This window comes from Variovorax sp. VaC1 (assembly GCF_043658315.1).
Taxonomy (GTDB): Bacteria; Pseudomonadota; Gammaproteobacteria; order Burkholderiales; family Burkholderiaceae_C; genus Variovorax.
Genome location: NZ_JBIGLT010000001.1, coordinates 1,167,832 through 1,224,559, shown reverse-complemented (window position 1 = coordinate 1,224,559; position 56,728 = coordinate 1,167,832). Strand labels below are relative to the sequence as shown.

At 66.5% G+C, this 56,728-nt stretch carries 49 protein-coding genes and 1 tRNA gene (2 of these 50 running past the window's edge); 28 read left to right on the top strand and 22 right to left on the bottom strand.

Annotated elements, in window-relative coordinates:
- Positions 1–3,428, bottom strand: the 5' portion of a protein-coding gene (gene hrpA / locus ACGLHS_RS05785; protein ID WP_394477672.1) for an ATP-dependent RNA helicase HrpA. Its footprint begins 475 nt before the window's first position; the window shows 3,428 of its 3,903 coding nt (coding positions 1–3,428); its start codon is at positions 3,426–3,428; its stop codon lies beyond the left edge, outside the window.
- A gap of 360 nt (positions 3,429–3,788) precedes the next feature.
- On the opposite strand from hrpA, the gene ACGLHS_RS05780 reads away from it, so the two are divergent.
- The 10 genes from ACGLHS_RS05780 to ACGLHS_RS05735 all read left to right on the top strand — a co-directional run bounded on the left by ACGLHS_RS05780 (position 3,789) and on the right by ACGLHS_RS05735 (position 16,028).
- Positions 3,789–5,762 (top strand): AAA family ATPase, encoded by a 1,974-nt coding sequence (locus ACGLHS_RS05780; protein ID WP_394477670.1) that lies wholly within the window; start codon positions 3,789–3,791, stop codon positions 5,760–5,762.
- Between the two features lie 40 nt (positions 5,763–5,802).
- Entirely contained in the window at positions 5,803–7,149 is a 1,347-nt protein-coding gene (gene argA, locus ACGLHS_RS05775) for an amino-acid N-acetyltransferase (RefSeq protein WP_394477667.1), read from the top strand.
- A 38-nt stretch (positions 7,150–7,187) separates the two neighbouring features.
- Complete coding sequence (locus ACGLHS_RS05770) at positions 7,188–7,826, top strand: LysE family translocator (protein WP_093239517.1); 639 nt, start codon at positions 7,188–7,190, stop codon at positions 7,824–7,826.
- A 110-nt stretch (positions 7,827–7,936) separates the two neighbouring features.
- Positions 7,937–9,157 (top strand): succinyldiaminopimelate transaminase, encoded by a 1,221-nt coding sequence (gene dapC, locus ACGLHS_RS05765; RefSeq protein ID WP_394477664.1) that lies wholly within the window; start codon positions 7,937–7,939, stop codon positions 9,155–9,157.
- Between the two features lie 47 nt (positions 9,158–9,204).
- On the top strand, positions 9,205–10,038 hold the full coding sequence (gene dapD, locus ACGLHS_RS05760) for a 2,3,4,5-tetrahydropyridine-2,6-dicarboxylate N-succinyltransferase (RefSeq protein WP_093239514.1): 834 nt from the start codon (positions 9,205–9,207) through the stop codon (positions 10,036–10,038).
- 67 nt (positions 10,039–10,105) lie between these two features.
- Positions 10,106–11,254: a PilT/PilU family type 4a pilus ATPase gene (locus tag ACGLHS_RS05755; protein ID WP_394477661.1), complete on the top strand. Its 1,149-nt coding sequence runs from the start codon at positions 10,106–10,108 to the stop codon at positions 11,252–11,254.
- Positions 11,255–11,279: 25 nt separating this feature from the next.
- Complete coding sequence (dapE, locus tag ACGLHS_RS05750; RefSeq protein ID WP_394477659.1) at positions 11,280–12,458, top strand: succinyl-diaminopimelate desuccinylase; 1,179 nt, start codon at positions 11,280–11,282, stop codon at positions 12,456–12,458.
- Positions 12,455–13,333 (top strand): 50S ribosomal protein L3 N(5)-glutamine methyltransferase, encoded by an 879-nt coding sequence (gene prmB / locus ACGLHS_RS05745; RefSeq protein WP_394477657.1) that lies wholly within the window; start codon positions 12,455–12,457, stop codon positions 13,331–13,333. The genes dapE and prmB overlap by 4 nt, the downstream gene beginning before the upstream one ends.
- 180 nt (positions 13,334–13,513) lie before the next feature.
- Positions 13,514–15,502, top strand: coding sequence for an ABC-F family ATP-binding cassette domain-containing protein (locus tag ACGLHS_RS05740; protein ID WP_394477655.1), 1,989 nt, complete (start codon positions 13,514–13,516; stop codon positions 15,500–15,502).
- Between the two features lie 22 nt (positions 15,503–15,524).
- A complete protein-coding gene (locus ACGLHS_RS05735; RefSeq protein ID WP_093239507.1) occupies positions 15,525–16,028 on the top strand; it encodes a hypothetical protein in 504 nt (167 codons plus the stop codon).
- Here ACGLHS_RS05735 and ACGLHS_RS05730 read toward each other — a convergent pair.
- Together ACGLHS_RS05730 and ACGLHS_RS05725 are read right to left on the bottom strand one after the other, a co-directional pair.
- Positions 15,979–16,212, bottom strand: a complete 234-nt coding sequence (locus tag ACGLHS_RS05730; protein WP_394477652.1) for a hypothetical protein — start codon at positions 16,210–16,212, stop codon at positions 15,979–15,981. The genes ACGLHS_RS05735 and ACGLHS_RS05730 overlap by 50 nt on opposite strands.
- A gap of 3 nt (positions 16,213–16,215) precedes the next feature.
- Entirely contained in the window at positions 16,216–16,443 is a 228-nt protein-coding gene (locus tag ACGLHS_RS05725; protein ID WP_093239504.1) for a helix-turn-helix domain-containing protein, read from the bottom strand.
- A 69-nt stretch (positions 16,444–16,512) separates the two neighbouring features.
- Between ACGLHS_RS05725 and ACGLHS_RS05720 the strand changes: the two genes are divergently transcribed.
- Positions 16,513–17,220: an XRE family transcriptional regulator gene (locus ACGLHS_RS05720; protein WP_093239503.1), complete on the top strand. Its 708-nt coding sequence runs from the start codon at positions 16,513–16,515 to the stop codon at positions 17,218–17,220.
- Between the two features lie 297 nt (positions 17,221–17,517).
- Here the strand turns inward: ACGLHS_RS05720 and ACGLHS_RS05715 are convergent, their stop codons facing one another.
- Positions 17,518–18,078: a fasciclin domain-containing protein gene (locus ACGLHS_RS05715; protein WP_394477648.1), complete on the bottom strand. Its 561-nt coding sequence runs from the start codon at positions 18,076–18,078 to the stop codon at positions 17,518–17,520.
- Between the two features lie 254 nt (positions 18,079–18,332).
- Here ACGLHS_RS05715 and ACGLHS_RS05710 point away from each other — a divergent pair, with 254 nt between their 5' ends.
- From ACGLHS_RS05710 to ACGLHS_RS05700, 3 genes are all read left to right on the top strand, one after another.
- The gene (locus tag ACGLHS_RS05710; RefSeq protein WP_394477645.1) at positions 18,333–19,931 is read left to right on the top strand and encodes an efflux transporter outer membrane subunit; all 1,599 of its coding nucleotides are present in this window, start codon (positions 18,333–18,335) and stop codon (positions 19,929–19,931) included.
- A 74-nt stretch (positions 19,932–20,005) separates the two neighbouring features.
- The gene (locus tag ACGLHS_RS05705) at positions 20,006–21,205 is read left to right on the top strand and encodes an efflux RND transporter periplasmic adaptor subunit (RefSeq protein ID WP_394477643.1); all 1,200 of its coding nucleotides are present in this window, start codon (positions 20,006–20,008) and stop codon (positions 21,203–21,205) included.
- Between the two features lie 10 nt (positions 21,206–21,215).
- Positions 21,216–24,305, top strand: a complete 3,090-nt coding sequence (locus ACGLHS_RS05700) for an efflux RND transporter permease subunit (RefSeq protein ID WP_093239499.1) — start codon at positions 21,216–21,218, stop codon at positions 24,303–24,305.
- 79 nt (positions 24,306–24,384) lie between these two features.
- On the opposite strand, the gene ACGLHS_RS05695 is transcribed toward ACGLHS_RS05700, so the two are convergent.
- The 3 genes from ACGLHS_RS05695 to ACGLHS_RS05685 all read right to left on the bottom strand — a co-directional run bounded on the left by ACGLHS_RS05695 (position 24,385) and on the right by ACGLHS_RS05685 (position 30,211).
- Positions 24,385–24,624 carry a hypothetical protein gene (locus ACGLHS_RS05695; protein ID WP_093239497.1) on the bottom strand — a complete coding sequence of 80 codons (240 nt, stop codon included), beginning with the start codon at positions 24,622–24,624 and terminating at the stop codon, positions 24,385–24,387.
- Positions 24,625–24,718: 94 nt separating this feature from the next.
- Positions 24,719–27,748 (bottom strand): GH92 family glycosyl hydrolase, encoded by a 3,030-nt coding sequence (locus ACGLHS_RS05690; RefSeq protein ID WP_394477638.1) that lies wholly within the window; start codon positions 27,746–27,748, stop codon positions 24,719–24,721.
- Positions 27,749–27,880: 132 nt separating this feature from the next.
- Positions 27,881–30,211, bottom strand: coding sequence for a GH92 family glycosyl hydrolase (locus ACGLHS_RS05685; RefSeq protein ID WP_394478179.1), 2,331 nt, complete (start codon positions 30,209–30,211; stop codon positions 27,881–27,883).
- A 62-nt stretch (positions 30,212–30,273) separates the two neighbouring features.
- On the opposite strand from ACGLHS_RS05685, the gene ACGLHS_RS05680 reads away from it, so the two are divergent.
- From ACGLHS_RS05680 to ACGLHS_RS05640, 9 genes are all read left to right on the top strand, one after another.
- Positions 30,274–30,504: a hypothetical protein gene (locus ACGLHS_RS05680; protein WP_394478189.1), complete on the top strand. Its 231-nt coding sequence runs from the start codon at positions 30,274–30,276 to the stop codon at positions 30,502–30,504.
- 337 nt (positions 30,505–30,841) lie between these two features.
- The gene (locus ACGLHS_RS05675) at positions 30,842–31,819 is read left to right on the top strand and encodes a LacI family DNA-binding transcriptional regulator (protein ID WP_093239494.1); all 978 of its coding nucleotides are present in this window, start codon (positions 30,842–30,844) and stop codon (positions 31,817–31,819) included.
- Positions 31,820–32,294: 475 nt separating this feature from the next.
- Positions 32,295–33,668, top strand: coding sequence for a carbohydrate porin (locus ACGLHS_RS05670; RefSeq protein ID WP_394477635.1), 1,374 nt, complete (start codon positions 32,295–32,297; stop codon positions 33,666–33,668).
- Between the two features lie 146 nt (positions 33,669–33,814).
- Complete coding sequence (locus ACGLHS_RS05665; protein ID WP_394477633.1) at positions 33,815–35,065, top strand: ABC transporter substrate-binding protein; 1,251 nt, start codon at positions 33,815–33,817, stop codon at positions 35,063–35,065.
- A 30-nt stretch (positions 35,066–35,095) separates the two neighbouring features.
- Positions 35,096–35,962 carry a carbohydrate ABC transporter permease gene (locus tag ACGLHS_RS05660; protein ID WP_093237622.1) on the top strand — a complete coding sequence of 289 codons (867 nt, stop codon included), beginning with the start codon at positions 35,096–35,098 and terminating at the stop codon, positions 35,960–35,962.
- Complete coding sequence (locus ACGLHS_RS05655) at positions 35,955–36,806, top strand: carbohydrate ABC transporter permease (RefSeq protein WP_394477630.1); 852 nt, start codon at positions 35,955–35,957, stop codon at positions 36,804–36,806. Before ACGLHS_RS05660 ends, ACGLHS_RS05655 begins: the two co-directional genes overlap by 8 nt.
- 4 nt (positions 36,807–36,810) lie before the next feature.
- Positions 36,811–37,935, top strand: a complete 1,125-nt coding sequence (locus tag ACGLHS_RS05650; RefSeq protein ID WP_394477627.1) for an ABC transporter ATP-binding protein — start codon at positions 36,811–36,813, stop codon at positions 37,933–37,935.
- A gap of 266 nt (positions 37,936–38,201) precedes the next feature.
- Positions 38,202–38,660 carry a hypothetical protein gene (locus tag ACGLHS_RS05645; RefSeq protein WP_394477625.1) on the top strand — a complete coding sequence of 153 codons (459 nt, stop codon included), beginning with the start codon at positions 38,202–38,204 and terminating at the stop codon, positions 38,658–38,660.
- 2 nt (positions 38,661–38,662) lie between these two features.
- Positions 38,663–38,992: a hypothetical protein gene (locus ACGLHS_RS05640; RefSeq protein WP_394477623.1), complete on the top strand. Its 330-nt coding sequence runs from the start codon at positions 38,663–38,665 to the stop codon at positions 38,990–38,992.
- A gap of 326 nt (positions 38,993–39,318) precedes the next feature.
- Here ACGLHS_RS05640 and ACGLHS_RS05635 read toward each other — a convergent pair.
- The 5 genes from ACGLHS_RS05635 to tolB form a co-directional block, all read right to left on the bottom strand.
- Positions 39,319–39,394 (bottom strand) — tRNA-Lys (locus tag ACGLHS_RS05635).
- 49 nt (positions 39,395–39,443) lie between these two features.
- Positions 39,444–40,286 (bottom strand): ThiF family adenylyltransferase, encoded by an 843-nt coding sequence (locus ACGLHS_RS05630; RefSeq protein ID WP_394477621.1) that lies wholly within the window; start codon positions 40,284–40,286, stop codon positions 39,444–39,446.
- A gap of 22 nt (positions 40,287–40,308) precedes the next feature.
- Positions 40,309–41,058 (bottom strand): tol-pal system protein YbgF, encoded by a 750-nt coding sequence (gene ybgF, locus ACGLHS_RS05625; RefSeq protein ID WP_394477619.1) that lies wholly within the window; start codon positions 41,056–41,058, stop codon positions 40,309–40,311.
- Positions 41,058–41,573: a peptidoglycan-associated lipoprotein Pal gene (gene pal, locus ACGLHS_RS05620; RefSeq protein WP_394477617.1), complete on the bottom strand. Its 516-nt coding sequence runs from the start codon at positions 41,571–41,573 to the stop codon at positions 41,058–41,060. Before pal ends, ybgF begins: the two co-directional genes overlap by 1 nt.
- A 25-nt stretch (positions 41,574–41,598) precedes the next feature.
- On the bottom strand, positions 41,599–42,825 hold the full coding sequence (gene tolB, locus ACGLHS_RS05615) for a Tol-Pal system beta propeller repeat protein TolB (RefSeq protein ID WP_218121900.1): 1,227 nt from the start codon (positions 42,823–42,825) through the stop codon (positions 41,599–41,601).
- A gap of 253 nt (positions 42,826–43,078) precedes the next feature.
- On the opposite strand from tolB, the gene msbA reads away from it, so the two are divergent.
- Positions 43,079–44,863: a lipid A export permease/ATP-binding protein MsbA gene (msbA, locus tag ACGLHS_RS05610; RefSeq protein ID WP_394477614.1), complete on the top strand. Its 1,785-nt coding sequence runs from the start codon at positions 43,079–43,081 to the stop codon at positions 44,861–44,863.
- Here msbA and rng read toward each other — a convergent pair.
- Genes rng through ACGLHS_RS05565 form a run of 9 tightly spaced genes read right to left on the bottom strand, consistent with a single transcriptional unit; the run spans position 44,860 to position 52,483 of the window.
- Positions 44,860–46,386, bottom strand: a complete 1,527-nt coding sequence (gene rng / locus ACGLHS_RS05605) for a ribonuclease G (RefSeq protein WP_093237593.1) — start codon at positions 46,384–46,386, stop codon at positions 44,860–44,862. The two genes, msbA and rng, sit on opposite strands and share 4 nt — an antisense overlap.
- Before the next feature lie 6 nt (positions 46,387–46,392).
- On the bottom strand, positions 46,393–46,995 hold the full coding sequence (locus ACGLHS_RS05600; protein ID WP_394477610.1) for a Maf family protein: 603 nt from the start codon (positions 46,993–46,995) through the stop codon (positions 46,393–46,395).
- A gap of 2 nt (positions 46,996–46,997) precedes the next feature.
- Positions 46,998–47,711, bottom strand: a complete 714-nt coding sequence (locus ACGLHS_RS05595) for a phytanoyl-CoA dioxygenase family protein (protein ID WP_394477607.1) — start codon at positions 47,709–47,711, stop codon at positions 46,998–47,000.
- The gene (rlmH, locus tag ACGLHS_RS05590) at positions 47,708–48,175 is read right to left on the bottom strand and encodes a 23S rRNA (pseudouridine(1915)-N(3))-methyltransferase RlmH (protein ID WP_394477605.1); all 468 of its coding nucleotides are present in this window, start codon (positions 48,173–48,175) and stop codon (positions 47,708–47,710) included. The genes ACGLHS_RS05595 and rlmH overlap by 4 nt, the downstream gene beginning before the upstream one ends.
- Positions 48,172–48,864: a ribosome silencing factor gene (gene rsfS, locus ACGLHS_RS05585; protein WP_394477603.1), complete on the bottom strand. Its 693-nt coding sequence runs from the start codon at positions 48,862–48,864 to the stop codon at positions 48,172–48,174. The genes rlmH and rsfS overlap by 4 nt, the downstream gene beginning before the upstream one ends.
- Positions 48,864–49,493: a nicotinate (nicotinamide) nucleotide adenylyltransferase gene (gene nadD / locus ACGLHS_RS05580; RefSeq protein ID WP_394477601.1), complete on the bottom strand. Its 630-nt coding sequence runs from the start codon at positions 49,491–49,493 to the stop codon at positions 48,864–48,866. The genes rsfS and nadD overlap by 1 nt, the downstream gene beginning before the upstream one ends.
- On the bottom strand, positions 49,490–50,416 hold the full coding sequence (gene hemF, locus ACGLHS_RS05575) for an oxygen-dependent coproporphyrinogen oxidase (protein WP_394477599.1): 927 nt from the start codon (positions 50,414–50,416) through the stop codon (positions 49,490–49,492). Before hemF ends, nadD begins: the two co-directional genes overlap by 4 nt.
- On the bottom strand, positions 50,416–51,714 hold the full coding sequence (gene purD / locus ACGLHS_RS05570; RefSeq protein ID WP_093237586.1) for a phosphoribosylamine--glycine ligase: 1,299 nt from the start codon (positions 51,712–51,714) through the stop codon (positions 50,416–50,418). Before purD ends, hemF begins: the two co-directional genes overlap by 1 nt.
- A gap of 43 nt (positions 51,715–51,757) precedes the next feature.
- A complete protein-coding gene (locus ACGLHS_RS05565; RefSeq protein ID WP_093237585.1) occupies positions 51,758–52,483 on the bottom strand; it encodes a YebC/PmpR family DNA-binding transcriptional regulator in 726 nt (241 codons plus the stop codon).
- Positions 52,484–52,600: 117 nt separating this feature from the next.
- On the opposite strand from ACGLHS_RS05565, the gene ACGLHS_RS05560 reads away from it, so the two are divergent.
- The 4 genes from ACGLHS_RS05560 to ACGLHS_RS05545 are packed head-to-tail and all read left to right on the top strand — an operon-like array spanning position 52,601 to position 55,999.
- Positions 52,601–53,389 (top strand): class I SAM-dependent methyltransferase, encoded by a 789-nt coding sequence (locus ACGLHS_RS05560; protein ID WP_093237584.1) that lies wholly within the window; start codon positions 52,601–52,603, stop codon positions 53,387–53,389.
- Positions 53,390–53,392: 3 nt separating this feature from the next.
- Positions 53,393–54,424 (top strand): Rid family hydrolase, encoded by a 1,032-nt coding sequence (locus ACGLHS_RS05555; RefSeq protein ID WP_394477595.1) that lies wholly within the window; start codon positions 53,393–53,395, stop codon positions 54,422–54,424.
- Between the two features lie 34 nt (positions 54,425–54,458).
- The gene (locus tag ACGLHS_RS05550; RefSeq protein ID WP_093237582.1) at positions 54,459–55,256 is read left to right on the top strand and encodes a 1-acyl-sn-glycerol-3-phosphate acyltransferase; all 798 of its coding nucleotides are present in this window, start codon (positions 54,459–54,461) and stop codon (positions 55,254–55,256) included.
- The gene (locus ACGLHS_RS05545; RefSeq protein ID WP_394477592.1) at positions 55,223–55,999 is read left to right on the top strand and encodes a glycosyltransferase family 2 protein; all 777 of its coding nucleotides are present in this window, start codon (positions 55,223–55,225) and stop codon (positions 55,997–55,999) included. The genes ACGLHS_RS05550 and ACGLHS_RS05545 overlap by 34 nt, the downstream gene beginning before the upstream one ends.
- A gap of 54 nt (positions 56,000–56,053) precedes the next feature.
- Here the strand turns inward: ACGLHS_RS05545 and fabG are convergent, their stop codons facing one another.
- On the bottom strand, positions 56,054–56,728 hold the 3' portion of the coding sequence (gene fabG, locus ACGLHS_RS05540) for a 3-oxoacyl-ACP reductase FabG (RefSeq protein WP_394477589.1). The gene runs 57 nt beyond the window's last position; the window shows 675 of its 732 coding nt (coding positions 58–732); the start codon falls outside the window, past its right edge; its stop codon occupies positions 56,054–56,056.

The window sequence follows — 56,728 nt, the reverse complement described above, 5'->3', positions numbered from 1 at the left end:
TCGAGCCGCTTCTTGAAGGCGAACTCGTCGGTGGGCAGCGGCTCCTGCAGGAACGCACGGTCGATCGCTACGTCAATGATCTGGGTGCGCAATTCTTCGGACGTACCGAGCGGCATGTAGGCCACCGACATCTTCTGCAAGTCGGGAATGTTCTTCTCGAGGTACTTGAGCGCGTCTTTCAGCTGCAGCGCGAACAGACGGCGCAGACCGGCGCGGTGCTTGGCGGCGGCCACAGCCGGCTCATCGAACACCTCGATGGTCACGGCGTCGCCTTCATCGCGCAACGCAGGGAAGCCGATCAACGACTGCGAGCCACGGCGCACTTCCATCAGCTCGGGCAGCTCGCCGAAAGTCCAGGTCGTGTAGCGCTGGCCTGCGGGCAAGGCCGCGACGGCTGGCTCGGCCGCGGCATTCTTCTTCGCGCTTGCCTGCGGCTGCCCATCTGCCGAAGCCGCCGTCTTCTTCTCGGGCGACGCCTTGACGTTGAGCCCCGCCAGCGCCTGGAACGCACCGCGTGCCTGCGCACCCAGCTCCGCCTTCAGCGCACCAAGATTGCGCCCCATGCCGAGCTGCCGCCCATGCTCGTCGATCACGCGCAGGTTCATGAACAGGTGCGGCGGCAGCATGTCGAGCTTGAAGTCGGCGCGCTTCACGTCGATGCTCGTCATGTCGCGCACGCGCTTGAGCAGCACGTCGGTCAGTGAGCCTGTACCGAACAGTTCGGGCACAGACAGCGCCTCGGCCAGCTTCGACGCCGACTCGGGCAGCGGCACCAGCCGCGAACGCGGGCGCTGCGGCAGGCTCTTGAGCAGCGCCTGGATCTTGTCCTTGAGCATGCCGGTCACGAGCCACTCGCAGCGCTCTTCGCTCACCTGATTGAGCACGAACAGCGGCACGCTGACCGTCAGGCCGTCTTTCGCGTCGCCGGGCTCGTGCAGGTAGCTGGCGGCGCAGTCAACGCCGCCGAGCCTCAAGGTCGGCGGGAACGACTGCGTCGTGATGCCCGCCGCCTGATGGCGCATCAGCTCGTCGCGCGTCAGGTACAGCAGGCGCGGCTGTTCTCTCGAGGTATGGCGATACCAGTTCTCGAAGGTGATGCCGCTGGCCACGTCGGCCGGCAGTTGCGCGTCGTAGAAGGCAAAGATCAGTTCGTCGTCGACCAGCACGTCTTGCCGGCGCGACTTGTGCTCCAGCCCCTCGACCTCGCGCACCAGCTTGCGGTTGGCTGTGAGAAACGGGAACTTGCTTTCCCACTGGCCGCCGACCAGCGCTTCACGGATGAAGATCTCGCGCGCCGCGACCGGATCGACTTTGGTGAAGTCAACGCGGCGCCCGCTGTAGACCACCAGCCCGTAGAGCGTGGCCCGTTCCAGCGCGGAAACCTGCGCGCCCTTCTTCTCCCAATGCGGATCGAGCAGCTGCTTCTTCAGCAGATGGCCTGCCACCTGCTCCAGCCACTGCGGCTCGATGTTGGCGATGCCACGCCCGAACAGACGCGTGGTCTCGACCAGTTCGGCCGCAACGATCCAGCGGCCGGGCTTCTTCTTCAGGTGCGCGCCGGGGTGCTTGTAGAACTTGATGCCGCGCGCACCGAGGTAGGCCTCGTCGTCTTCCAGCTTCCAGCCGATGTTGCCCAGCAGGCCCGCGAGCATCGACAGGTGCAGCGGCTCGTAGCCCGCAGGCTCGGCATTGATGCGCCACTTGTGCTCGGTCACCACCGTGAGCAGCTGCGAATGGATGTCGCGCCATTCGCGCACGCGGCGGATGTTGATGAAGTTCTGCCGCAGCAACTGCTCGTACTGGCGGTTGCTGAGCTTGTGCGTGTCGCCGTGGCCGCCGCGCGCGTCGGCGATCCATTTCCACAACCGCAGGTAGCCGCTGAATTCGCTCTTCTCGTCGTCGAACTTCGAATGCGCCTGGTCGGCCTGCTGCTGGGCTTCCATGGGCCGGTCGCGCACGTCCTGCACGCTGAGGGCGGAGGCGATGACCAGCACTTCTTCGAGCGCACCGCGCGTGCGGGCCTCCAAGATCATGCGGCCCACGCGTGGATCGAGTGGCAGCTTGGCCAGCTCGGCACCGGTGGCCGTGAGTTCGTTGGCGTCGTCGACTGCGCCCAGTTCATTAAGCAACTGGTAGCCATCGGCAATGGCGCGCGGCGATGGCGCTTCGAGAAACGGAAAGCGCGCCACGTCGCCCAGCCGCAGCGACTTCATGCGCAGGATCACGCCTGCGAGTGAGGAGCGCAGGATTTCCGGATCGGTGAAGCGCGGGCGGCCTTCGAAATCTTTCTCGTCGTAGAGCCGGATACAGATGCCGTTGGCCACGCGGCCGCAACGGCCCGCACGCTGGTTGGCCGCGGCCTGGCTGATCGGCTCGACCAGCAGCTGCTCGACCTTGCTGCGGAAGCTGTATCGCTTGACGCGCGCCGTGCCGGTATCGATCACGTAGCGGGTGCCCGGCACAGTGAGCGAGGTCTCGGCCACGTTGGTGGCGAGCACGATGCGGCGGCCCGTATGGCTGTCGAAGATGCGGTCTTGCTCAGGGCCTGAGAGACGCGCGAACAGCGGCAGCACCTCGGCATTGCGCAGCAATGGCTGGTGGCTCAGGTGGCGGCGCAGATGGTCGGCAGCCTCGCGGATTTCGCGCTCGCCGGGGAGGAAGACGAGGATGTCGCCCGCGTTGTGCGGGTCGCGCCAGAGTTCGTCGACGGCATCGGCAATTGCGTCGTTCAGGTCATGCTCGCGCGATTCCTCGAACGGGCGATAGCGCTGCTCCACCGGGAAGGTGCGGCCCGACACGTAGATGATCGGTGCCGGCCCCTTGGCCGAGGCAAAGTGCTGCGCGAAGCGGTCGGCATCGATGGTCGCCGAGGTCACGATCACCTTCAGGTCGGGACGGCGCGGAAGAATCTCGCGCAAGTAGCCGAGCAGAAAGTCGATGTTCAGCGAGCGCTCGTGGGCCTCGTCGATGATGAGCGTGTCGTAGGCCTTGAGCAGCGGATCGGTCTGCGTCTCCGCGAGCAGGATGCCGTCGGTCATGAGCTTGACCGAGGCGTCGCGGCTCAAACGGTCCTGGAAGCGCACCTTGAAGCCGACCACGTCGCCCAGCGGCGTCTTGAGCTCTTCGGCGATGCGCTTGGCCACTGAGCTCGCGGCAATGCGGCGCGGCTGCGTGTGGCCGATCAGCCGGCCCTTGCCCGGTTCCGCATTGAGCTTGCCGCGGCCAAGAGCCAGCGCAATCTTCGGCAGCTGAGTGGTCTTGCCCGAGCCTGTTTCACCGCAAACGATCACGACCTGGTTCGCCAGGATGGCGGCCATGATTTCGTCGCGCCTGCCCGAGACAGGGAGCGATTCGGGGAATTCGATGCGAAGGGGTGTCGTGGTCGTCAAGGGAAGGCAGTCGTCGTCGGTCGCGTGCGCCGCCAGCATGAGGGCAGGCAGGCAAACCGTCGATTATCGGCGGCCACCGCGGTTGTTGCACGACATCCACAGCGCGCGGCTTCGTTGCAACACGCGGCGTAAATAGTCTTTACTCCACCGCAAACCGCCACTACGATCGCACCCCATGTCCTATCGCCTTGCCCCCACCACCTTGCGCCGTCGCTGCGCAAGCCATGCGCCCGCCGCGCATGGAAGGGTCAAGTTGCCTCGCCCGGCCTGAAGCCCGCGCCCTTGTGCGCGCTTCGAGCACAGAAGCGCCGCAACTGAATCCCACAGCGTCTGCCCGCCGTGTCCTTCGCCTCGAAGGAGCGGCCGCTTTTTCGTACCTGTTCGTTTCATAAAAAAATCATGTCCAAAGACATTCATTCCGACCTGCATGCCCAGCTGGCAGAGCGCACGCGGCACCTGCAGACCGTCGCCGAGGCGCTGAAGACCGAGCTCTTCGGCATCGACGACATCATCGATCGCGTGATCGATTCGCTGCGCGCCTGGTATGTGCTGCCCCAGCTCATCAGCCGCCCCGTCATCGTCTGCCTCTGGGGCCTGACCGGCACCGGCAAGACGCAGCTGGTGCGCAAGCTCGCGCAGCACCTGGGCTTCTACGACCGCTTCATCGAAGTGCAGATGGACGGCTTCAGCCACGGCTCGGGCTACCACAGCCGCGGCTCGATCTCGGCCATGCTGGCCGAGTCGGGCATTGCCGAGGGCACGCCGGGCATCCTGGTGCTCGACGAGTTCCAGCGCTTTCGCACCGTCGACAACGGCGGCCACGACGCCAAAGTCGAGCGCTACCAGGACGTGTGGGCGCTGCTGTCCGATGGCCGCCTGCCGCCCGCGCTGTCGATGCTGGGCGAGATCGAATCGTCGCTCGCCCAGGCCGAGTTCGTGCAGGACCGCGACGGCGCCGCCGACAAGAAGAAGGACGGCAAGAAGCGCAAGCTGCACCTGTCGCCCTGGGAGGCACGCGAAGTGAAGCGCTGCCTGAAGCTGTCCGAAACCCTGCTGCAGATCATGGCGTGGAAGCCCGCCGAGGTGCACGCGCGCCTGCGCGCCTTCCGCGACACGCAGCAGAGCTGGGAGACCGATTACAGCAAGCTGCTGGTGTTCGTCTCGGGCAACCTCGACGAGATGTACGCCGAGACGGCCCAGCGCGTCGAAGACTGCGACACCGACGCCGACATCTTCCATGCGCTGACCAAGAAGCTCTCGGTCATCGACGTCAAGAAAGCGCTGGCCGAGCGCTTTCGCCCCGAGCAGATCGCGCGCCTTGGCAACAACCACGTGATCTACCCCTCGTTCAACCGCGCGACCTACGTGCGCCTGATCCTGTCGATCTGCGACCGCTACGTGGCCGAGATCCAGGAGAGCTCGGGCGTGCGCTTCGTGCTCGACGCCAGCGTGTACGAGCAGATCTACGCCAACGCCGTGTTCCCGGCGCAGGGCACGCGCCCGCTGTTCTCGTCGATCCACGCGATCCTGAGCGCGACGCTGGTCAACGCCGCACTGTGGGCGCTGGAGCACGGCGCCAACGGCAGCGAGCCGGTGTGGCTGACGCTGGACCCCGGCGTCCCGTGCATCGCGGCCAAGTACCGCAAGGCGCGACGACAGTTCCCGATCGCGCTGGAACTCAACCGCCTCAAGCAGCGTTCGAGCGAAGACTTTCGCGCCCTGCTCGCCGTGCACGAGGCAGGCCACGGCGTGATCTACGGCGTGCTGTTCGGCCGCGCGCCGCAAGAGATCAAGATCAACGTGGCCTCGTTCGAAGGCGGCTACAACAGCTACGAGCAGCGCAAGACCTGGTCGAAGGAGAACCTGCGCGACCGCATCTGCGTGAGCCTGGCGGGCCGTGCGGCCGAGCAACTGGTGTTCGGCGAGCAGGCCTGCACCTCGGGTGCGTCGCAGGACTTCATGCAGGCCACGTCGAACGCCGCGCAGTACGTGCGCCACTTCGCCTTCGGCACGCGCCTGAGCCGCACCGACGTCGCCAACGACCCGAACGACAACCTGAACACCGATCTGGAGGCCACCAACCCCGAGATCGAGGCCCTGCTGGCGCAGGAGCATGCGCGCGCGCTGGCGCTGCTCAAGACGCACACGCCGGCGCTGATGGCGGTGGTCGACGCGCTGATGCGCGAGGGCTCGATCGCGCCCGCCGAACTGGCGGCCATGCTCGGCCTGCCGGCATCCGCGCCCGGCGAGTCGACCGACGCCTACGCTGCGCTGCTGGCGGACTTCCGTTCGCAGGTGGCCGCCCTTCCGGCACCGGCCCGCGCCAGGGGTCCGAAGGCCAGTGCGGCCCGGGTGCTCAAGGCGCTGGCCTGAGTCAGGCAAATCTCATTGCATGAATGCACAATCACGCCCCATGTCCACCGTCTTCAATTTCACCTTCGTGCCCTGGTTCCGCTCGGTCGCGCCCTACATTCACACGCATCGCGGTAAGACTTTCGTGGTCGGGCTGGCGGGCGAGGCCATTGCGGCGGGCAAGCTGCAGAACATCGCGCAAGACCTGGCGCTGATCCAGAGCATGGGCGTCAAGATCGTGCTGGTGCACGGCTTCCGCCCGCAGGTCAACGAGCAGTTGGCCGCCAAGGGTCACCAGGCGCAGTACTCGCATGGCATCCGCATCACCGACGCGGTGGCGCTCGACTCCGCGCAAGAGGCCGCCGGCCAGTTGCGCTACGAGATCGAAGCCGCCTTCAGCCAGGGCCTGCCGAACACACCGATGGCCGGCTCGACGGTGCGAGTGATCTCGGGCAACTTCATCACCGCGCGCCCCGTGGGCGTGGTCGATGGCGTCGACTTCAAGCATTCGGGTCTGGTGCGCAAGGTCGATGCGGCCGGCATCCGCCGCACGCTCGACTTCGGCGCGATGGTGCTGATGTCGCCCTTCGGCTTCTCGCCCACCGGCGAGGCCTTCAACCTGACGATGGAAGAGGTCGCCACCAGCGTCGCCATTTCGATCCAGGCCGACAAGCTGATCTTTTTGACCGAGATCCCGGGTATCCGCATGGACAGCGAGCTGCCCGAGAGCGAAGACAACCCGATCGACACCGAGCTGCCGCTGGATGCCGCCGAAAAGCTGCTCGCCTCGCTGCCGCCACCCCAGCGCCCGACCGACACCGCCTTCTATCTGCAGCACTGCGTCAAGGCCTGCAAGGCCGGCGTGGAGCGCAACCACATCCTGCCCTTCGCGCTCGACGGTTCGCTGCTGCTCGAGATCTATGTGCACGACGGCGTCGGCACCATGGTGATCGACGAAAAGCTCGAAAGCCTGCGCGAAGCCTCGGTCGACGACATCGGCGGCATCCTGCAGCTGATCGAGCCCTTCGAGCGCGACGGCACGCTGGTCAAGCGCGACCGCACCGAGATCGAACGCGACGTCGGCCACTACACGGTGATCGAGCACGACGGCGTGATCTTCGGCTGCGCGGCCCTCTACCCGTACCCCGAGGCGAAGACGGCCGAGATGGCGGCGCTGACCGTGTCGCCGCAATCGCAGTCGCAGGGCGACGGCGAACGCATCCTCAAGCGCATCGAGCACCGCGCCAAGGCCATGGGCCTGGAAAGCATCTTCGTGCTCACCACGCGCACCATGCACTGGTTCCTCAAGCGCGGCTTCCAGCAGGTCAACCCCGACTGGCTGCCCGAGGCGCGCAAGCGCAAGTACAACTGGGACCGCAAGAGCCAGGTGCTGGTCAAGAAGATCTGACGAACCGCTGAACCCCACCCACGAAGGAGATTGCCCCGATGACGCTCGCCACCGCCCTGCTCTTCGCCATCGTGGCCTTCGCCGCCATCGCCACGCCCGGCCCCACCGTGCTGCTGGCGCTCAGCAACGGCTCGCGGCACGGCGTGCGGCGGGCCCTGCCGGGCATGCTCGGCGCGGTGCTGTCGGACTTCGTGCTGGTCGGCGCCGTGGCACTCGGCCTCGGCGCGCTGCTGGCGGCGTCGGAGTTCTGGTTCTCGATGCTGAAGTGGGTTGGCGCGGTGTACCTGGCGTGGCTCGGGCTGCGCATGCTGCGCTCCAAGGGCGGCTTCCAGTTGCCGACCGCCGATGCCGCCGCGTCGGTGACGGCGGGCGAAAGCCGCCGGATCTTCTTCAAGTCCTTCCTGGTGGCGGTGACCAACCCCAAGGGCTACATCTTCTGTTCGGCGCTGCTGCCGCAGTTCATCGACCCTTCGGCTGCGCAAGCGCCGCAGTACCTGATCATTGCCGTGATCTTCGCGGGCCTGGACATGACGGTGATGCTGGCCTACGCCTTCGTCGGAGCCCGCGCGATCCGTCTGCTGACGGTGTCGGCCACGCGCTGGATCGACCGTGCGTGCGGCGGCATGCTGCTGGCGCTGGCCGGCTCGCTGGCCTTCTACCGGCGCAGCGCGACCTGATACCGATCAGTCGGCCCATGTGGTCGGCTGGTGGTCGGGGCCACGGCGCTGACATTTGTCAGTAGCCGCTTCGCCGGGAGCGGTAACAGGTGTCACCGATAATCCCGGGCATGAATCCCTTGCTTTCCAGGTTGCAGCCCTATCCCTTCGAGCGGCTGAAGCAACTGTTCGCGGGCGTCACGCCCAACCCCGAGTTCCCGGCCATCAGCCTGGGCATCGGCGAGCCCAAGCACGCGACGCCGCCCTTCATCAAGGAAGCATTGAGCGCCAGCCTCGGCTCGCTGGCCGCCTACCCCGCCACCGCAGGCGATCTGAAGCTGCGCACCGCCTTCACCGATTGGCTGAAGACCCGCTACAGCCTCGCGCTCGATCCGGCCACGCAGGTGCTGCCCGTGAACGGCTCGCGCGAGGCGCTGTTCTCGCTCGCCCAGACGGTGGTGGACGCCACCGTTTCGCCACAGCCGGTGGTGATGTCGCCCAACCCGTTCTATCAAATCTACGAGGGTGCCGCGCTGCTCTCGGGCGCCGAGCCGTACTACGTGCCCAGCGTGCCGTCGCGCAACTTCGCGGTCGACTGGGACAGCGTGCCCGAGGCCATCTGGGCCCGCACGCAACTGGTGTTCGTCTGCTCGCCGGGCAACCCCACGGGTGCCGTGATGGCCTTGGACGAGTGGAAGAAGCTCTTCGACCTGTCCGACCGCCACGGCTTCGTGATCGCAGCCGACGAGTGCTACAGCGAGATCTACTTCCGCGACGAGCCCCCGCTCAGCGGCCTCGAAGCTTCGGTGAAGCTCGGCCGGCCGGATTTCAAGAACCTGATCGCCCTCACCTCGCTGTCCAAGCGCAGCAACGTGCCCGGCCTGCGCAGCGGCTTCGTGGCCGGCGACGCGGCCATCATCAAGAAGTTTCTGCTTTACCGCACCTACCACGGCAGCGCCATGAGCGGCACCGTGGCGGCCGCCAGCATCGCGGCCTGGGGCGACGAAGCGCACGTGATCGAGAACCGCGCCAAGTACCGCGCCAAGTTCGCGGCCGTCACGCCCTTGCTCGAACCGGTGCTCGACGTGCGCCTGCCCGACGCCAGTTTCTACCTCTGGGCCGGCGTGCCCGAAGTGTGGGCTGGCGACGACGAAGCCTTCGCCCGCGCGCTCTACGCTCAATACAATGTGACGGTTTTGCCGGGGAGCTATCTGGCCCGCGATACGGCGCACGGCGCCAATCCCGCGAACCCTGGTAGAGGCCGCATCCGCATGGCGCTGGTGGCCGAAACGGCCGAATGCGTCGAAGCCGCCGAACGGATCGTCCGCTTCGTCAAAGACGGCCGCCGCTGACCCTTCGCCCCGCTTCCCTGCCCCATTTTTCACCCGAGACTTTCTCCATGACACAGCAACTGCAACAGATCATCGACGCCGCGTGGGAAGACCGCGCCAACATCTCGCCCGCCGCCGCCCCCGCCGAAGTGCGCGATGCCGTCGAGCACGTGATCACCGAGCTCAACAACGGCAAGCTGCGCGTGGCCACCCGCGAAAGCGTCGGCAAGTGGACCGTGCACCAGTGGATCAAGAAGGCCGTGCTGCTGTCGTTCCGCCTGAAGGACAACGAACAGATGCAAGCCGGCTCGCTCGGCTTCTACGACAAGGTCGCGACCAAGTTCTCGCACCTGTCGGCCGGCGAGCTGAAGGAATCGGGCGTGCGCATCGTGCCGCCGGCCGTGGCCCGCCGCGGCAGCTTCATCGCCAAGGGCGCGATCCTGATGCCCTCGTACGTGAACATCGGCGCCTACGTGGGCGAAGGCACCATGGTCGACACCTGGGCCACCGTGGGTTCGTGCGCACAGATCGGCGCCAACGTGCACCTGTCGGGCGGCGTCGGCATCGGCGGCGTGCTCGAGCCGCTGCAGGCCGGCCCCACCATCATCGAAGACAACTGCTTCATCGGCGCACGCTCCGAAGTGGTCGAAGGCGTCGTGGTCGAAGAAAACTCGGTGCTCGGCATGGGCGTGTACCTCGGCCAGAGCACGCCGATCTTCAACCGCGAAACCGGCGAAACCACCTACGGCCGCGTGCCGTCGGGCAGCGTCGTCATCAGCGGCAACCTGCCCAAGAAGACCAAGTCGGGCCAGGACTACAGCACCTACGCCGCGATCATCGTCAAGACGGTCGATGCACAGACGCGCTCCAAGACCAGCCTGAACGACCTGCTGCGCGACTGATCGCAGCCGGCCTTGCGCCACGACTGATCCTTCCCCTTAGAAAAACAGCACCCGAGGAGAGAGACCGATGAACATGATGGAGCGAATTCTTCGTTTGATGGCCGAGCGCAAGGCCTCCGACATCTACCTCTCGGCCCACTCTCCGGTGCAGATCCGGATCAACGGCAACTGCGTGCCCATCAACGCGCAGGTGCTGCCGCCCGCGGCGCCGCTCGCGCTGCTGGCCGAGGTGGTGCCCGCCGCGCGCATCCAGGAGCTGGAAAGCACGGGCGAGCTGAACGTGGCCATCGCCCTCGAAGGCGCGGGAAACTACCGCATCAGCGCCATGCGCCAGCGCGGCAGCTACGCGGTGGTGGTGCGGCACATCGCCTCGAAGATTCCGAGCTTTGCCGACCTGAACCTGCCCGACATCCTCAAGACGCTCATCATGGAAAAGCGCGGGCTGATCCTGATGGTGGGCGCCACTGGCGCGGGCAAGACGACCACGCTGGCCTCGATGCTCGACTACCGCAACGAAAACGCCAGCGGCCACATCCTCACGGTCGAAGAGCCGATCGAGTTCACCTACACCAACAAGAAGTCGCTGGTGAACCAGCGCGACGTGGGCAGCGACACCGCCTCGCTGCAGGTTGCGCTCAAGAACGCGTTGCGCCAGGCGCCCGACGTGATCCAGATCGGCGAAATCCGCGACCGCGAAACCATGAGCGCCGCGATTGCCTATGCGCAGTCGGGCCACCTCTGCGTGAGCACGCTGCACGCCAACAACAGCTACCACGCGCTGAACCGCATTTTGAGTTTCTACCCCGTCGAAGTGCGTCCCACGATGCTGGGCGACCTCGGCTCGGCGCTGCGTGCCGTGGTGTCGCAGCGGCTGCTGCGCACGCCGGCCGGCGCCCGCGTGCCGGCGCTCGAAGTCATGCTCAACACCGCGCTGGTGGCCGAGCTGATCGAAAGGGGCGACTTTTCCGCCGTCAAAGAGGCCATGGTGCAATCGATGGCCGAAGGCTCGCAGACCTTCGAGGAAGACATCGCGCGCCTCATCATCGAAGAGCGCGTGACGCGCGAAGAAGGCCTGGCCCAGTCCGACTCGCCCACCAATCTGCTGTGGCGCCTGCAGAACCGCGCCGCCCCCAAGACGCAAGCCGACGACCGCAACCTCACGGACCAGGTCGACGAGCCCACCTTTACCGACATCACGCTCGACGTGAAGTTCTGAACCCAGCCTTTCCGGCTTTTCTCCGATGTCCCGCACGCTCCAGCTCGCCGAACAACTCATCTCGCGCCCCTCGGTCACCCCTGACGACGCGGGCTGCCAACAGATCCTCGGCGAGCGGCTGGCGCAACTGGGTTTCACGCTGGAAACCATCGAAAGCGGCCCGGCCGACTTTCGCGTGACCAACCTGTGGGCGGTGCGCCGCCCGGCCGGAACTGCCGCGACGAAGACGCTGGTGTTCGCCGGCCACACCGACGTGGTGCCCACCGGCCCGGTCGAGCAATGGACCAGCCACCCGTTCACGCCCACGCACCGCGACGGCAAGCTCTACGGCCGCGGCGCCTGCGACATGAAGACCTCGGTGGCCGCCTTCGTGACCTCCATCGAAGAATTCCTGCAGGCCACGCCCGAGCCCAGGCTCACGCTGGCCCTGCTGCTCACCAGCGATGAAGAAGGCCCCGGCGTCGACGGCACCGTCATCGTCTGCAATGCGCTGGCCGCGCGCGGCGAGGTCATCGACTACTGCATCGTCGGCGAGCCCACGGCCGTCGAGCGTTGCGGCGACATGATCAAGAACGGCCGCCGCGGCACCATGAGCGGCAAGCTCACGGTCAAGGGCGTGCAGGGCCACATCGCCTACCCGCACCTGGCGAAGAACCCGGTGCATGCAGTGGCGCCCGCGCTGGCCGAACTGGTGGCCATCAACGCCGCCGGCGGCTGGGATGCCGCGAGCAACCCCTACTTCCAGCCGACCAGCTGGCAGATCAGCAATTTCCATTCGGGCACCGGCGCCAGCAACGTGATTCCGGGCAGCGCGGTGATCGACTTCAACTTCCGTTTCTCGACCGAGTCCACGCCCGAGTCGCTGCAGCAGCGCGTGCATTCGGTGCTCGACGCGCATGGCCTCGACTACACGCTGGCCTGGACCGTCGGTGGCCTGCCCTTTTTGACCACGCCCGGCGAACTGGTGGTGGCGGTGCAAGGCGCCATCCGCGAAGAAACCGGCATCGAGACCGAGCTGTCGACCAGCGGCGGCACCAGCGACGCGCGCTTCATCGCCAAGATCTGCAAGCAGGTGGTCGAACTGGGCCCGGTGAACGCCAGCATCCACAAGATCGACGAGCACATCGACGTGGCCGAGATCGAGACGCTCAAGAACATCTACGTGCGCACGCTCAAGCAGCTCGACGCCGCGCTCGCCCGATGAGCACCGTCATCGAGCTGATCGAAGCCGGCGCCCAGCACCTGACCGACGCCGGCGTGGCTTTCGGCCACGGCACGGCCAATGCCTTCGACGAGGCCGCCTGGCTGGTGCTGTGGCGCCTGAAGCTGCCGCTGGACGACATCGACGCGGTGGCCGACAGGCCCGTGTCGCCGGCCGACGCCGGCAAGGTCGTCGCGCTGATCGACGAGCGCATCGCCACGCGCAAGCCCGCCGCCTATCTCACGAAAGAGGCCTGGCTGCAGGGCGTGTCTTTCTACGTGGACGAGCGCGCCATCGTGCCGCGCAGCTTCATTGCCGAACTGATCGCCGATGGCAGCATCGACTACTGGCTCGGCCCGCACACGCAGCGCGTGCTCGACCTGTGCACCGGCAACGGCAGCCTGGCCGTCATCGCAGCCCTGACCTATCCGGACGTCACCGTGGACGCGGCCGACCTCTCGGTCGAGGCGCTCGAAGTGGCAGCCATCAACGTCACCCGGCACGAGCTCGATGCGCGCGTGAAGCTGGTCGAATCCGATGGCCTGGCCAAGCTGGCCGGCCCCTACGACCTGGTGCTGTGCAACCCGCCCTACGTGAACAGCGCGAGCATGGCCGCCCTGCCCGCCGAATACCGCGCCGAGCCCGAGCTCGCGCTGGCCGGTGGCGTCGATGGCATGGATTTCGTGCGCCGGCTGTTCGCCGACGCTCCCTCGCGCATGAGCGAGCAGGCGGTGCTGGTGCTGGAGATCGGCAACGAACGCGATTACTTCGAGGCTGCGTTTCCGCAGCTCGAAGTGGTGTGGCTCGAAACCTCGGCAGGCGAAGACCAGGTCCTGCTCGTGACCCGGGCGGCACTCGCGTCGCTCACGCGGCCATGACGGTGGCCGGTGCCGGCGTGCGTTAGCTGCGCCCGCCCAAGCCTCTTTTTTCAGCCGGCCATCGGGCCGGATTTCGCAGCCACTGCTGCGCTCCCCTTCATCGGGTGATGTCCCCATTTGCCCCTTCGCGCCAGGCCGCCAAGGGCCGGACGGGATAATCGCCCCTACGGTTCCTATTTCATGATTACTCTCAAAAACGTCATTCTTCGCCGCAGCGCCAAGGTTCTGCTCGACGGCGCCACCGTCACCCTCAACCCCGGCGAGAAGGTCGGGCTGGTGGGCCGCAACGGCGCCGGCAAGTCGACCCTGTTCGCCCTGCTCAACGGCACGCTGCACGAAGACGGCGGCGATTTCTCGGTGCCCAAGCAGTGGCGCATGGCCCAGGTGGCGCAGAACATGCCCGAAACCGAGGAGTCGGCCACCGACTTCGTGGTGGGCGGCGACACCCGCCTGACCGAGCTGCGCGAGTCGCTGGCCGCCATCGAGGCCGCCTACGCCGAGAACCCCGACGATGCCGACATCGGCATGGAGCTGGCCCACGCCTACACCGACCTGGCCGATGCCGGCGAGCACGACGCCGTGCCGCGCGCACAGGCGCTGATCCTGGGGCTGGGCTTCAAGTCGCACGAGCTCGACCAGCCCGTCAACAGCTTCTCGGGCGGCTGGCGCATGCGCCTGCAGTTGGCCCGCGCGCTGATGTGCCCGAGCGACCTGCTGCTGCTCGACGAACCCACCAACCACCTGGACCTGGACGCGCTCGTCTGGCTCGAAGCCTGGCTGCAGAAGTACCCAGGAACCATGATCGTCATCAGCCACGACCGCGAGTTCCTCGATGCCGTGACCGACGTCACCCTGCACATCGCCAATGCCCAGCTCACGCGCTACGGCGGCAACTACAGCAAGTTCGAGGACATGCGCGCGCTGCAGATGGAGCAGCAGCAGCAGGCCTTCGCCAAGCAGCAGGACAAGATCGCCCACCTGCAGAAGTTCATCGACCGCTTCAAGGCCAAGGCCAGCAAGGCCAAGCAGGCGCAAAGCCGGGTCAAGGCGCTGGAGCGCATGGAACGGGTGGCGCCGCTGCTGGCCGAAGCCGACTTCAGCTTCGAGTTCAAGGAGCCGGGCAACATTCCGAATCCGATGCTGTCGATCAGCAACGCGAGCTTCGGCTACGTTGTCGAGAACGAAGAGCCCAAGACCATCCTGCGCGGCGTCAACCGCTCGGTGCTGGCGGGCCAGCGCATCGGCATCCTGGGGGCCAATGGCCAGGGCAAGTCGACGCTGGTGAAGACCATCGCGCGCGAAATGGGCGCGCTGGCGGGCCAGGTCACCGAGGGCAAGGGCCTGAACATCGGCTACTTCGCGCAGCAGGAGCTCGACGTGCTGCACCCCGGCAGCAACCCGCTCGAACACATGGTGCGCCTGGCGCGCGAGATGGGCGGCAACGCCAAGGAGCCCTCCGGCGAACAGGCGCTGCGCGGCTACCTGGGCAGCTTCAACTTCAGCGGCGACATGGTCAAGCAGCCTGTAGGCACCATGAGCGGCGGCGAAAAGGCCCGCCTCGTGCTCGCGATGATGGTGTGGCAGCGCCCCAACCTGCTGCTGCTGGACGAGCCCACCAACCACCTGGACCTGGCCACCCGCGAGGCCCTGGCCGTGGCGCTCAACGAGTTCGAGGGCACGCTGATGCTGGTGAGCCACGACCGTGCCCTGCTGCGCTCGGTGTGCGACGAGTTCTGGCTGGTGGGCCGAGGCGTGGTCGGCGACTTCGATGGCGACCTCGACGACTACCAGCGCTACCTGCTCGACGAGGCCAAGCGCCTGCGCGAAGAGGCGAAGGTCGCGGTGCGCGAGGCCGAGACCGCCGCGGCCGCTGCTGCCGCCGCGCCGGTTGCGGCAGCAGCACCGCAGCAGCGCAAGCAGGACGCCCAGGAGCGCCAGCAGCGCAACGACCAGGCCAAGCCGATCAAGCGCGAGATCGCCCAGATCGACGAACGCCTGGCCGCGGCCGGCACCGAGCGCACCGCGCTCGAGGAACGGCTGGCACAGCCGCTGCCACCGGCCGAGATCGCCGAAGCGGGCAAGCGCCTGAAGGCGATCAACGACGAAATCGGCCGCCTCGAAGAACGCTGGCTGGCCCTTTCGGATCAACTGGAAGCATTGGCCGCCTGACGCGGCAGAAAAAGGACCCCGCATGCCGTCTGCCATCGAACTCGCCCAAGGCGACGAAAAGCTGATTGCGGCGGTCCACCGCAGCCGCCGCCTGATCGGCCGCAAGGCCCTGATGGCGGCCGCCGCCAGCGCGGTACCGCTGCCCGGCATCGACTGGGCGGCCGACGCGGCCCTGCTCTCGCGGCTGGTGCCGCAGATCAGTGCCGAGTTCGGGCTCTCGGTCACCCAGGTCGAAAGGCTCGCGCCGCACCAGCGCGAGCGCATCCAGAAGGCGGCCACCACGGTGGGCGCACTGCTGGTCGGGCGGCTGGTCACGCGCGACCTGCTGATCCGGCTGGCCAAGCACGCGGGCGTGCGCCTCACGGCCAAGCAGGCGACCAAGTACGTGCCGATTGCCGGGCAGATCGTGTCTGCCGCACTCGGCTATGCGGCGCTGCGCGCCCTGGGCGAACAGCACATCAAGGACTGCGTGCGCGTCAGCGCCACTCTCGCTCTCGCGCCGCCCGAAGCGCACGCGAGCGCCTGAGCGCCTCGCTGTCGAACAGCACCATCGCCGCGCCCAGCGCGCCGATCAGCCCGAAGGCGCCACCGCCGGCAACGCCGTGGCGCGCCGCCAGAAGCCCGTAGATCAGCGTCGCGAGGGACAGCAACGCCAGCAGCGCGCACAGTGCGCGGTCGAGCCAAAGGCCCGGCAGCGAGGGCCTGCGCACCGTTCATTCATGAAGGCGTGGCCAGGCAAAGGGCGCCGGCCGGATGGTCGCCTCTTTCACCGCCTGCTCGTGGGCGTGCAACAGCGCCAGATAGTGGCGCGACATCACGTCGTTGACCCGCCCCAGCCCGATCTTGCTGACCGTGGGCTGCGGGATTCCGGTTCGTTCCTGTATCTGCTTTTGCGTGAGCCCCATGGCCCTCAGCGCCAACACCAATTCACGTGGCTTCATGACAAACACTCCCTTTTTTATATTTCTCAGTTTAAAGGTAATATTCACATAGGCTTAAATCTTCAGTCCATGGAGACTATTGCCACACGCGCCAAGGCCGCCCGCAAGTACGCGAAGATGACTCAGCGCCAAGCTGAGGCCGCCTCCGGCGTCAAGCAGGCGAGCATCTCGAAGATCGAACGTGGCGACACCACGCGCACCATCGGCCTGCTGGCGCTGGCGCGCGTCTACCGCGCCGACCCCAACTGGCTCGATACGGGCGATGGCCCGGCGCCCTGGGACCCAGTGCAGATCCGCAAGTCGCAGAACAGCGTCAACGAGCCCGCGGCCCTTTACCGCGTCGTGCGCGTGCCGCCGGAAGTGCCGTGCTTTGCGCCCGGTACACCGGACACCGTGCCGCTCATTTCATGGTCGCAGGTCGCCAAGTGGGAAAAGACCAGCGCGCTGACCACCGACCGCTGGATTCCCTGCGTCGCCCATCACAGCCCCGATACCTATGCGCTGCGGGTGCAAGGCGACAGCATGACCGCGCAGAGCGGCGAGTTGAAGAGTTACCCCGAAGGCTCGATCATCTTCGTCGACACCAACCTCAAGACTCCGGACGATGGCGAGCGCGTCATCGCCCGGCTCGAAGAGGGCAACCTGATCACCTTCAAGGAATTCAAGCAGCAGGACGATCGCACTTGGCTGCTGCCGCTGAACCCGAAGCACGAGCCGATCCGCACCAAGTTCACCGTGCTCGGCACCGTCATCGGAAAGTGGGAAGACGAAGACTGAGGCCCTCGCGCATCTTCACATTTCTTCACCTTCGCACGGGGGCAAAAGGTCAGGTTGCGGGCAGGTTCAAAAGAGATAGTCATGGCTCTCCCTGTGGCCTGCACTCTCTGATCCTCCCTCCTCCAGCAGGTCACCTTCCAGCCCGCCTTGTGCGGGCTGTTTTTTTAGGGCTTGTTGCTCGCCCCCAGGCTGCGCGCACTTCATGTCGCTGCGCCAACCCTCTATCGGGGGGCGACACCTGAAGCCCGGCGAAGCCGGTTCCTCGGTGTTTCTGGAAGAAGACGAGGACTGCTGAAATTACTTCGGCAGCAGGACCTTGTTGACCACGTGGATCACACCGTTCGACTGGTAGACATTGGGAATGGTCACCGTGGCCGTACCGCCCTTCTCGTCAGTGATCGTGATCTTGCCGCCCTTCTCCTTGGCAAGCAGCAGGCCGCCCGCCACGGTCTTGAGTTCAGCCGAGCCCTTGCCTGCCTTGATCTCTTTCTTCAGCTCGGCTGCATCGAGCTTGCCGGCCACGACGTGATACGTCAGCACGCCGGTCAACGCGTCCTTGCTCTCGGGCTTGAGCAGCGTGTCGACAGTGCCGGCGGGCAGCGCGGCGAAGGCTTCGTTGGTCGGAGCGAACACGGTGAACGGACCCGGGCCCTTCAGCGTATCGACCAGCCCCGCGGCCTTGACGGCAGCGACCAGCGTGGTGTGGTCCTTGGAGTTGACGGCGTTGTCGATGATGTCCTTGGTCGGTAGCATCGGCGCGCCGCCCACCATGACGGAAGCGGCCATGGCCGAGACGGCACCGACGGAAATCGCGATGGCAAGGGTCATGCCGGCGAGGCGATGGAATGTTCTTTGCATGGAGATGCTCCTGGTTGAATGGACCGCTGCAGAATCGCGGCGGCTGTCATCCATACGGGCCCCCGCCCGGAACAGATTCGACTCCGGCGAAAAGAAAAGAGGTTTTCGCAGCCAGTGCACTTCGCGCCATGCCCGCGCTTTTCGCGCCTTGTAGTACCAATTTCGTCGCACCGCTCTTGCGTCGTGGCGCGCGTGCAGCGACATTTCAGGAAAGTCAGTTACCCCGGCCTTTCCGGGTGTACAAACGCTGCCCCATGCCCCATCAAGAAAACAATGCGTTGGAGGATCACCTCAGTTCGTCGCGCGCGGCCATCGCGCGCCGGCGGCCGGGGTGGCCCGCTCATGGTGCCGTGCTCGGCGCGGCCCTGTTCCTGAGCGCCTGTGCGGTCGGTCCCGACTTCGCGACGCCCGATCTGCCGGCCGCCGCCAAGGGCGCCGACTACACGCCCGCCCCCATGCCCCCGCGAACGGCGCAGGCGCCGGTGCCGGGCGGCCAGTCGCAAGAGCTGCTGGCGGGCCGCGACATTCCCGCGCAGTGGTGGGAGGTGTTCCGCTCGGAGCCGCTCGACCAGCTGATTCGCGCCTCGCTCGCGCAGAGCCCCACGCTCGCATCCGCACAGGCCGCGCTGCGCGAAGCCGAAGCCACCTACGAAGCGAAGTCCGGCAACCTGCTGTGGCCGCAGGTCAGTGCGCAGCTCGGTGCGCAGCGCGAGCGGGCATCGCAGGTCACCACCCAGGTGCCAGGCGGGCAACTGCTTTCTCTTTACAACGCGTCGATCAACGTCAGCTACAACCTCGACGTGTTCGGCGGCGCGCGCCGCCAGGTCGAAGGCGCGCAGGCCGCCGTCGAGGCGCAGCGCTACCAGGTCGAGGCGGTCTACCTCACGCTGACCGCGAACCTCGTGACCACGGCCATCCGCGAAGCCTCGCTGCGGGCGCAGCTGCAGGCCACGCGCGAAGTGCTGCAGGCACAGCGCGAGCAATTGAGCGTGATCGAAAAGCAGTTCGACACCGGCGCCATTCCCAAGTCGATCGTGCTGCAGCAACGCACGCAGGTCGCGCAGACGCAAGCCACCCTGCCCCCCATCGAGAAGTCGCTCGCACAAACGCGCCATCAGCTCGCGGTGTTCGCGGGGCGCCTGCCCTCCGAAGCGGGCCTGCCCGAATTCGACCTGTCGAGCCTCACGCTGCCGCAGGCCGTGCCGCTCTCGCTGCCGTCGGAGCTGGCCCGCCAGCGGCCCGACGTGCGCGCCAGCGAAGCACAGCTGCACCAAGCCAGCGCCGCCGTCGGCGTGGCCACCGCCAACCTCTATCCGCAGATCCAGCTCTCGGGCAGCTACGGCAACAGCGCGACGCGCGCACGCGACCTGTTCAGCGGCCCGACCACCTTGTGGAGCGTCGGTGCCGGGCTCACGCAGCCGCTCTTCAATGGCGGCGCATTGCGGGCGCAGAAACGCGCGGCAGAGGCCGCATACGACTCGGCGGCTGCGCAGTACCGCAACACCGTGCTCGGCGCCTTCCAGAACGTGGCCGATGCCTTGCGTGCGCTCGAACTCGACGCCACCGCGCTGCAGACCCAGGCCACGGCCGAATCGCTGGCCCGGCAATCGCTCGACCTGACGACGACGCAGTTTCGCGCCGGCGCCGTCAGCTACGTGCAGCTCCTGACCGCGCAGCAGGCCTGGCTCCAGACGCACACCGCGCTGGTGCAGGCCCAGGCCGCGCGCTATGCCGACACGGCCGCCCTCTTCCAGGCCCTGGGCGGCGGCTGGTGGAACCGTGGAGAACTCGCCAACGCGTCCATCGCCCCGGCCGCCGGCGCCACGCCCGCAGCGGCACCGGCGCAGAACTGAACCCCGCTGCGGCATGACCTCGCCATGCCGCAGCACCACACCCCTTCATCCATAACTCGAAGAGAAGCCTACCCATGACCCGGAGAATGATCATCATGATCGGCTGCGTGCTGCTGCTGGTCGCCGCCCTGGCGCTCGGCAAGTTCCTGCAGATCCGCGCGTTGATTGCCGCCGTGCCCAAGCCCGCCCCGCAGACCGTGTCGACGGTGCAGGTGCAGAAGCTGAACTGGCAATCGCAGTTCGCCGCGGTCGGCACGCTGAACCCGGTGCGTGGCGCCGACCTCAGCACCGAAGTGGCTGGACTGGTGCGCAACGTGCACTTCAAGTCCGGGCAGGACGTGAAGGCCGGCGCGCTGCTGGTCGAGCTGAACGCCGACTCCGACATCGCCCTGCTGCATTCCGCCGAAGCCGCCGCCGCGCAAGCCGCCATCGTGCTCAAGCGCGACCAGGCGCAGCTCGCGGTGCAGGCCGTGAGCCAGGCGCAGATCGACGCCGACACGAACGACCTGAAGGCCAAGCGCGCGCAGGTCGAGCAGCAGGCCGCCGTGGTGGCCAAGAAGTCGATCCGCGCGCCCTTCTCGGGCCGCCTGGGCATCACCACGCTGAACCCCGGCCAGTACGTGAATGCGGGCGACAAGCTGGTCACGCTGCAGACGCTCGACCCGATCTACGTCGACTTCACGCTGCCGCAGCAGCAGCTCTCCGGGCTGGCGGTCGGCCAGGTGGTCAACCTCTCGGTCGACACTTTCCCCGGCCAGGCCTTCACCGGCAAGATCAACGCGATCAGCCCGAAGGTGGACGCCACCACGCGCAACGTGCAGGTCGAGGCGACCATCTCGAACCCGAAGCAATTGCTGCTGCCGGGCATGTTCGCCACCGTGAAGATCGACATCGGCGGCTCGCAGGAACAGCTCACGCTGCCCTCCACCGCCGTGACCTACAACCCGTACGGCTCGACGGTGTTCGTCGTGAAGACGGCCGATGCATTCAAGGCCGCCACCGCGCCTGCGGCACCCGCCGCCCCTGGCGCACCGGCCGCACCGGCGGCCCCTGCCAACAACAACGCACCGAGCGGACAACAGCTCGTGGCGCAGCAGGTCTTCGTCGAGACCGGCCCGACGCGCGGCGACCAGATCGCCATCGTCAAGGGCCTGGAAGCCGGCCAGGTGGTCGTGAGCAGCGGACAGAACAAGCTGAAGAACGGCACGCCGGTCGCCGTCGACAACAGCGTCCAGCCGGCCAACAGCCCGAACCCGACGCCGCAGGAAAAGTGAGGCCGATCGCATGAACTTCACCGACATCTTCATCCGCCGGCCCGTGCTGGCGATGGTGGTGAGCCTGCTGATCGTGGTGCTGGGGCTGCGCGCGCTCTCGGGCCTGCCGGTCAACCAGTACCCGAAGACCGAGAACGGCGTGGTCACCATCAGCACCGCCTACTACGGCGCCGATGCGGCCACGGTCGCGGGCTTCATCACGCAGCCGCTCGAAGCCGCCGTGTCGCAGGCACAGGGCATCGACTACCTGTCGTCGTCCAGCAGCCTGGGCGTGTCGACCATCACCGCCACCCTGCGGCTGAACTACGACTCGAACCGCGCGCTGACCGAGATCAACACGCAGGTCAACTCGGTGCGCAACCAGTTGCCGCCGCAGGCACAGCAGCCGGTGCTGACCGTCGCCACGGGCCAGACCACCGATGCCATGTACATCGGCTTCTACAGCGACACGCTGCCCAACAACAACGTCACCGACTTCCTGGTGCGCGTGGTGCAGCCCAAGCTCAACGCCATTCCCGGCGTGCAGACCGCTGAAATCCTGGGCGCGCGCACCTTCGCGCTGCGCGCCTGGCTCGATGCGCAAAAAATGGCCGCCTTCGGCGTGACCGCCACCGACGTGAGCGCGGCGCTGTCGGCCAACAACTACCTGGCGGCCGTGGGCGCGAGCAAGGGCCAGATGGTGACCGTGCCGCTGACGGCCGGCACGTCGCTGCACAGCGTGGACGAGTTCAAGCAGCTGTCGGTCAAGAGCGCCAACGGCGCGATCGTGCGGTTGCAGGACGTGGCCACCGTCACGCTGGGTTCCGAGAACTACGACTTCAACGTCGCGTTCAACGGCGTGCGCTCGGTGTTCATCGGTATCAAGGTCGCGCCCGAAGCCAACATCCTCGAGGTGGCCAAGCAGGTGCGCACGACCTTCCCCGAGCTGCAGGCACAACTGCCCAGCGGCCTGACCGGCAAGATCGTCTACGACTCCACCGACTTCATCAACACCTCCATCAGCGAAGTGATCAAGACGCTGGTCGAGGCGCTGCTGATCGTGACGGTGGTGATCTACCTCTTCCTGGGCAGCCTGCGCGCAGTGCTGGTGCCGGTGATCGCGATGCCGCTGTCGCTGATCGGCACCTTCTTCGTGATGCTGGTGCTGGGTTACTCGATCAACCTGCTCACGCTGCTTGCGCTGGTGCTGGCGATCGGCCTGGTGGTGGACGACGCGATCATCGTGGTCGAGAACGTCGACCGCCACATGCGGGAGGGCAAGACACCCATGCAGGCCGCGCTGCTCGCGGCGCGTGAGCTGGGCGGCCCCATTCTGGCGATGACCGTGGTGCTGGTGGCGGTGTACGTGCCCATCGGCTTCCAGGGCGGCCTGACCGGTTCGCTCTTCACCGAGTTCGCCTTCACGCTCGCAGGGGCGGTGGTCGTGTCGGGCGTGGTGGCGCTCACGCTGTCGCCCATGATGTGCTCGCGCATCTTCAAGCCCGAGCAGGACAGCGGCAAGTTCGCGATGAAGATCGAGCACATCTTCGAGCGCGTGCACCACCGCTACCAGCTCATCCTGCGCGGCGTGCTGCGCACCTGGCCGGTGATGATCGTGATGGGCGTCATCCTCATCGGGCTCTTGTTCGTGATGTTCAAGATGTCGAAGTCGGAGCTGGCCCCCGAAGAAGACCAGGGCATCGTGCTGTCGCAGGTGGTGGGTGCGCCCACGGCCACCATCACGCAGATGCAGACCTACGCCGACCAGATCTTCAAGGTCGCGCACGACACGCCCGAATACGCGCAGCTGTTCCAGCTCACCGGCGTGCCGAGCACCAACGCGGGCATTGCCGGCGTGCTGCTCAAGCCCTGGGATGAGCGCACGCGCAGCGCGCACGACATCCAGACCGACCTGCAAAAGCGCTGGAACGGCATTGCCGGTGCCAAGGTGGTGGCCTTCCAGTTCCCGGCACTGCCGGGCGCCTCGGGCCTGCCGGTGCAGTTCGTGATCAAGACCACGGAGCCGTTCGAGAACCTGAACACGCTCGCGCAGCAGATCATGGACAAGGCGCGCGCGGACGGAAAGTTCTACTACATCGATGCCGACCTGAAGATCGACCTGCCGCAGGCCACCGTGGTGGTCGACCGAGACAAGATCGCGTCGCTCGGCATCACGCAGCAGGACGTGGGCAACGCGCTGGGCGCAGCGCTCGGCGGCGGCTACGTCAACTACTTCTCGATCTCGGGCCGCTCCTACAAGGTGATTCCGCAGGTGCAGCAGGTCGACCGGCTCAACCCCTCGGACGTGCTGAACTTCTACATCAAGACGCCCAACGGCGTGGTGCCGGCCAGCACGGTCGCGAGCCTGAAGTACACGGTGCAGCCCGAGACGGTGAACCACTTCCAGCAGCTCAACTCCGTGACCATCCAGGGCGTGCCCAGCGGCACGCAGGGCGAAACGCTGGAGTACCTGCGCGGCGTGGTGCAGCAGCTGGCACCGAGCGGCTATACGGTCGACTACTCGGGCCAGTCGCGCCAGTTCGTGCAGGAGTCGGGCAACTTCGCCATCACCTTCGTGTTTGCGCTGATCATCGTGTTCCTGGCACTGGCGGCGCAGTTCGAGAGCTTCCGCGACCCGGTGGTGATCTTGGTGTCGGTGCCGCTCGCCCTCTTCGGCGCCATGATCTTCATCTTCTGGGGCTTCGCCTCGATGAACATCTACACGCAGGTCGGGCTGGTCACGCTGATGGGCCTCATCAGCAAGCACGGCATCCTGATCGTCGAAGTGGCGAACCGCCTGCAGAAGCAGGGCCTGAGCAAGCTCGACGCCATCGTCGAGGCCTCCGGCACCCGGTTGCGCCCGATCCTGATGACGACGGCGGCCATGGTGTTCGGCGTGCTGCCGCTGGTCATTGCATCGGGTGCTGGCGCTGCAGGTCGCAAGGCGATGGGCATCGTGATCTTCAGCGGGTTGTCGATCGGCACGCTGTTCACGCTGTTCGTGGTGCCGGCGATGTACCTGTTCATCGCGGCGCGGCACGAGAAGGAAGAGCAGCAACCGGCAGCAGAGACGCCGGCGCTCGGCGGCCCCGGCCACGGGTCGGTGGCACCCGAGGCCTGATCGCTTCCCCCTCAGCAAAAAGCCCGCAGTCCAAAAGACTGCGGGCTTTTTTGATGGGCTGGCCTTGCGGCCTTTTTCTTCAGTCGCAGCGGTAGACGACTTCTCCGGCGGGAACGCCGGCTGCCGGGTCTTCCGCCCCCTGGTTGGCCAGGAAGCGCATCGGCGCGCCGAAGTTGCGGCAGTAGTTCTCCGCATCCTGCGCGGTCGGCGACTTGAAGACGCCGTCGCCAAGCGAGGTATAGCGAGGGGCGGCTCGCGTGACACACCCGGCGGCCGACGCGGCCAGGACGAGAACGGAAAGAGCAATGAAGGGGCGCATCGGAAGGAGCAGTTGCCGCAGCTTGAACTGGAAATGAGGAACGGCGACTGTAGCGCCCTTCGCGCCCCCTGCTTCAACGGATCATTTCAACGCATCACTTCAACGTCATGGCGAACACGTGCATGACCGCGCCGTTGTCGGTCTGGAACGGCAGCGTCACGCTCTTGACCATGCGCTGCTTGTCCAGAGCGGCGTCCCAGTAGAAGACGAAGGCCTTGGTGGTGTCCGCCTTGCCGCTCTTGTCGACGCGGTGATCCGTGGTCAGCGCGACCTTGTTGTAGGCCCCCACCTTGCCCCCGCCGCCGCCCAGGGTCCAGTCATCGAAGCGCAGGTCGAAGCCCTGGCTGGTGCCGTCGGTGTAGGTCACCGTCAGCTTGCCCGTGGGCGCGGTCGATGCGACGGTGGCGCTGCCCAGCAAGGCCAGCGTGCCTGCCGCCTGCGGCTTGGCGAAGCTCAGCGTCTGCCCCTGCACGACCATGTTGTCGAGCCCCGCCTTGCCGTCCGGCCACGTGAAGTCGATGCCGTTGAAGGACACGGTGCCACCGGGTGTGGCGCCTGCCGCGGCCAGCGCCTTCGCCGAATAGCTCCAGCCGCCCATGTCGAAGGTGTAGCCCTCCAGCGAGCGGTCGGTGGCCTGGCCGTCGATGCCGATGCCGTGGTTGTTCAGCGCCGCGTCGAGGCTGTCGAAACCGTCGAGCCCGAACGACGGCATGCGCGCGGCCGAATCCTTGCCCCACTGCGATTCGCTGGTGCCCAGCGCAAAGCCCAGCGTCGATTCTTTCTTGAGGTCCGCCAGCCACACCCACGGCATGTCGATCGCCTGCCCGTCCAGCTTCAGGCTCTGGATGTAAGGCGCGTTGGTGCCGGCGCCGGAGGCATCGAGCGTGAGCTTCTTCGCGCCATCGGCCCAGCGGATCACCACCTGGTCGAAGACCGGGCTGCCGATCGTCAGGCCGCCGACCGACTGGATCTCGGGGTAGAGCCCCATCGCCGCCCACACGTACCAGGACGACACGGCACCCAGGTCGTCGTTGCCCGGCAGCCCGCCCGCGTCGTCGAAGAACACGGTGTTGATCACGTCGCGCACCACCTTCTGGGTGCGCCACGGGGTGCCCGTCCAGTTGTAGAGCCACGGCGTGGCAAAGCTCGGCTCGTTGCCGACATAGAAGTTCGGCTTGTTCATGCCCGCGTTCAGGTCCTGGAAGAACGCATCGAGCCGGGCGACCACCGCGGCATTGCCGCCGACCAGCCCGATCAGGCCGCGCGCGTCGTACGCCGACATCCAGGTGTACTGCTCGGCATTGCCCTCGACCATGTCCGCGTTGGCCGTCGGGTCGAACATCCAGCCGCCGTCGCGAAAGCGTGGCAGGAGCTGCTTGCGGTCGGTGTTGAACTGGTTCTTCCAGTTGGCCGAGCGACTGAGGAACAGGCGGTGGTTCGTCGTGTCGCCCAGCGCCTTGGCCATCTGCGAGGTCGCGAAGTCGGCCGTCGCGAACTCGAAGGTCAGCGAGCCGGCCCACCAGCCGTTGTCCTTGGCGGCATAGCCGCGCGTCAGGTAGTCGCCCATGCGGTTGGCGTCGTCGCGCAGGCCGCTGCCGGTGCACCTGAGGTCGGCCTTGTTGCCGACCAGGGTCATGTAGCCCAGCGCCTTCTTCGCGTCGAAGTTCGTCGCACCGAAGGCGTAGGCGCCCGCGACCGTCGGCACGCCGGAGTCGCCCGGCATGATGCCCTGGTCCGAGTTGACCGGCGCCCAGCGCGGGATGGCGCCGCACTGATCCGCATCGTTCACCAGCGACTGCATCATGTCGCTGGCCTCTCGCGGAAACAGCATGCCGGTCAGCGGCATCAGGCTGCGGTAGATGTCCCAGTTCGAGAAGTTGACGTACTGCGTGCGGCCGTCCTGCACCTGATGCACCGCCTGGTCGAAGCCGATGTAGTCGCCGGTCACGTCGCTGTTGATGTTCGGCGAAAGCAGTGCGTGATAGAGCGCGGTGTAGAACTTGCGCCTTTCGGTCTGCGTGCCGCCGCGCGTCTGGATGGCGTTCAGCCGGTCGTTCCATGCGTCCGATGCGGTGGTGCGCACGGTGTCGAAGCTCCAGCCGGGGCTTTCCTTTTCCAGGTTCTTGCGCGCGTTGTCGCTGCTCACGTACGACAGGCCGATCTTCATCATCACCGCCGGCTTGCTGCCGGTGGCAAAGCTCACGTTGGCCTTGCCGCCCTTGATGGTGGCGGTGATCTCGCGATCGAACTTTGCGTAGAAGTACAGCTTGTACGTGCGCGCGCCGCAGAAATTGCCGCCGACCGTGGAGCCCGAAAGGCCGTCCTTTCCTTCCACCTGGATCGCGCCCGTGGTGGAGGCGATGGTGTTGGTGCGGGTGGCATCGATCACCAGGTACGGTGTCTTGCGGGTGCTGTCCAGCGCCGACTGCGCCGGGTAGGTGAAGCGGCCGAAGCCGGTGCGGGAGGTGGCCGTCAGCTCGGTGGTCACGCCGTCTTTCAGCGTGACCTTGTAGTAGCCGGGGCTGGCCTCTTCGTCCTTGTGGTCGAAGTTTTCCTTGGCGCCGGGGCCGACCGAGGCGGTGTCGAAAGTCGGCATGACCGGCAGCTCGCCCTCGTTGCCGTCGCAGCCCGAGCCGCTCATCTGCGTGAGCGGAAAGCCGATGATGGTCTTCTCTTTGTAGATGTAGCCCACGGGGTGGTCGGTGCCGCCGTTGCTCGGCGTCATCGGTGTCCACTGCACCATGCCGAAGGGCGTGGTCGCCCCCGGAAAGGTGCCGCCGCGCGCGCCGGCCGGTACGGGGTCGGAGGCCGGCTTGGTCGCATCCGCCGTGCCGACGAAGGGGTTCACGTAGCCGGTCAGCGATTGCTTGGTGAACGCCTCCACCGGCGTTGCGGGCGGCGGTGCGGCGGTCTTCACCGGCAGTGCCGCCGTGTCCGTGGGCGAACCGGTGTCCGCGACGGTGACGAGGCTTTCGCCGCCCGCACTGCCTGCATTGCCCGTGCTGCCCGCAGCGCCGCTCCCGAGCCCGGCCAGCGATGTGCTCGATCCGCCACCACCGCAACCGAAAAGCGATGCCGCGCTCAAGGCGACCGCGAGCACCCGTGTCCGATGAATCTTCATCATGGTCATGTCTCCTGGATTTCCGATGACAGGGGCGGCCTGCGCCCCAAAGCGAAGCCGATACGGCTGCCTCGTCGAAAAAAGGCGGCTTGCCGCCCCTTGCTTTGCTGCGCGCGCGTCAAGCCGCGCGGCAGTTCAACCCGGCGACGCGGTCGCCTTGGTGTAGTCGGCGGCGGGGCCCGAGGGCGGCGTCAATGCCGGATCGGAGGCCCAGTCGGTGGGCGTGGGCGACAGCGTGAAGCTGAGCGTTCCGCCGTCCCTGATCTTGTCCAGCGGCAGCCACGACCCTGCGTAGGCCGTTCCGTTGAGCTTCATCTCGCTGACGTAGCGCACGTCGTCGAGCAGCGCCTGCCGGTCGGCCTCGATACGCAGCTTCTTTCCGTTGCCCAGCCAGAGCGTCATGCCCGAGAACTGCGGTGTCGATACCGCCAGCCCCGGTGCCGAGGGGATCACCGGATACAAGCCCATCGCCGCCCACACGTACCAGCCCGACGTGGCGCCCATGTCGTCATTGCCCGGCAGGCCACCCGCGCCCAACGAGAAGTTCTTCTTCAGGATGACCGGGATGATGTACTGCGCGTACTTGGCCGAGCCGATCCAGTTGTAGGCCCACGGCGTCTGGAAGGCGGGCTCGTTGCCGATGTAGTAGCCCGAAGAATTTTCGCCACCGTTCAGCTTCCTGCCGCTGGGGTCGGGCCCCTTGGTCGGGTCCACGGCGTTCACGCTGAACAGGTCGCTGAGCCGCTTGAGCGCCGCCGTCCTGCCGCCGAGCTTGTCGACGAGGCGGGTCCAGTCGTAGGCGAAGGTCCAAATGTAGTTCTGCTCGGTCGACTCGTGGAAGTCGCCACTGCCCGACCAGTCGCCGGCGGCGGTCTTCGACTGCAGCGACTTCGTGGCGTCGTTGAAGATGTTCTGCCAGTTGCCGGCTCGCTTGAACACCTTCTGGATCACGCCATCGTCGGCAACCCTCGTGTCGGGGAGCGCATCGAGAAACGCGCCGACCGAGCGGTCCGTGGTGATCGCTTCGAGCGTGGTCGACGAGGGCTTGTCGTACTGCCTGTCGGACGGAATCCAGCCGAGCTTGATGTAGTCGATGCGGCTGTCGCCCGGCTTGCCGATCGCGAACTTGTCGTTGCACTGGCTGTTCGTGTCGCCGACCGACTGGAGCATGAATTTCCGCGCTGTCGCCAGGTCGAACTTTCTCGCGCCGAACAGGTAGGAGCCCGCGACGACGGTGGGCGCGTGGTCGCCGTTCATCGGCACGGTGTCTTCGCTGCCGTCCACCCAGTGCGGAAAGGCGCCGCATTGCTGCGCGTCGGCCACCAGCGACTGGATCATCTCGCTGGCCTCGTCGGGCGCGATGAGCGCCAGCAGCTGCGACTGGCTGCGGTAGGTGTCCCACATCGAGAAGCCGCTGTAGTGGGTCTTGTAGCCCGCGTCCTTTCCATCGACCTTGAACTTGTAGTTGGCGACGTTCTCGTTGGCCCGCGTGGGCAGCACGTCGCCGGACTGCGAAAGGTCGGCCTGCTTCATGCTGCGGTAGTCGCCATTGACGTCGCTGTAGACCGTCGGGCCGCTGTAGACGCGGTAGAGCGCGGTATAGAACTTCGTCAGCTGGGTGACGGCATCGTCCTTCTTCTTTGCATCGACCTTGTCGATCTCGCCTGCTTTCGCAAGGTCGAGCTGCACGACGTTCAACCGGCTGTTCCAGTTGCTGTCGGCCGCCGTCCTGACCGTGGCGAAAGACCAGTCGGCGTTTTCAGCGTCGAGGTTCTTCCTGGCGTTGACGGTGCTGACCGAAGAGATCCCGACCTTGACCTGCACCGCAAGGTCTGCCGCGCCCAAATCGAACTGCAGGATCGCGGCCTTGCCCGACACGGTGGAGCTTGCCTTCAGCGGCTTGTCGAAGGTCGCGTAGTAGTAGACGGGCTGCTTCCACGTGCCGCCGCAAAACTCGTTCGCAATGGCGGTGCCGGAGACGGACTTGCGGTCGTCGCTCAGCTTGATGTCCGTGAGGTCGGTGTAAGGAACGCCCTCCTGGTTGGGGTTGTTGCGGGCCGAGTCGATGACGAGGAAGGCCTTGTCTTTGTCGGTGTAGCTGATCTTCGCCATGCCGGTGCGCGTCGTCGCGGTCAGCTCGCTGGTGATGCCGTTGTCGAACTTCACCTTGTAGTAGCCGGGCGCGGCGGACTGGTTGGCCTTGTCGTACGAGAGACCGTCCGAGGAGATCGCGGCGTTGGTGCTGTTCGGCAGGAGCGCCACCGCCCCCTGCCCTCTGCAGCCGGGGCCGTTGAGGTGGGTCATGCTGAAGTAGCGGATGGCCTTGTCGTCGTAGTAGTAGCCGCCCGAGCCGAAGCCCCACGGCGCGTTGCTCCCCTTCGTGTCGGGGCCGAAGCTCACCATGCCGAAGGGCGTCTGGGCACCGGGGTTGACGTTGCCGGAGTGGCCGCTGCCGGTGTCGGAGATCTTCGTTCCGACGAACAGGTTGACGTACTTCGTCAGCGCCGGAATGTCGACGCGCGAGTCCGTTGCTGGTGCTGGTGCTGGTGCTGGTGCTGGTGCTGGTGCTGGTGCTGGTGCTGGTGCTGGTGCTGGTGCTGGTGCTGGTGTCGGTGTCGGTGTCGGTGTCGGTGTCACCGTGCCGCCATCCGGCCTCGCAACCGGTCCGCTCGCGACCTCGGACGCATCCGGTGGTGTCGACGTTGCGGTGGGTGTCGTTGTTGTCGTCTCTGTCGTCGTCATCGGCAGCGGACCGCTGAAGCCGCCCGAGCCGCCGCCGCCGCAGCCACCCAGCAACGACACGGCGACCAGCCCCGCCGCCAGGTTTCCGCACGCGCTTTTCTTTTCCATGTTGTCTCCCTTTGCTGCTTGCACATCGCCCGGAGCCCGAGCGCCAAACGGGCGCAGTGTATGTACGCCCTCCGCGCAAGCGCGCTTGTGATTTCCCGAACGAAACACAGCGCTGGCAAGGAAACAAATCGGCGTGCTTCCTCTCCCCGCGCGGCTGGTGCGCGTGTGAAGCACTGCCTCGACAACCCATTGCAGTCGCAGTAACAATGATGTCTTCCAAGTGACCGCACCACCCCTGAACGATCCATGCCCGTAACCATCCGCGATGTGGCCGAGGCCTCCGGCGTCTCCATCAGCACCGTCTCGCGTGCGTTGAAGAACCAGCGTGGCCTGTCCGACGACACACGTCGGTTGATCCGGCAAGTGGCGCGCGAGATCGGCTACAACTCCGGCCGCCTGCGTGGGGCCAAGGCCAAGCAGCTGGCCTTCATGGTGCACAGGCAGCACAGCCACTTCTCGACCAACCCGTTCTTCTCGGACGTGCTGCATGGCGTCGAAGAGGCATGCCGCAAGTTCGGCATCGTGCCCACGCTGCTGACCTGCGGGCCGACCGATCCGATCCGCGAGCAGTTGCGCATGCACGAGCCCGACATGGTGCTGGCGGCCGGCTATTTCGAGAGCGAGGTGCTCGACATGGTCGCGGGGCTGGACCTGCCGATCGCGCTCATCGACTGCTCGCTGCGCGACCTTCCCTCGGTGAACCCCGACAACGCGGTGGGCGGCTACCTGGCCACCCAGCACCTGCTGGACATCGGGCGCCGGCGCATCGCCTACATCGCGGGCTCTCTCGCGCACGTGAGCATCCTGGAGCGTGCACAGGGCTATCGCCGCGCGCTGTTCGAAGCCGGCATCCTGGCCGACCCCGAACTCGAGGTGGTGGCACCGCCAGGGCAGCTGCACGACCTTGGCGCGATGGCGGCCATGCAGCAACTGCTGCGGTTGCGCAGGCCACCCGATGCCGTGTTCGCCTACAACGACGCGGCGGCGCTGGCGGCGCTGGCGACTTGCCGGCAGGCGGGCCTGTCGGTGCCGGGCGATATCGCCATCGTCGGTTTCGACGACACCCTGGCCGCCGCGCAGGCCGACCCGCCGTTGACCACCCTGCGCGTGGACCGGCAGGAGCTCGGCCGCTTCGGCGTCGAGCTGGTGATGCAGGGGTCTTCCATGCCCAGGCTCAACACGCTGCCGGTCGAGCTGATCGTGCGGGCCAGCACCCGGGCCTGACGCCTGCCCCGAAGGCCGCGCCGCGATGCCGGCGCGGCGTGGTGCCCGGTGCTTTGTTGCGCTGGCCATGCTGTGTTTCGTTCGGGAAATCACAAGATGCCGCGCGAAATCGCGCTCCTACACTGCGTGCCGTCACACATCGGGCACCCGCGTCCGGGCCCCGTTGACAAGACGCAGCACAAGAAAGAGGAGCCGCCACACATGCCGACGAACTGCACGCACACACCGTGGATGCCTGCGCGCCGTCCCCCGCTGTCGCCTTCCGTCGAGCCCGGGCTTCGTGCCGCGCCTTTCTCTTTTCATGACCGCTTCGCACATCGTCCGATGAGGCGATAGCGCGCCCTCTTCCCCCTTTCCCCTCTCCGTCTGAGCGTGACACCGCCGGTTTCCGGCCGGTGCGGGACAGCTTGTGCCCGAAGCGCCCGGACGGCCCTTGCGCACCTCCCACAACAACCACCTGACCAAGGAGACAACCGTGAAATTCAAGCTGAACCGAACCACTGCCGCAGCCCTCGTGCTGCTCGCCGGCATCCACACACTGGCCCACGCCCAGTCGATGGACACCCCCACGGACGCCCCACCCGAAGCCGAGGTCAAGACCGACCCCACCAAGGACTTCATCAAGAAGGTCAACGACGCCACCGGCCTGGAGTTCTGGGGCTATGGCCGCGGCGGCTTCTTCGGCGCCCCCAAGGGTGCACCCAAGGGCGGCTACTCGCTGGGCGGCGACCTGCAGAAGTACCGCCTGGGCAACGAGGGCGACAACTACCTGGAATTCGGCATCGGCAAGAAGTTCGACCTGGGCGGCGGCATCAAGTGGGGCGTGTTCTACATGCCCACGATCTACAACGGCAAGAGCGGCACGGCGCAGGCCTACTTCTCGCTCAGCGGCATCTTCGGCAACAGCGCCACGCTGTGGGCCGGCCAGCGCTACCACCGCATCCAGGACGTGCACATCGTGGACAAGTGGGTGGTGGAGGACGGCGACAACTACGGCGCCGGCATCGACGACATCCCGCTGGGCGGCCTCGGGCGCCTGAACGTGGCGGTGCACACGGCCGATTCGGTGGACAACAAAAGCGGCAACCCCAACAACGCCAAGCGCATCAACGTGCAGTGGCGCGACATCCCGACGAACCCGGACGGCAAGCTCACGATCACGGGCGGGCTGATCTCGGGCAACTTCGCCAAGGGCAAGGACGGCGGTGCGCTGGGCCTGATGCACATCCAGAAGAACTTCCTGGTGCCGGGGCTGAACAACATCTTCATTGCGCAGGCGTCGAGCGGGCACGCCTCGCTCAGCGGCAAGTTCTACAACCTGGACAACAGCACCACGACCACGGGGCTGCTGCTGCCGCCGGGCTTCGGTGCGTCCGCGTCCGACATCTTCCTGTTTGCGCCGCTGGTGGAGCGCACGGTGGTGACGCCGCAGCCGGGGGCGAAGCAGCGCCGCATTCTGGATTCGATGGACTTCCAGTTCGGGCGCTTCGGCGGCCAGACGCTGATCGGCTACCAGACGACGCGCCCGGACAACGGGCCGGAGACGAAGGACTTCACGCTCGGTGGGCGCGTGTCGTACGGCATTGCGAAGTACACCAAGCTCTTGGCAGAGCTGGGCACGACGCGCCGCAGCATCAGCGACCAGCCGCGCCAGACGCTGAACAAGGGGACGGTGGCGGTGGCCTTCTCGCCGAACACGGACTTCTGGACGCGGCCCGAGTTCCGCATCTACGCCACGCGGGCGAGCTGGAACAAGGCCGCGGCCGATGCCAACGCCAGCACCTTCGGTGCGAACGGCCGGCGCGGCGCAACCATCTACGGCATCCAGATGGAAGCCTGGTGGGAATGACACGCCAACCCGCTCTGGCAGAGCGCCTTTTGTTGCGCTCGCAACGCTGTCTTTCGTCCGGGAAATCACAGCGTGCCGCCCCGAGGGGCCTGCCTAAACTGCCGCCGACTCCGAATTCCAACATCACAAACGCGAGAGACAAACACATGAACACCCCCAGATTCGCCGCCGCCGCCCTTTGCCTTGCCATGGCAAGCGGCGCGGCCATGGCCCAGCAACAAAGCGTGGAAGTCCTGCACTGGTGGACCTCCGGCGGCGAGGCCGGCGCGCTCAACGTGCTCAAGGGCAATCTCGAAAAACAGGGCGTCAAGTGGAACGACATGCCCGTGGCCGGTGGCAGCGGTGAAGCTGCCATGACGGCGCTGCGTGCCCGCGTGACCTCGGGCAACCCGCCCACCGCCTCGCAGATGCTGGGCTTCGACATCCTCGACTGGGGCAAGCAAGGCGTGGTGGCCGACCTCAACACGCTCGCGCAGAAAGGCGGCTGGGACAAGGTCGTGCCGCCCGCGCTGCAGAAGTTCTCGAAGTACAACGGCAAGTGGATCGCCGCGCCAGTCAACATCCACTCCACCAACTGGGTGTGGGCCAACCAGGCGGTGCTGGCCAAGGCCGGCGTGACGGCCGAGCCGAAGAACTGGGACGAGTTCATCGCCGCCGCCGAGAAGGTGCAGAAGGCCGGCTTCATCGGCATCGCCCACGGCGGCCAGCCATGGCAGGACGCCACGCTGTTCGAGAGCGTGGCTCTGGCCACCGGCGGCGTCGACTACTACCGCAAGGTCTTCATCGAGCTCGACAGCAAGACCATCGCCTCGCCGACCACCGAGAAGGTCTTCCAACGCATGAGCCAGCTGCGCAAGCTGGTGGACAAGGACTTCTCGGGCCGCGACTGGAACGTGGCCTCGGGCATGGTGATCGGCGGCAAGGCCGGCTTCCAGGTCATGGGCGACTGGGCCAAGGGCGAGTTCGTCAACGCCAAGCAAGTGCCGGGCAAAGACTTCGCCTGCTTCCGCTTTCCGGGCACGCAGGGCGTCGTCACCTTCAACACCGACCAGTTCGTGATGTTCAAGATGAAAGACCCCGAGAAGGAAGCCGCGCAGCAGAAGCTCGCCGCCGCAATCATGGACCCGGGCTTCCAGTCGGCCTTCAACGTGGTCAAGGGCTCGGCGCCCGCGCGCACCGACGTGCCCGACACCGCCTTCGACGCCTGCGGCAAGAAGGCCATCAAGGACGTGGCCGAGGCCAGCCATGCCAACACGCTGGTGGGCTCGATGGCACACGGCCACGCGGTGCCCGCGTCGATCAAGAACGCGTTCTACGACGTGATCACGCGCCACTTCAACGGGCAGCTCGACGACAAGAAAGCGGTGGCGGCGCTGGTGTCCGCGGCAAAGAACTGATCTTTCTTTTTCTCTAGCGCGATACCTCTCTTGAAAGCCAACCTGCTCCCCAAGCTTCTTCTGAGCCCCAGCGCCCTGCTCGTGCTGGTCTGTGTCTATGGCTACATCATGTTCACGGTGTACCTGTCGTTCACGACGTCGACCATGCTGCCCACCGCCGAGTGGGCGGGCACGGCGAACTACGAACGGCTTCTGGGGCTGGAGAACTGGTCGGTGTCGCTGCACAACCTGGCGGTCTTCGCGGGGCTCTACATCGTCATCGCGATGGCGCTGGGCCTCGGGCTGGCCATCCTGATCGACCAGAAGATCCGTGCCGAGGGCGTGCTGCGCTCGATCTTTCTTTATCCGATGGCGCTCTCGCTGATCGTGACCGGCACCGCCTGGAAGTGGCTGCTCGACCCCGGCGTGGGCCTGGAGCACACGCTGCAGAGCATGGGCTGGACCAGCTTCTCGTTCGACTGGATCAAGGACGGCGAGATGGCCATCTACTGCGTGGTCATCGCCGCCGTGTGGCAAACCTCGGGCTTCGTGATGGCGATGTTTCTGGCCGGCCTGCGCGGCGTCGACAGCGAACAGATCAGCGCCGCGCGCGTCGACGGCGCGCGCACCTGGCAGATCTACACGCGCATCGTCATTCCGCAGCTGGGGCCGGTGTTCGTCTCGGCCTTCGTGATCCTGGCGCACATGGCCATCAAGTCGTATGACCTGGTCATCGCGCTGACCAACGGCGGCCCCGGCCGCTCGACCTGGCTGCCGTCGGTCTTCATGTACCAGTACACCTTCGCGCGCAACGAAATGGCCGTGGGTGCGGCCAGCTCGGTGCTGATGCTGCTCGCGATCAGCATCGTCGTGGTGCCCTACCTGCTGCGCGAGATGCGGGGAGCCAGGAATGGCTGAGCGCACATTGCGTTTCGCGCTCTACACGCTGCTGGCCGTGATGGCACTGGTGTTCCTGATGCCGGTGTACGTGATGGTCGTCAACTCGCTGAAGCCGCTGGAAGAGATCCGCAGCGGCAACCTGATGGCGCTGCCGCTGGACTGGACCTTCGCCCCCTGGCACGCCGCCTGGAGCACGGCACAGATCGGCGTGCAGCCCACGGGGTTGAAGCCCTACTTCATCAACTCGTTCCTGCTGGTGGTACCGGGCGTGGTGCTGTCGACGCTGATCGGCGCGGTCAACGGCTACATCCTCACGCAGTTCAAGGTTCGCGGTGCGCACCTGCTGTTTGCGGCGATGCTGTTCTCGGTGTTCATTCCGTTCCAGATCGTGCTGATCCCGATGGCCAAGACGCTGGGCCTGCTCGGCATCGCGGGCACGGTGACGGGGCTGGTGTTCGTCAACACGGTGTATGGCATCGGCTTCACCACGCTGTTCTTTCGCAACTACTACGCGGCGTTTCCGCAGGAGCTGGTGCGCTCGGCGCGCATGGACGGCGCGGGCTTCTTTGGCGTGCTCTGGCGCATCCTGCTGCCCAACAGCACGCCGATCATCGTGGTGACGGTGATCTGGCAGTTCACCAACATCTGGAACGAATTTCTCTTTGGCGCTTCGTTCAGCGACTACAGCTCGTTCCCGATCACCGTGGCGTTGAACAACCTCGTCAACAGTTCCACGGGCGTCAAGGAATACAACGTGCACTTCGCGGGTGCCTTCATCGCCGCACTTCCAACGCTGGTCGTGTATCTGGTTTCGGGCAAGTATTTCGTGCGCGGCCTCATGGCCGGCTCGGTCAAAGGTTAGGTGAATGGCTTCTCTGGATTTGGTGGGTATCCGCAAGAGTTTCGGTTCGGTGCACATCCTGCATGACATCTCCATCGCGCTGCAGGACGGTGAATTTCTGGTGCTCGTCGGCCCCTCGGGCTGCGGCAAGAGCACGCTGATGAACATCATCGCGGGGCTGGAGGAGCCCACCGAGGGCCGGCTGCGGCTCAACGGCAGCGACATCACGCATGCCGCGCCGGCCGAGCGCAACATCTCGATGGTGTTCCAGTCGTATGCGCTCTACCCGAACATGACGGTGGCCAAGAACATCGAGTTTCCGCTGGAGATGCGCAAGGTCGACAAGGCCACGCGCGCCGAGCGCGTGAAGAAGGTCGGCGAGCTGCTGCAGATCGACCATCTGATGGACCGCAAGCCGCGCCAGCTCTCGGGCGGCCAGCGCCAGCGCGTGGCCATCGGGCGTGCACTGGCGCGCGAGCCCCAGCTTTATCTTTTCGACGAGCCGCTGTCGAACCTCGACGCGCAGTTGCGGCTGGACATGCGCACCGAGATCAAGAAGCTGCACCAGCGGCTGAACGCCACCATCGTCTACGTCACGCACGACCAGATCGAGGCCATGACGCTGGCCACGCGCATCGCGGTGATGAAGGGCGGCGTGCTGCAGCAGCTGGGCACGCCGCACGAGGTCTACAACCGGCCCGCGAACACCTTCGTGGCGAGCTTCATGGGCTCGCCGCGCATGAACCTGCTGCGCGCGCGCATGGCCACCGAACGCCATGGCGAGCTGCGCCTTCTTGCCGCGAGCGGCGGTGTGGGCGCCACGGCGATCCGGTTGCCGGCGGGGCTCTTGCCTGCAGGGCTGCAGGCCGGTGCGGAGCGCGACGTCATCGTCGGGCTGCGTGCCGAGGCGGTGGGCCTCGCGCTTCCGGGCGCGGCGCCAGGGCCCTTGCAATGCCATCTGGAAGCGCGTGTGCAGGTGGTCGAGCCCACCGGCGCCGACACGCTGGTGCTGCTCGACATCGACGGGCACGACTTCACGGCGCGCCTGCCGCCCGACGTGTCGCTGTCTACCGGCGCGCACGCGCGCTTTTCGATCGACCTGTCGAAGGTGGTCTTCTTCGATGCGGGCACAGAGCTGCTGATTGCCTAGCTGAGTCGTCCCTGCCTCGATGGCATGACAACAGCGTGACTATTCACGCTCAGGGTGCCACGAGCGCTCCGCAATCCTTCGGCGATCCGCTCTGGCAGCGGTTCCGAGCCACGTCCGGTTGCGTAAAGTCATCGAGGCTTTACGGTTCCTTCATCAAAGAAGGTACGTCGCGGCGCCAACATCCGCGTTACCGGCTGCCAGCATCCGATGACGTCGATTCTTCGGCTGCTGCTGCCGGACCGCATGACGCAAAGGAAGAGGACCGCATGACATCCATTGCATCGCAACCCGGCGGGCATGTGCCCGCATCCCTGGACCCCGAGCAGGCGATTCCGTCGCTGGTGGCGCAGGTCTACGAATCGGCCCCCGCAGCAGAGCGCTGCCACTTGGTCGCAACGCTGCTGCGGCCACTGGGCGTGCTCTCGCTCGTGGCGATCGCCAACGGCATCTTCGCGAAGATCCGGTTCCGCAACGCGGGGCAGGAGCTGAACGTGCGTGTGGACGATCTCCAGAACGTCCACGCCGCCGATATGGTGGCGCTGGTGCATCACGCCCAGCAGGTCAGTGTCGAGACCGTCGACAGCCTGGTGCACCTGCTCACCAGCTCGGGCGGACTGGCAAGCTCCGCGGCGGCGGCACTGCTGATCGGGCTGCTGGTGCAGCGCGCCCGGTCGCGGCGCAGCACGCAGACGCAGGCCGATGACGCTTCGCTGGACCCGTGCTGAGCATGCAGCACGGCCAATCCCCCACCACCACAACCCGCGCACGGCGGGGGCTTCAACACTTCCGACTGGCGGACATCACGGTGCAGGTGCCCTTCGGGGCGACGGAAGAGGCCCGTGTCGGCCTGCTTCGGGCCGCTGGTGTGCCGCTGGACGAAGCAGGTGAAGTCAGCCGTGGTTTTCTGTTCGAGTGTGCGAGCCGCAAGCTCGAGTGCGATACGGTGCTGCGCTGGTTCGATGAGGGATCGATCGGGCGCATGCATGGGGCGGGTGCGGCCTCCGGGCCATTGGATCGAGAACCTGCCGCGCCGGTGTCGCAATCGCGGATGCCGTGATCGCCACGGGGCAGTCTCGACGGCTTCATCTGCTGATCGGCCTCTGTGGTCGCATGCGCGCTCACCTGACGGTGACAGCCGCCGGCATCGAGGGTGCCGTCAATCTCGAACGGCTGCCGTAGCACCTCTACCAGCGCCGGCCGACTGTCACTGCGCAGTGTGCGCCTCGGGCGTGAAACCTGTGTGATGGCTTGAAACCAGGTGCTGCGGCGGCATGCTCAATGCCGTGTTGCCCCATGTTCCAGGAGCCCGCGCCTGCGAGCCCGCAAAAGAAAAAAGCCAGCTATCGAATTGATAGCTGGCTTTTCATATCTCGCATGGCTCGGTGGTAGGACGTACTGGATTCGAACCAGTGACCAACGGATTAAAAGTCCGCTGCTCTACCAACTGAGCTAACGTCCCGGAACCATTTTTTGTTTCTTGCTGGCGTTGAATCCAGCAAAGCCAAAGATTATAGCGTGGCGTTGCCCGCAATTTTGTCGAGAACCCAACCTGCCGCACATTGACCGAAAGTTGCCGTCACGCTGACCACCGAACCGTAGCCGTGGCAGTTGAGGGAACCGTCGCCTTCGATCGCGCATGAAGCGTCGGGTGGCGCCACGCTTTCGCGGCTGAAGACGCAGGTCACGCCGATCTTGCGGCCTTCGCGCGGCGCGCCGTGCGACTTGCGCAGACGCTGGCGAAGCTGGGCGAGCAACGGGTCGTGCGTGACGAGCGACAGGTCGTCGATGTCGACCTTGTGTGCCTGCCGCTTGCCACCTGCCGCACCGACGGTGACGAACGCCACGCGCGAGGCACGCGCCCATGCCGCCATCGCGAGCTTGGCCTTCACCTGGTCGCACGCATCGATGACGGCCGTTGCGGGCCCGTTCGCGGCCTGCGCCGCGTCGAGCAGCGTGGTCCAGTTGTCGGGCTCGACGAATTCGTCGATGGCCAGCACCTTGCACTCGGGGTTGATCTGCGCAATGCGCTCGCGCATGGCTTCGACCTTGGCTTGCCCCACGGTCGAATCGAGCGCGTGGATCTGCCGGTTGATGTTCGACTCCGACACATGGTCGAGGTCGACCAGCGTCAACCGCCCCACGCCGCTGCGCGCCAGTGCCTCGACCGCCCATGAACCCACGCCGCCGATGCCGACGACCAGCACATGGGCGTTGCGGATGCCTGCAGCACCAGCCACGCCATACAGCCGTTCGAGGCCGCCGAAGCGGCGCGCAAAGTCAGGCGCCGCGGTGTCGGTGACGACATCCGCGGCGGTTGCTGGGGTGAACGCTTCAGGAGTGATGGTGCTCAAGCGGAAAGCTCCGCTGCCGGCATCAGCGCAGGCGCGAAAGGCGCTCGCGACCGGCCTGTGCAGCCTCGGACTGCGGGTAGGCCTTGGCCAGGTCTTCCAGCGTGCGGCGTGCGGCACGCGTGTCCTTCAGTTCGATCTGGCAGTTCGCAATCGACAGCACGGCCTCGGGGGCCTTGGCATGGTCGGGCGCGAGCGACAGCATCGAGCGGAAGTTGGCGATGGCCTCGTTGTAGTTACGCGTGGCGTACTGCGCATTGCCAAGCCAGAACAGCGCCGAAGCGTTGTAGCCGCTTTGCGGGTAGCGCTTGACGAACTCGGCGAACGCCGTCTGCGCCTGCGCGAACTGGCCGGCACGGAAGACGCCGAGCGCGGCATCGAAATCGGCCTTTTCCTTGGGATCGGCGTTGAACTCGCGGCCGTCCACGGACACCTTCGACGGCTCGGTCTGCTTGAGCTTGTCGTCGATGGTGGTCTGACGCGACTGCATTTCGCTCAGCGTGCGCGTGAGCTGTTCGTTCTGCCCGGTCATGCGGGCCAGGTCGCCGCGCATCTGCTCGATCTGGCTCTGCAGATCGAGCAGGCTGCGACGCAGCTGGCCGTTTTCGTCGGTCAGCCGCTGATCGGTCTGCTGGCGCATGGTCTCGACGCGCTGCCGCAGGTCGAGGATGGCCTTGCGGGCCTCGTCATCCTCGAACAGTGCGGCTTGCGACCCGACCGAGACGCAAAGCAAGGCGGCAGCCAGCGCCGCGCCTCGCAACACAGCGCGTTGCATCACCGGGTGTAGCGGATTTCGGCGCGGCGGTTTTGTGCCCACACCTCTTCACCCGAGCCCTGCACGGCCGGCTTTTCCTTGCCGAAGCTCACGGCTTCGATCTGGTTGTCGCTCACGCCCAGCAGGGTGAGCGCGCGGCGCACGGCTTCGGAACGCTTCTGGCCCAGCGCCAGGTTGTATTCGCGGCCGCCGCGTTCGTCGGTGTGACCTTCGATCGAGACGCGACGCTGCGGGTTCTGCTTGAGGAAGCGCGCATGGCCATCGATGATCGACTGGAACTCGGGCTTGACCGTGTAGCTGTCGTAATCAAAGTAGACGATGCGTTCCACGCCCATCGGACCTTGCGCGGTGCCGGCGTTCGGATCGATGGTGACGGGTGCCACGGTGGTGGCGCCTTGCTGGCCGCCAGGTGTGCCGGAGCGGTCGGTCACCGGCGTTTCGTTGAGCTTGGTGCCCGACGAACAACCGGCGATCAGTGCCACGATAGCCAGCGAATAAATCGTACGTTTCAACATTTTCGAACTCCTCAAGTAAACCTGGTCATTGCTTCTGAAACGGACCCCAGTCCGGTTCTCTTATGTCTCCCGCCTGTCCCGCGAGTCGTGCCTTTATTTTTCCATCGAGCGTGCTTGTCATGAGCGCCTCGCGGCCCTGCAGATGCGTGGCGTAGACGATCAGCTTGCTGTTGGGAGCAAAACTCGGGCTCTCGTCGGCGGTGGTGTCGGTGATGGACGCGACATTGCCGGTCGCCAGCTCCATCACCTGGAGCTTGAACGCGCCGCCGATCCGCGAGATGTAGGCCAACCACCGGCCATCGCCGCTGACAGCCGGAGAAATGTTGTAGGTGCCGCTGAAGGTGACCCGCGTCGGGTTGCCGCCGCTGGCGCTCATCTTGTAGATCTGCGGCGCACCGCCACGGTCGCTCACGAAGTAGATCGTGCTGCCGTCGGCCGAATAGGCCGGCTCGGTGTCGATGCTGGAGCTCTGGGTCAGGCGGCGCGGCTCGCCCCCCGTCGCCGGGATGCTGAAGAGTTGCGAGCCGCCATCGCGGCTGAGCGTGACGGCCAGCGAATTGCCATCGGGTGCCCAGGCCGGCGCGCTGTTGGAGCCCTTGAAGTTCGCGAGCAGGCGGCGCTGGCCGCTGGCCACGTTGTGCACGTACACGACCGGCTTGCGCGACTCGAAGGACACATACGCCAGTTGCTGGCCGTTCGACGACCAGCAGGGCGAGATGATGGGTTCGGGGCTGGCGAGCGCGGCCTGTGCGTTCTCGCCGTCGGCATCGGCCACCCAGAGCGAGTAGCGGCTGCCGGCCTTGGTGACGTAGGCGATACGGGTCGAGAAGATGCCTTTTTCGCCGGTCAGCTTTTCATAGACGTAGTCGGCGATGCGGTGCGAGGCAAGGCGCAGGTCGCCCTGGGGCACGGTGTAGCTCTGGCCGCCCAGGTCCTGGCCCTTCACCACGTCCCACAGGCGGAAGCGCACATCGAAGCGGCCGTCGGCCAGCCTGCTGACACTGCCCACCACGAGCGAATCGGCCGTACGCTGGCGCCACAGCGACAGGTCGGGCCGCGAGGCCTCGTCCAGCGCCTGGCCCGAGGCGTCGACGCCGCGGAACTGGCCGCTGCGTTCGAGGTCGGCCTGGACGATGTCCGAAATCTTCTGGGGCGAGCTTTCCTGGCCCTTGAACGGAACGAGCGCGATCGGCAGCTGCGTCAGCCCGACGCCCGACACCTCGACCCGGAACTGGGCCAGTGCAGGAAGCATGGGAGTGGCAGCAAGAGCCGCAATGAGGGTGCGGCGTGCAAATAGCGATGAAGAAGGAGTTGGGATAGAGACTGGCAACGGCTTGTTCATGCGGTTCGGAGAGGTTTCCGGAGAAAAAGTTTCTGCCCGGCGTAACGGGCCACATGTTACACACTGGCTCGGCGGCGCCGTCACAAAACGTTTATCCAGCGGTGCGGTCCTACAGAATCACTTAAGGAAGCCCGGAATGGGGCCGCCCGTAGAATCCGCCGCCATGCAAGCATCCCCCGGCAGCGAGAACGCGCGCCCTCCCCTGATGCGCCGTCTGGCGCGACTCATGACCTGGTTTGGCGGCTCTCGCCAGTGGTGGGCAGCCGGCCTGATCGGTGCACTGATGGCGGCCATTACCGAGCCGCTGATGGCCGCCCTTCTCAAGCCTTTGCTCGACCGTGGCTTCAACCGCGGCCAGCTCGCGCTGTGGATCGTGCCGGCGGCCGTGCTGCTGCTGTTCGCGGTGCGCGGCATCGCCCAGTTCATTTCCCAATATGCCTTGTCGCGCATTGCCAACGAGGGCATGCAACGGCTGCGGCGCGTGCTGTTCGAGCGGCTGATGGGCGCCGAGCTGGCGCTCTTCACGCGCCAGTCGGCCAGTGCCCTGTCGAACACGGTGGTCTACGAAGTCCAGACCGGCGCGATGCTGCTGGTGCAGGCGCTGCTCGGCCTGACGCGTGACGGCTTCACGCTGATCGCGCTGCTCGCCTATCTGGTCTACCTGAACTGGAAGCTCACGCTGATCGTGGCCTTCCTCGTGCCCAGTATCTCCTGGATCATGAAGGTGTTCTCCAAGCGCCTGTACCGCCTCACGCAGCAGGGCCAGCAGGCGACGGATGAACTGGCCTACGTGGTCGAAGAAAACGTGCTCGCGCACCGCGTGGTGCGCCTTCATGGTGCCGAAGCGGCACAGAGCCAGCGCTTCGAAAAGCTCAGCCAGCGCCTGAACCGCCTGGCCGTCAAATCGACCATCGCCCAGGCGGCCACCACGCCGCTCACGCAGATGATGGCGTCGCTGGCGCTGTCGGTCGTGGTGATGATCGCGCTCTGGCAGAGCGGCGAACAAGGCCTGACCGTGGGCGGCTTCGTCGCCTACATCACGGCCATGCTGATGCTGATCGCGCCGATCCGCCGGCTCGCCGACATGGCCGCCCCGATCACGCGCGGCCTCGCGGCCCTTGAACGCGGGCTGATACTGATCGACGAAGTGGCACCGGAGTCGCAAGGCAGCTTCAGCCTAGAGCACGCGGCCGGCCGCATCGAGCTGCGCAACGTGCGCGTCAGCTACCGCGGCGACGATGAGCAACGTGCGCTCGACGGCGTGAGCCTGACCATCGAACCCGGCCAGGTGGTGGCCTTCGTCGGGCCCTCGGGTTCGGGCAAGACCACACTGGTCAACCTGCTGCCCCGCTTCGTGCAGCCGAGCGACGGCCAGGTGCTGCTCGACGGGCACGACACCAGCGAGTGGCAGCTCAAGAGCCTGCGCGCGCAGTTCGCGATGGTGAGCCAGGACGTGGTCATGCTCAACGAGACCCTCGCGGCCAACGTGGCGCTGGGCTCGGAGATCGATCGCGAACGCGTGCTTGAATGCATTGCCGCCGCCAACCTGAGCAGCCACGTCGACAGCCTGCCCGAGGGGATCGACACCGTGCTGGGCCACAACGCCACCCAGCTGTCGGGCGGCCAGCGCCAGCGCCTCGCCATCGCGCGTGCGCTCTACAAGAACGCGCCGGTGCTGCTGCTCGACGAGGCCACGTCGGCCCTGGACACCGAATCCGAGCGGCTGGTGCAAGACGCACTGCAGCGTCTGATGCAGAACCGCACCACGCTGATCGTGGCCCACCGCCTGTCGACCATCCAGCACGCCGACCGCATCATCGTGATGGAGCAAGGCCGCATTGCCGAGCAAGGCAGCCATGAGCAGCTGATGGCGCTGGACGGGCTCTACGCGCGCCTGCAGACGCTGGCAGTGCGCAGCGCCCCGCCGGGGCAAGACCCGACGCTTTAAAGCAGCACGATGTCGTACTGGCCCTGCCCGATGGCGGGCTCGGACTGCAGCGAGATCGGCTTGCCGATGAAGTCGCTCAACCCCGCCAGGTGCTGGCTCTCTTCGTCGAGGAACAGCTCGATCACCTGCGGCGACGACACGATGCGGAACTCGCGCGGCGTGAACTGCCGCGCCTCGCGCAGGATCTCGCGCATCACGTCGTAGGCCACGCTGCGCGCGGTCTTCACGATGCCTTGCCCGCCGCAGGCTGCACAGGGCTCGCACAGCATGTGGGCCAGCGATTCGCGCGTGCGCTTGCGGGTCATTTCCACCAGACCGAGCTGCGAGAAGCCGCCGGCCGTGGTCTTGACCCGGTCGCGCGCAAGTTGCTTGCGAAACTCGGCCAGCACCTGCTCGCGGTGGTCGTCGCGGCCCATGTCGATGAAGTCCACGATGATGATCCCGCCCAGGTTGCGCAGCCGCAGTTGCCGTGCAATCGCCTGCGCCGCTTCGAGGTTGGTCTTGAAGATCGTGTCGTCGAAATTGCGCGCGCCGACAAAGCCGCCGGTGTTCACGTCCACCGTGGTCAGTGCCTCTGTCTGGTCGACCACGAGGTAGCCGCCCGACTTGAGTTCGACCCGGCGGCCCAGCGCCTTGGCGATTTCCTCGTCGACCGAGTACAGGTCGAAGATCGGCCGCTCGCCCTTGTAGTGCTGCAGCTTGCCGGCCGCCTGCGGCATGAATTCGAGGCCGAACTTCAGCAGCACCTCGAACTGCTCACGCGAGTCGATGCGGATGGTCTGCGTGTCTTCGCTGGTCATGTCGCGCAGCACGCGCTGCAGCAGGCTCAGGTCTTGATGCAGCAGCGACATCGCCGGCAGCTTGCTGGACGATTCGCGAATGCGCGACCAGGTCTTGCGCAGGTAGGCGATGTCTTCGGCCAGCTCAGCGTCGGAAGAGTCCTCGCCGTTGGTGCGCAGGATGAACCCGCCCGTGTTGGCCGGCACCACGCCGCCGCTGTCGGCAGCCGCGGCCGCCTCGATCAGCGCCAGCATGCGCGTGCGCAACGACTCGCGCTGGTCCGACGGGATCTTCTGCGACACGCCGATGTGGTTGTCCTGCGGCAGGAACACCAGCAGCCGGCCGGCGATGCTGATCTGCGTGGACAGCCGCGCACCCTTGGTGCCGATCGGGTCCTTGATGACCTGCACCAGAAGCGACTGGCCCTCGAACACCTGCTTTTCAATCGGCACGATCGGGCCGCCGTTGCGGTGGTCGCGCTCGGGCACCGGCGCGCTGGGCCGCGAGCCCGGCGTGAACGGCGCGACGATGTCGGCCACGTGCAGGAAGGCCGTGCGCTCCAGGCCGATGTCGATGAAGGCCGACTGCATGCCCGGCAGCACGCGCGAGACCTTGCCCAGGTAGATGTTGCCGACCAGCCCGCGCTCCAGCGTGCGTTCGACGTGCAGCTCTTGCACCGCGCCGTGCTCGACCAGCGCCACACGGGTCTCTTGCGGGGACCAGTTGATCAGGATGTCTTGCATGAGGTCTTAAGTAGTGAAACCGGCGCGCTGAAGCAGCTGCGCGGTCTCGAACATGGGGAGTCCCATGATGCCCGAATAGGACCCGCTGATGTGCTCGATGAATGCCGCCGCCGCGCCCTGGATGGCATAGGCGCCGGCCTTGCCGAGCGGCTCGCCGCTGTCGGCATAGCGGGCAATCTGTGCCTCGGTGATCTGGGCGAAGCGCACGCGCGAAACGCTGAGCGCCGCATGGCGCTGCGTGCCGTGCTGCAAGGCCACGGCCGTCAGCACGCGGTGCGTCGCGCCCGACAGCTGGGCGAGCATGCGCGCGGCATCGGCCGTGTCTTCGGGCTTGCCGAGGATGGTGCGGCCGAGCGCCACCGTGGTGTCGGCACACAGCACCGGCGCATCGGCCAACCCGCGGCGCTTGAGCCGGGCCACGGCGGCGTCGAGCTTGAGGGCTGTGACGCGCTGCACATACGTTGCAGGCGCCTCGCCGGGCAATACCGCCTCGAGCGATTCGGCGTCTTCGCTGGCATCGGCCAGCAGCAAGGCATGCTGGATGCCGAGTTGGCCGAGCAGTTGGGCGCGGCGTGGGCTTTGCGAAGCGAGGTAGATGAAGTCCGGCAAGTTCAGTTCTCCTGGGGAGCCGGCGACGCAGGTTGTGCGCCGGCCACGGTGCGATTCCAGACCAGTCCGTGCGGCAGGCGTTCGGGTCCGAAGAGGAAGTGGAGGACGCGGCGGCGAACCGGCGAACGCGCACGGGAGGACGCGTGCAGCAGCAGCGGGCGCATCAGCAACGCGTCGCCGCGAGCGGCCGTGCATATCGCCTCGCCACGGTCGGCGCGCGTCGCCTGTGCCTGGGTGTCATCGAGGCGGCCCGCATGATGACTCCCCGGAACGACGCGCAAGGGGCCGGCATCGGCGCCGCAGTCGTCCAGGTGCACGCGTACGGCAAGCAGCGACTGCAGCACGTCGACCGGTGGCTGCACGTAGGGCTCGCCTTCTTTGACAACAGCAGGCGTGCCGGGGCCCGATGCGGGAATCGAGGTGTCCTGATGCAGCGCGACCAGCCAGTTCCTCTCGGCCGTCTTGTCGAACAGCGTGCACTGCACGGCCACCGACGACGCGTCGAGCAGATTCATGTCGACGAGCTGCACTTTGAGGTGATTCGCCATTTCACGGCACTGTGGCTGGGCCAGCAGGTTGCGGCTGCCGGCCGCCGGCCCCAGCGCGGACTTGAGCGACTGTGCGGTCTGGAGCAAAAGATCCGCCGGCAGGAGCGCCGGCAACGGCGCGTAGCCCGCCTCGTCGAGCATCGCGGCCCGACTGTTGGCGCTCGTCATTCGCGGTGGTACGGATGACCTGCGTTCACCGACCAGGCCCGATACAACTGCTCGACCAGCAGCACCCGCGCCATCGCGTGCGGCAGCGTCAGGTCGGACAAGCGGATGCGTTCGTGCGCCGCGGCCTTGAAGGCAGGGTCGAGCCCGTCCGGGCCGCCGATGACCAGGGCCACGTCGTCGCCCTCGCCTTGCCAGGCCTGCAGCCGTGCCGCCAGCGCCTTGGTGGTGAGCGACGTGCCGCGCTCGTCGAGCACGACGATGCGCATGCCCCGGGCGATGGCACCCTCGATGCGCTCGCGCTCGGCGGCATAGAGGGTTTCCAGCGACTTGGAGCCGCGCGGCTCGGTCTTGACGGCGCGCAGCTCGAGCTTGAGCTCGGGTGGGAAGCGCTTGGCGTAGTCGTCCCAGGCAGTCTGCGCCCAATCGGGCATGCGCTGCCCGACGGCGACCACCAGCAGCTTCATGGACGGCGCGGAGCCGCCTTGCGCGCGGGCGCCTTCTTCGCGGCCGTTTTTGCTGCCGTCTTTGCTGCTGGCTTCTTGGCCGCCGGCTTGCCGACGACCTTCACCGGCACGCGTGCGGTGGTGGCGGTCTTCTTGGCAGGGGCTTTCTTGGCGGCCGTCTTCTTGGCGGGCGCGCGGCTGGCCTTCTCGGCCTTGGCTTCCTGCTCGGCCGCGCGGATGGCGGTCTTGGCAGCGCTCGCGCGACGCAGGCTCGGCATCTTGGCTGCGACGGGCTTCTTCTCTTCGCTCACCTTCGGTGCCGTAGCAGCGGCAGGCTTGGCACCGCCGAGCTTGGCGCGCACCGGCTTGTCGCCCCAGATCTCTTCGAGGTGGTAGTACTGGCGGATGGCGGGCTGCATGATGTGCGCCACGGCCGCGCCGCAGTCCACGATGATCCACTCGCCGTTTTCCTCGCCCTCGATGCGCGGCTTGCCGAAGCCGGCGTCGCGCACAGCGTCGCGCACGCTGGCGGCGAGCGCCTTGGTCTGGCGGTTCGAGGTGCCCGACGCCACGATCACGCGCTCGAACAGCGGCGAAAGATGTTCTGTGTCGAATACCTGAATGTCCTGCGCCTTGACGTCTTCGAGTCCATCGATGATGGCTCGCTGGAGTTTCTGGGTGTCTTTCTTGGCGGCGGCTTCAGTGGTCATCAGGCAGAGCGGTAGAGGTGGTGTTGGTCAATATAGCGTGCAACGGTGGGCGGAACCAGCGAGGAAATATCCTCGCCGAGTGCTGCGCGCCGCCGAATCTCGGTGGCGCTGGTGTCCATGGCCGGCAGTTCCAGCGCCTCGAAACGCGCGCCAGCCGGGAGGCCGGGCAGCATTTTCGGATCAAAACGAGCAATGTCGCCCGTCGATAGTGCGCGATACGCTACAGAAACGATAGCAATGCCGAGTATAGCCTGCCAGCCGTGCCAGGTCGGCAAGGCACCCGCCTGGTCCGCGCCCATGATCAGAACGAGCTGTGCACCCGGCTGCTCCTGCTGCAGCTCGTGCAGCGTGTCGAGCGTGTAGGTGGGGCCGTCGCGCAACACTTCGCGGCTGTCGATGACGACGGTGCCCTTCAGGCCGGCGAAGGCCAGGCGCGTCATCGCGAGGCGGTCTTGTTTCGGCGTCAGCGCGCGGCTCTTGTGCCAGGCCTGCCCCGTGGGAATGACGTGCAGCTCGGCCAGGTCGAGCTGTGCAAGCGCGGCTTCGGCCAGTGCCACGTGCGCGTTGTGCGGCGGATCGAAAGCGCCGCCGAAAACGCCGATGCGCGCAGCCTTGCCGGAGGGGTTCACAACCAGTCGCGCCGCACGATGAAGTCGCTGTACAGCGCGGCTTCGGGGCTGCCCGCTTCGGGCTGCTGCTGGTAGGCCCAGCTTGCCAGCGGCGGCATCGACAGCAGGATCGATTCGGTGCGCCCGCCCGACTGGAGGCCGAAGTGCGTGCCACGGTCCCACACGAGGTTGAACTCGACGTAGCGCCCACGCCGATAGAGCTGGAAATTGCGCTCGCGCTCGCCGTACGCCGCGTCGCGACGCCGCTCGACGATGGGCAGGTAGGCCGGCAGGAAGCCGTCGCCGACCGAACGGATCATCGCGAAGCCCTTCTCGAAGCCGCCTTCGGAAAAGTCGTCGAAGAAGATGCCGCCGACACCGCGCTGCTCGTTGCGGTGCTTCAGGAAGAAATACTCGTCGCACCAGGTCTTGAAGCGCGGGTACTTGTCGTCACCGAAGGGCGCGAGGGCGTCGCGGCACACGGTGTGGAAATGCACCGCGTCGTCTTCGAAGCCGTAGCAAGGCGTGAGGTCCATGCCGCCACCGAACCAGCACACGGGCTCGCCGCCCTCGCCGTCTTTCGGCAGTGCAGCCAGCATTCGGACGTTCATGTGAACGATCGGCACGTAAGGGTTGCGCGGATGGAACACCAGCGACACACCCATCGCTTCGAAGGGCGCGCCTGCAAGCTCGGGCCGGTTCTGCGTGGCCGAGGGCGGCAGCTTCGGCCCGCGCACCTGCGAGAAGCCGCAGCCCGCACGCTCGAACAGCGCACCGCCTTCAAGGATGCACGTCAGGCCGTGGCCCTGCAGCGGTTCGCCGGGCGCCTTCTGCCAGGCGTCGCGCACACAGGTGCCGCCATCGGCTTTTTCCACTGCCGAAATGATCGACTGCTGCAGTCCGCGCAGGTACTCGCCGACCGCTGCCGGGTTGGTTTGCTGCATCAAGCGTGGGGGTTGTTGCGCGTGTGGAGCGCGCGGTATCCGATGTCCTTGCGGTACTGGGCGCCGTCGAACCTGACGCGCGCCGCCACCTCATAGACCCGCTGCTGCGCGAGCTTCACGCTGTCGGCCAACACCGTCACGCAAAGCACGCGGCCGCCGCTGGTCTTGAGCTCGCCGTCTTGCATGGTCGTTCCGGCATGGAACACCACGGCGTCGGGGGCCTCGGGCGGAATGCCGGTGATGCGGTCGCCCTTGCGCGGCGAGAGCGGATAGCCGTGCGCAGCCATCACCACGCCGAGCGCGACGCGGCGATCCCACTGCAGCTCGACCTGGTCGAGCGTGCCGTCGGTGGCGTGCCAGAACACCTCGAACAGATCGGACTTGAGCCGCATCATGATCGGCTGCGTTTCGGGGTCGCCCATGCGGCAGTTGAATTCAAGCGTCTTGGGATGGCCCGCCGCATCGATCATCAAGCCGGCGTACAGGAAGCCGGTATACGGAATGCCGTCTTTTTCCATGCCGCGGATGGTCGGCAAGATGATCTCGCGCATGGCGCGTGCATGCACCTCGGCCGTGACCACAGGCGCGGGCGAATACGCGCCCATGCCGCCGGTATTGGGGCCTTCGTCGCCGTCGAGCAGGCGCTTGTGGTCCTGGCTGGTGGCCAGCGCGGTGACGTTCTTGCCGTCGCACAGCACGATGAAGCTGGCTTCTTCGCCCTGCAGGAATTCTTCGATGACGACGCGGGCGCCGCCTTCGTTGTGCGACACGCCGAACTTGTTGTCGACCAGCATGAAGTCGACGGCCTCGTGAGCCTCTTGTGCGGTCATGGCAACGACCACGCCCTTGCCGGCGGCCAGGCCGTCGGCCTTGACGACGATCGGCGCGCCCTTGGCGTCGATGTACGCATGCGCCGCGGCGGCATCGGTGAAGGCCTCGTACTCGGCAGTCGGGATCTTGTGGCGCTTCATGAACGCCTTCGAGAAGGCCTTGGAGCTTTCGAGCTGCGCCGCAGCTTGCGTGGGCCCGAAGATGCGCAGGCCGTGCGCGCGGAACTCGTCCACCACGCCCGCCGCCAGCGGTGCCTCGGGGCCGACCACGGTCAGCGCGATCTTTTCCGCCATTGCCCATTCGCGCAGCGCGACGGGCTCGGTGATGTCGATGCAGTCGTAGCGCTCGTCGCTCACGGTGCCGCCGTTGCCCGGTGCCACGTACACGCGGCTGACCCGGTTGGCCTGCGCCAGCCGCCACGCCAATGCGTGTTCACGGCCCCCTCCCCCAATTACCAGTACCTTCATTCGCGGGCCTTCTTCATTCGCTGTAAATCAATCATTCATTCGGTCAGTCGGACAGCGAGGCGTTGTGATAAACGTCCTGCACGTCGTCCAGGTCCTCGAGCACGTCGAGCAACTTCTGCATCTTGGCTGCGTCCTCGCCCGTCACTTCGATCGGGTTCTCGGCGCGCATGGTGACTTCGGCCACCTCGGGCTTCAGGCCCGCGGCTTCGAGCGCGTTCTTGACGGCCTCGAAGTCGGCGACGGGCGTGAGCACTTCGATGGCGCCGTCGTCGTCGGTGATCACGTCTTCGGCGCCCGCTTCGAGCGCCACTTCCATCACCTTGTCTTCGTTCGTGCCGGGGGCAAAGACGATCTGGCCGCAGTGCTTGAACTGGAACGCCACCGAGCCTTCGGTGCCCATGTTGCCGCCATGCTTGGAGAAAGCGTGACGCACTTCGGCCACGGTGCGCACGCGGTTGTCGGTCATGGTGTCGACGATGATCGCCGCGCCGCCGATGCCGTACCCTTCGTAACGAATCTCTTCGTAATTGACGCCTTCGAGATTGCCGGTGGCCTTGTCGATGTTGCGCTTGACGGTGTCGATCGGCAGGTTGACGGCCTTGGCCTTCTCGACCGCCAGCCGCAGGCGGGGGTTGGCGCTGAGGTCACCGCCACCGGCGCGTGCCGCCACCGTTATTTCGCGAATGGCACGGGTCCAGAGCTTGCCGCGCTTCTCGTCCTGGCGGCCCTTGCGGTGCTGAATATTTGCCCATTTGCTATGTCCGGCCATGGCTTTCTCTCTCGCTGTCTTGTGTTTTCAAAGCAAGTAGCGAGTTTACTGTCCGGCGCACACAACGCCTGCCAGGGCACGGGAATTCGGGTCAGGCCTTTTGGTGATAATCGTTCGATGACGCCATCGCCTTCTGTCGGGCCGGGGAAACTCGACACCCTGCCGCCCCACGCCCCCTTGCCGCTGTACTACAGCACGGAGGCGGAGCACCAGGCATTTTTGCGTCGCATCTTCGACAGCACCGCCGCCGATTACGACCGTATCGAGAGCGTGCTCGCCTTCGGCACCGGCCCCTCTTACCGGCGCGCGGCGCTGCTGCAGGCCGGGCTCGCGCCGGGCGCGCGGGTGCTCGATGTCGGCATCGGCACCGGGCTGGTCGCGAGGGAAGCCTTGAAGATCATCGGCCCGACCGGCCATCTCGTGGGCGTAGACCCGAGCCCCGGAATGATGGGACAGGTCAGGCTCCCCGGCGTCCAGCTGGTGCAGGGGATGGCCGAGGCCCTGCCCCGCGCCAACGCCAGCTGCGACTTCGTGAGCATGGGCTACGCCATGCGCCACATCAGCGACGTGGCCGCCGCCTTCAGTGAATTCCATCGCGTGCTCCGCCCCGGCGGCCGCGTGGTGGTGCTCGAAATTACCAAGCCCGAGGGCCGCGCCGCGACGGCGCTGCTCAAGGGCTACATGCGTGCCGTGGTGCCGTTGATCGCCCGCGTGGTCGGTCGCCGGCGAGACACCTCGGAACTGTGGCGCTATTACTGGGACACGATCGAGGCCTGCATTCCTCCCGAGCAGGTGATGCAGGCACTAGGCACCGCCGGCTTCGGCGACGTGCGCCGGCATGCGAGCCTCGGCGTTTTCTCTGCCTATACCGCCATCAAACCAGAACCCATCGTCGAGGCCAGGTAGACAGTGCGAGCTCAGGACGAAAACCCATCCCATCTGCGCGTAGAGCGCCTTTCGCTGCCGGACAGCCTCGCGCTGGCGGTCGGCGGCAAGGCGCCCTTCGCCGCGCTTGGCTACGGCACGCCGCACGGCGTGGCCTGGATGCCGACCGTCAATGCACGCGTGCTGTCGTCGCACGGCGCCATGGCCGACGTGTGGCACGTGACGGGCCCGCACATCGAGTCGGGCACCACCGGCATCGCGCGCTGGCGCACCGACGGGCACTGGCTGCTCGGCGCCATCGACCTGGACGAGGCCACCGAAAAGCAGGGCCTGGCCGAACTTTCGCACCGCGCCTACCGCGATCTCTTCAAGACGCTGGACCAGGCCGGCACCCCGCACCTGCAGCGCATCTGGAACTACCTGCCGCAGATCAACGGCGACGGCGGTGGCCTGGAGCGCTATCGCCAGTTCAATCTCGGACGGCAAGAGGCGTTTCTGGAAGCCGGCCGCGCTGCCTTCGAAGGTGCTCCCGCCGCCTGCGCGCTGGGCATCCACCAGGGGGCGCTGTCGATCCGCTTCCTGGCCGGCCAGCAGGCACCGCTGCCCGTTGAAAACCCGCGGCAGGTCTCGGCCTACCGCTACCCCGAAACCTATGGCCCGCGCTCGCCCACCTTCTCGCGCGCGGCCCTGTCCGACATCGGCGACGGCAACATCGCGCTGTTCATCTCGGGCACCGCGAGCATCGTCGGCCACGAGACCGTGCACCACGGCGACGTGCTGGAGCAGACCCGCGAAACGCTGCGCAACCTGCAGGCCGTGATCGCGGCCGCCAACGAACGGGGCACCGCCAAGTTCTCCCTGGCCGAGCTGGACTGCGTGGTCTACGTGAGGCATCCGACAGACACCGAGGCCGTGCGCGAGATCATCGAAAGCACGCTGGGCGCCGACGCGCCCATGGCCCGCCATGCGGTGTACCTGGAAGCCGACATCTGCCGCAGCGACCTGCTCGTCGAGATCGAGGCCCACACGGTCGCCGCTGGCAGGCTGCGGGCCTGACCCGGTCGCGCTTCCCGCCCGATCCGTCGATTCAATGACTCGCGTGCTGCGCATTCTTACGGCGATCCCGCTCGCGTTGATGCTCTACGCGCTGCTGCTGTTCCTGGGCCTGATCTCGCTGGTCTGGAACTGCATCGCCATGCTGATCTACCCGGTGATGCCGGCAACGCCCGCGCGCGTGTTGGGCCGGGTGACGATCGCCTTTGCCTACCGCATGTTCTGGTGGCTGGCCTCCGTGACCGGGATGATGCGCATCGACGCCACCTGCCTGGACCCGATGCGCAGCGAGCCCGGCCTGATCTTCGTTGCCAACCATCCGACGATGCTCGACGCGCTGCTGCTGGTGGCCCGCCTGCCGCGCAGCGCCTGCATCATGAAAGCCGACCTGATGGGCAACATCTTCCTCGGCGCGGGCGCCCGGCTCGCGCGCTACATCAGCAACAAGTCGGCCCGCATGATGGTGCGGCTTGCGGTCACTGACCTGCGCAACGGCGGCCAGTTGGTGGTGTTCCCGGAGGGCACGCGCACCGTGACGCCGCCGCTCAATCCGTTTCGCCCCGGCGTGACCCTGATCGCCAAGCTGGCGCAGGCGCCGATCCAGACGGTGTTCATCGACACCGATTCGCCGTACCTCGGCAAGGGCTGGCCGCTGTGGCGCGTGCCGCCGCTGCCCATCGTCTTCACCTTGCGGCTGGGCAAGCGCTTCGCACCGACGCAAGACAGCGACGTGTTGCAGGCCGAGCTGGAACAATACTTTCGCCAAAACATGGAGCAGCGCGCCACCGACGCGTCCCCCGAATGCCAGACGCCTCGCGCACCCACCTTGTCCTGATCCCCAGCTACAACACGGGTGAACGCCTGTTCTCGACCGTCGCGGCGGCACGCGCCCAGTGGAACCCGGTGTGGGTGGTGATCGACGGCAGCGACGACGGCACGGGCGAGCGGCTGCAGCAGATGGCCGCCTCCGACCCGGGGCTGCGGGTGTGGGTGCTGCCGCAGAACCAGGGCAAGGGGTCGGCAGTGCTGCACGGGCTGCGCGCCGCCCAGGAGGCCGGCTTCACACACGCGCTGACGATGGACTCCGACGGGCAGCATCCGGCCGACCTGATCCCCGCCTTCATGGCTGCATCCCTTGAGCGCCCCGAGACGATGGTGCTGGGGCGCCCGGTGTTCGATGCCAGCGCGCCGCTGTTGCGCGTGCGTGGGCGGCGCGTGTCGAACGGATGGACGCAGCTGGAGACCCTGTTCGCCGGCGTCGGCGATTCGCTTTACGGCTTTCGCGTCTACCCCGTCGCGGACCTCATTGCCGTGATGGCGCGGCAGCCCTGGATGCGGCGCTTCGATTTCGACACCGAAGCCGTCGTCCGGCTGGCCTGGCGCGGCGTCAAGCCCGTGAACATCGACGCGCCGGTGAAGTACCTGACGGCGGAGGAAGGTGGGGTTTCGCACTTCCGCTATGGGCGCGACAACGTCTTGTTGACGTGGATGCACGCGCGGCTGATGGTGGAGTTCGTCTTGCGGCTGCCTCTGCTGGTGTTTCGCAAGCTGACGGGGGCGCCGCCGTTCCAGGGTTGAGGCGGCTTTGCCTTGATGAGGGGCGCCCGGTGTGTGCGCCCGACGATCAAGGCTTCAGATCATTCCGCCATTGATGGAGATCACCTGCCCCGTGATGTAGGCCGCCTCGTTGCCCACGAGAAAGGCTGCCAGCGCAGCCACTTCCTCGGGCGTGCCTGCCCTCTTCACGGGCACCATCTGGTTGATGAGCGCCGCATCGAACACGGCCTCGGCCATCGGCGACGCAATGATCCCCGGTGCGATCGCATTGACCGTGACCCCACGCGAAGCGACTTCGAGCGACAACGCCTTGGTCGCGCTGTTCAGTGCCCCCTTCGCGGCCGCATAGTTGACCTGCCCGCGGTTGCCCGCGATCGCGGCCACCGAAGAGATGTTCAGGATGCGTCCCCAGCGCGTCCGCATCATCGGCAGCAGCAAGGGCTGCGTGACGCGGAAGAACCCGTTGAGCGACACGTCGATCACCTTGTGCCACTGCTCCGCGCGCATGCCCGGCAACACAGCGTCGTCATGCACGCCCGCGTTGTTGACCAGGATCTGGATCGGGCCGCCTTCCAGCATGCGCGTGCACGCGGCCGCGCAGGCCTCGTCGCTGCGCAGGTCGAACACATGGCATTCCGCCTTGCCGCCCGCCGCGGTGATGGTCGCCGCCAGTTGCTCGATCGATTCCGGCCGCGAATTCGCGTGCAGCAGCACCGTGGCGCCCTCGCGTGCGAAACGCTCGGCCATGGC

What these genes read in the sequence shown, in the direction of transcription:
- tolB (WP_218121900.1), bottom strand. Translation starts at nt 42,825, where the DNA reads ATGCTTCCTGCACTGGCCCAGTTCCGGGTCGAGGTGTCGGGCGTCGGG.
- ACGLHS_RS05705 (WP_394477643.1), top strand. Translation starts at nt 20,006, where the DNA reads ATGACCCGGAGAATGATCATCATGATCGGCTGCGTGCTGCTGCTGGTC.
- ACGLHS_RS05720 (WP_093239503.1), top strand. Translation starts at nt 16,513, where the DNA reads ATGGAGACTATTGCCACACGCGCCAAGGCCGCCCGCAAGTACGCGAAG.
- pal (WP_394477617.1), bottom strand. Translation starts at nt 41,573, where the DNA reads ATGTTGAAACGTACGATTTATTCGCTGGCTATCGTGGCACTGATCGCC.
- dapE (WP_394477659.1), top strand. Translation starts at nt 11,280, where the DNA reads ATGTCCCGCACGCTCCAGCTCGCCGAACAACTCATCTCGCGCCCCTCG.
- ACGLHS_RS05560 (WP_093237584.1), top strand. Translation starts at nt 52,601, where the DNA reads ATGACGCCATCGCCTTCTGTCGGGCCGGGGAAACTCGACACCCTGCCG.
- ACGLHS_RS05725 (WP_093239504.1), bottom strand. Translation starts at nt 16,443, where the DNA reads ATGAAGCCACGTGAATTGGTGTTGGCGCTGAGGGCCATGGGGCTCACG.
- ACGLHS_RS05755 (WP_394477661.1), top strand. Translation starts at nt 10,106, where the DNA reads ATGAACATGATGGAGCGAATTCTTCGTTTGATGGCCGAGCGCAAGGCC.
- hemF (WP_394477599.1), bottom strand. Translation starts at nt 50,416, where the DNA reads ATGCAGCAAACCAACCCGGCAGCGGTCGGCGAGTACCTGCGCGGACTG.
- ACGLHS_RS05710 (WP_394477645.1), top strand. Translation starts at nt 18,333, where the DNA reads ATGCCCCATCAAGAAAACAATGCGTTGGAGGATCACCTCAGTTCGTCG.
- ybgF (WP_394477619.1), bottom strand. Translation starts at nt 41,058, where the DNA reads ATGCAACGCGCTGTGTTGCGAGGCGCGGCGCTGGCTGCCGCCTTGCTT.
- rng (WP_093237593.1), bottom strand. Translation starts at nt 46,386, where the DNA reads ATGCAAGACATCCTGATCAACTGGTCCCCGCAAGAGACCCGTGTGGCG.
- ACGLHS_RS05655 (WP_394477630.1), top strand. Translation starts at nt 35,955, where the DNA reads ATGGCTGAGCGCACATTGCGTTTCGCGCTCTACACGCTGCTGGCCGTG.
- ACGLHS_RS05675 (WP_093239494.1), top strand. Translation starts at nt 30,842, where the DNA reads ATGCCCGTAACCATCCGCGATGTGGCCGAGGCCTCCGGCGTCTCCATC.
- ACGLHS_RS05770 (WP_093239517.1), top strand. Translation starts at nt 7,188, where the DNA reads ATGACGCTCGCCACCGCCCTGCTCTTCGCCATCGTGGCCTTCGCCGCC.
- purD (WP_093237586.1), bottom strand. Translation starts at nt 51,714, where the DNA reads ATGAAGGTACTGGTAATTGGGGGAGGGGGCCGTGAACACGCATTGGCG.
- ACGLHS_RS05665 (WP_394477633.1), top strand. Translation starts at nt 33,815, where the DNA reads ATGAACACCCCCAGATTCGCCGCCGCCGCCCTTTGCCTTGCCATGGCA.
- ACGLHS_RS05695 (WP_093239497.1), bottom strand. Translation starts at nt 24,624, where the DNA reads ATGCGCCCCTTCATTGCTCTTTCCGTTCTCGTCCTGGCCGCGTCGGCC.
- rlmH (WP_394477605.1), bottom strand. Translation starts at nt 48,175, where the DNA reads ATGAAGCTGCTGGTGGTCGCCGTCGGGCAGCGCATGCCCGATTGGGCG.
- ACGLHS_RS05545 (WP_394477592.1), top strand. Translation starts at nt 55,223, where the DNA reads ATGCCAGACGCCTCGCGCACCCACCTTGTCCTGATCCCCAGCTACAAC.
- ACGLHS_RS05565 (WP_093237585.1), bottom strand. Translation starts at nt 52,483, where the DNA reads ATGGCCGGACATAGCAAATGGGCAAATATTCAGCACCGCAAGGGCCGC.
- ACGLHS_RS05650 (WP_394477627.1), top strand. Translation starts at nt 36,811, where the DNA reads ATGGCTTCTCTGGATTTGGTGGGTATCCGCAAGAGTTTCGGTTCGGTG.
- ACGLHS_RS05715 (WP_394477648.1), bottom strand. Translation starts at nt 18,078, where the DNA reads ATGCAAAGAACATTCCATCGCCTCGCCGGCATGACCCTTGCCATCGCG.
- ACGLHS_RS05640 (WP_394477623.1), top strand. Translation starts at nt 38,663, where the DNA reads ATGCAGCACGGCCAATCCCCCACCACCACAACCCGCGCACGGCGGGGG.
- prmB (WP_394477657.1), top strand. Translation starts at nt 12,455, where the DNA reads ATGAGCACCGTCATCGAGCTGATCGAAGCCGGCGCCCAGCACCTGACC.
- ACGLHS_RS05700 (WP_093239499.1), top strand. Translation starts at nt 21,216, where the DNA reads ATGAACTTCACCGACATCTTCATCCGCCGGCCCGTGCTGGCGATGGTG.
- rsfS (WP_394477603.1), bottom strand. Translation starts at nt 48,864, where the DNA reads ATGACCACTGAAGCCGCCGCCAAGAAAGACACCCAGAAACTCCAGCGA.
- ACGLHS_RS05595 (WP_394477607.1), bottom strand. Translation starts at nt 47,711, where the DNA reads ATGACGAGCGCCAACAGTCGGGCCGCGATGCTCGACGAGGCGGGCTAC.
- ACGLHS_RS05550 (WP_093237582.1), top strand. Translation starts at nt 54,459, where the DNA reads ATGACTCGCGTGCTGCGCATTCTTACGGCGATCCCGCTCGCGTTGATG.
- argA (WP_394477667.1), top strand. Translation starts at nt 5,803, where the DNA reads ATGTCCACCGTCTTCAATTTCACCTTCGTGCCCTGGTTCCGCTCGGTC.
- ACGLHS_RS05780 (WP_394477670.1), top strand. Translation starts at nt 3,789, where the DNA reads ATGTCCAAAGACATTCATTCCGACCTGCATGCCCAGCTGGCAGAGCGC.
- dapC (WP_394477664.1), top strand. Translation starts at nt 7,937, where the DNA reads ATGAATCCCTTGCTTTCCAGGTTGCAGCCCTATCCCTTCGAGCGGCTG.
- ACGLHS_RS05645 (WP_394477625.1), top strand. Translation starts at nt 38,202, where the DNA reads ATGACATCCATTGCATCGCAACCCGGCGGGCATGTGCCCGCATCCCTG.
- ACGLHS_RS05740 (WP_394477655.1), top strand. Translation starts at nt 13,514, where the DNA reads ATGATTACTCTCAAAAACGTCATTCTTCGCCGCAGCGCCAAGGTTCTG.
- ACGLHS_RS05735 (WP_093239507.1), top strand. Translation starts at nt 15,525, where the DNA reads ATGCCGTCTGCCATCGAACTCGCCCAAGGCGACGAAAAGCTGATTGCG.
- dapD (WP_093239514.1), top strand. Translation starts at nt 9,205, where the DNA reads ATGACACAGCAACTGCAACAGATCATCGACGCCGCGTGGGAAGACCGC.
- msbA (WP_394477614.1), top strand. Translation starts at nt 43,079, where the DNA reads ATGCAAGCATCCCCCGGCAGCGAGAACGCGCGCCCTCCCCTGATGCGC.
- ACGLHS_RS05690 (WP_394477638.1), bottom strand. Translation starts at nt 27,748, where the DNA reads ATGATGAAGATTCATCGGACACGGGTGCTCGCGGTCGCCTTGAGCGCG.